52 protein-coding genes and 2 pseudogenes (1 of these 54 only partly in view) are annotated in these 56,049 nt (G+C 62.5%); 23 read left to right on the top strand and 31 right to left on the bottom strand.

The window, feature by feature from the left end:
- Both IVA80_RS31210 and IVA80_RS31205 read right to left on the bottom strand, forming a co-directional pair.
- On the bottom strand, window positions 1-1,824 hold the 5' portion of the coding sequence (locus tag IVA80_RS31210) for a caspase family protein (protein WP_247438670.1). 39 nt of this gene lie to the left of the window's left edge; the window shows 1,824 of its 1,863 coding nt (coding positions 1-1,824); its start codon is at window positions 1,822-1,824; the stop codon falls past the left edge of the window.
- Window positions 1,825-2,215: 391 nt separating this feature from the next.
- Window positions 2,216-3,001, bottom strand: a complete 786-nt coding sequence (locus tag IVA80_RS31205; protein ID WP_247438668.1) for an isoprenylcysteine carboxylmethyltransferase family protein — start codon at window positions 2,999-3,001, stop codon at window positions 2,216-2,218.
- Between the two features lie 212 nt (window positions 3,002-3,213).
- Between IVA80_RS31205 and IVA80_RS31200 the strand changes: the two genes are divergently transcribed.
- From IVA80_RS31200 to IVA80_RS31190, 3 genes are all read left to right on the top strand, one after another.
- Window positions 3,214-4,992: a caspase family protein gene (locus IVA80_RS31200; RefSeq protein ID WP_247438757.1), complete on the top strand. Its 1,779-nt coding sequence runs from the start codon at window positions 3,214-3,216 to the stop codon at window positions 4,990-4,992.
- Window positions 4,993-5,253: 261 nt separating this feature from the next.
- Window positions 5,254-5,757: a T6SS effector amidase Tae4 family protein gene (locus tag IVA80_RS31195; RefSeq protein ID WP_247438666.1), complete on the top strand. Its 504-nt coding sequence runs from the start codon at window positions 5,254-5,256 to the stop codon at window positions 5,755-5,757.
- A gap of 306 nt (window positions 5,758-6,063) precedes the next feature.
- Window positions 6,064-6,624 carry a hypothetical protein gene (locus IVA80_RS31190; RefSeq protein WP_247438664.1) on the top strand — a complete coding sequence of 187 codons (561 nt, stop codon included), beginning with the start codon at window positions 6,064-6,066 and terminating at the stop codon, window positions 6,622-6,624.
- A gap of 699 nt (window positions 6,625-7,323) precedes the next feature.
- Here IVA80_RS31190 and IVA80_RS31185 read toward each other — a convergent pair.
- From IVA80_RS31185 to IVA80_RS31170, 4 genes are all read right to left on the bottom strand, one after another.
- A complete protein-coding gene (locus IVA80_RS31185) occupies window positions 7,324-7,506 on the bottom strand; it encodes a hypothetical protein (protein ID WP_247438662.1) in 183 nt (60 codons plus the stop codon).
- Between the two features lie 338 nt (window positions 7,507-7,844).
- The gene (locus IVA80_RS31180) at window positions 7,845-8,090 is read right to left on the bottom strand and encodes a hypothetical protein (protein WP_247438660.1); all 246 of its coding nucleotides are present in this window, start codon (window positions 8,088-8,090) and stop codon (window positions 7,845-7,847) included.
- A gap of 79 nt (window positions 8,091-8,169) precedes the next feature.
- Entirely contained in the window at window positions 8,170-8,658 is a 489-nt protein-coding gene (locus tag IVA80_RS31175; RefSeq protein ID WP_247438756.1) for an Hsp20/alpha crystallin family protein, read from the bottom strand.
- Window positions 8,659-8,736: 78 nt separating this feature from the next.
- Window positions 8,737-9,180: an Hsp20 family protein gene (locus IVA80_RS31170; RefSeq protein WP_247438658.1), complete on the bottom strand. Its 444-nt coding sequence runs from the start codon at window positions 9,178-9,180 to the stop codon at window positions 8,737-8,739.
- Between the two features lie 607 nt (window positions 9,181-9,787).
- On the opposite strand from IVA80_RS31170, the gene IVA80_RS31165 reads away from it, so the two are divergent.
- Window positions 9,788-10,225 (top strand): CBS domain-containing protein, encoded by a 438-nt coding sequence (locus tag IVA80_RS31165; RefSeq protein WP_247438656.1) that lies wholly within the window; start codon window positions 9,788-9,790, stop codon window positions 10,223-10,225.
- Window positions 10,226-10,958: 733 nt separating this feature from the next.
- Here the strand turns inward: IVA80_RS31165 and IVA80_RS31160 are convergent.
- A pseudogene (locus IVA80_RS31160) lies at window positions 10,959-11,339 on the bottom strand (NADH-quinone oxidoreductase subunit D); the annotation flags it as partial.
- A gap of 225 nt (window positions 11,340-11,564) precedes the next feature.
- Between IVA80_RS31160 and IVA80_RS31155 the strand changes: the two are divergent.
- The 4 genes and pseudogenes from IVA80_RS31155 to nuoB all read left to right on the top strand — a co-directional run.
- The gene (locus IVA80_RS31155; RefSeq protein WP_247438654.1) at window positions 11,565-12,374 is read left to right on the top strand and encodes a hypothetical protein; all 810 of its coding nucleotides are present in this window, start codon (window positions 11,565-11,567) and stop codon (window positions 12,372-12,374) included.
- 40 nt (window positions 12,375-12,414) lie between these two features.
- Complete coding sequence (locus tag IVA80_RS31150; RefSeq protein ID WP_247438652.1) at window positions 12,415-13,347, top strand: NAD(P)-dependent oxidoreductase; 933 nt, start codon at window positions 12,415-12,417, stop codon at window positions 13,345-13,347.
- Window positions 13,348-13,362: 15 nt separating this feature from the next.
- A complete protein-coding gene (locus tag IVA80_RS31145; protein ID WP_247438650.1) occupies window positions 13,363-16,305 on the top strand; it encodes a transketolase in 2,943 nt (980 codons plus the stop codon).
- Window positions 16,306-16,470: 165 nt separating this feature from the next.
- Window positions 16,471-16,746 (top strand): annotated as a pseudogene (nuoB, locus tag IVA80_RS31140) (NADH-quinone oxidoreductase subunit NuoB); the annotation flags it as partial.
- 186 nt (window positions 16,747-16,932) lie between these two features.
- On the opposite strand, the gene IVA80_RS31135 reads toward nuoB, so the two are convergent.
- Window positions 16,933-17,211 (bottom strand): hypothetical protein, encoded by a 279-nt coding sequence (locus tag IVA80_RS31135; RefSeq protein WP_247438638.1) that lies wholly within the window; start codon window positions 17,209-17,211, stop codon window positions 16,933-16,935.
- Window positions 17,212-17,393: 182 nt separating this feature from the next.
- On the opposite strand from IVA80_RS31135, the gene IVA80_RS31130 reads away from it, so the two are divergent.
- Both IVA80_RS31130 and IVA80_RS31125 read left to right on the top strand, forming a co-directional pair.
- Entirely contained in the window at window positions 17,394-18,572 is a 1,179-nt protein-coding gene (locus IVA80_RS31130) for a trypsin-like peptidase domain-containing protein (RefSeq protein ID WP_247438637.1), read from the top strand.
- 471 nt (window positions 18,573-19,043) lie between these two features.
- Window positions 19,044-19,292, top strand: coding sequence for a DUF4167 domain-containing protein (locus IVA80_RS31125; RefSeq protein ID WP_247438636.1), 249 nt, complete (start codon window positions 19,044-19,046; stop codon window positions 19,290-19,292).
- 149 nt (window positions 19,293-19,441) lie between these two features.
- Here the strand turns inward: IVA80_RS31125 and IVA80_RS31120 are convergent, their stop codons facing one another.
- Window positions 19,442-19,618 carry a hypothetical protein gene (locus tag IVA80_RS31120; RefSeq protein WP_247438634.1) on the bottom strand — a complete coding sequence of 59 codons (177 nt, stop codon included), beginning with the start codon at window positions 19,616-19,618 and terminating at the stop codon, window positions 19,442-19,444.
- Window positions 19,619-20,234: 616 nt separating this feature from the next.
- Here IVA80_RS31120 and IVA80_RS31115 point away from each other — a divergent pair.
- Both IVA80_RS31115 and IVA80_RS31110 read left to right on the top strand, forming a co-directional pair.
- Complete coding sequence (locus IVA80_RS31115) at window positions 20,235-20,864, top strand: cell envelope biogenesis protein TolA (RefSeq protein ID WP_247438632.1); 630 nt, start codon at window positions 20,235-20,237, stop codon at window positions 20,862-20,864.
- Between the two features lie 146 nt (window positions 20,865-21,010).
- Window positions 21,011-21,220 (top strand): hypothetical protein, encoded by a 210-nt coding sequence (locus tag IVA80_RS31110; RefSeq protein WP_247438630.1) that lies wholly within the window; start codon window positions 21,011-21,013, stop codon window positions 21,218-21,220.
- 32 nt (window positions 21,221-21,252) lie between these two features.
- Here IVA80_RS31110 and IVA80_RS31105 read toward each other — a convergent pair whose 3' ends face one another.
- The 16 genes from IVA80_RS31105 to IVA80_RS31030 all read right to left on the bottom strand — a co-directional run bounded on the left by IVA80_RS31105 (window position 21,253) and on the right by IVA80_RS31030 (window position 37,757).
- Complete coding sequence (locus IVA80_RS31105; protein WP_247438628.1) at window positions 21,253-21,645, bottom strand: hypothetical protein; 393 nt, start codon at window positions 21,643-21,645, stop codon at window positions 21,253-21,255.
- Between the two features lie 413 nt (window positions 21,646-22,058).
- Window positions 22,059-23,123 carry a UDP-glucuronic acid decarboxylase family protein gene (locus IVA80_RS31100; protein ID WP_247438626.1) on the bottom strand — a complete coding sequence of 355 codons (1,065 nt, stop codon included), beginning with the start codon at window positions 23,121-23,123 and terminating at the stop codon, window positions 22,059-22,061.
- Between the two features lie 12 nt (window positions 23,124-23,135).
- Window positions 23,136-24,260 (bottom strand): glycosyltransferase, encoded by a 1,125-nt coding sequence (locus IVA80_RS31095; RefSeq protein ID WP_247438624.1) that lies wholly within the window; start codon window positions 24,258-24,260, stop codon window positions 23,136-23,138.
- Entirely contained in the window at window positions 24,257-25,345 is a 1,089-nt protein-coding gene (locus IVA80_RS31090; protein WP_247438623.1) for a glycosyltransferase, read from the bottom strand. The genes IVA80_RS31095 and IVA80_RS31090 overlap by 4 nt, the downstream gene beginning before the upstream one ends.
- Complete coding sequence (locus tag IVA80_RS31085; protein WP_247438621.1) at window positions 25,342-26,469, bottom strand: glycosyltransferase; 1,128 nt, start codon at window positions 26,467-26,469, stop codon at window positions 25,342-25,344. The genes IVA80_RS31090 and IVA80_RS31085 overlap by 4 nt, the downstream gene beginning before the upstream one ends.
- Window positions 26,466-27,578 carry a glycosyltransferase family 4 protein gene (locus tag IVA80_RS31080; protein WP_247438620.1) on the bottom strand — a complete coding sequence of 371 codons (1,113 nt, stop codon included), beginning with the start codon at window positions 27,576-27,578 and terminating at the stop codon, window positions 26,466-26,468. The genes IVA80_RS31085 and IVA80_RS31080 overlap by 4 nt, the downstream gene beginning before the upstream one ends.
- Entirely contained in the window at window positions 27,575-28,861 is a 1,287-nt protein-coding gene (locus IVA80_RS31075) for a TIGR04295 family B12-binding domain-containing radical SAM protein (RefSeq protein WP_247438618.1), read from the bottom strand. Before IVA80_RS31075 ends, IVA80_RS31080 begins: the two co-directional genes overlap by 4 nt.
- Window positions 28,858-29,922: a GDP-mannose 4,6-dehydratase gene (locus IVA80_RS31070; protein WP_247438615.1), complete on the bottom strand. Its 1,065-nt coding sequence runs from the start codon at window positions 29,920-29,922 to the stop codon at window positions 28,858-28,860. Before IVA80_RS31070 ends, IVA80_RS31075 begins: the two co-directional genes overlap by 4 nt.
- Entirely contained in the window at window positions 29,922-31,034 is a 1,113-nt protein-coding gene (locus IVA80_RS31065) for an NAD-dependent epimerase/dehydratase family protein (RefSeq protein WP_247438613.1), read from the bottom strand. The genes IVA80_RS31070 and IVA80_RS31065 overlap by 1 nt, the downstream gene beginning before the upstream one ends.
- 207 nt (window positions 31,035-31,241) lie before the next feature.
- Complete coding sequence (locus IVA80_RS31060; protein WP_247438611.1) at window positions 31,242-32,447, bottom strand: phosphopentomutase; 1,206 nt, start codon at window positions 32,445-32,447, stop codon at window positions 31,242-31,244.
- Window positions 32,435-33,388, bottom strand: a complete 954-nt coding sequence (locus IVA80_RS31055; protein WP_247438610.1) for a beta-xylosidase — start codon at window positions 33,386-33,388, stop codon at window positions 32,435-32,437. The genes IVA80_RS31060 and IVA80_RS31055 overlap by 13 nt, the downstream gene beginning before the upstream one ends.
- The gene (locus IVA80_RS31050) at window positions 33,385-34,152 is read right to left on the bottom strand and encodes a TIGR04290 family methyltransferase (protein ID WP_247438608.1); all 768 of its coding nucleotides are present in this window, start codon (window positions 34,150-34,152) and stop codon (window positions 33,385-33,387) included. The genes IVA80_RS31055 and IVA80_RS31050 overlap by 4 nt, the downstream gene beginning before the upstream one ends.
- On the bottom strand, window positions 34,149-34,958 hold the full coding sequence (locus tag IVA80_RS31045; RefSeq protein ID WP_247438606.1) for a sugar phosphate nucleotidyltransferase: 810 nt from the start codon (window positions 34,956-34,958) through the stop codon (window positions 34,149-34,151). The genes IVA80_RS31050 and IVA80_RS31045 overlap by 4 nt, the downstream gene beginning before the upstream one ends.
- Window positions 34,959-34,960: 2 nt before the next feature.
- A complete protein-coding gene (locus tag IVA80_RS31040) occupies window positions 34,961-36,064 on the bottom strand; it encodes a glycosyltransferase (RefSeq protein WP_247438604.1) in 1,104 nt (367 codons plus the stop codon).
- Entirely contained in the window at window positions 36,061-36,657 is a 597-nt protein-coding gene (locus tag IVA80_RS31035) for a histidine phosphatase family protein (RefSeq protein WP_247438602.1), read from the bottom strand. The genes IVA80_RS31040 and IVA80_RS31035 overlap by 4 nt, the downstream gene beginning before the upstream one ends.
- Window positions 36,657-37,757 (bottom strand): inositol-3-phosphate synthase, encoded by a 1,101-nt coding sequence (locus IVA80_RS31030; RefSeq protein WP_247438601.1) that lies wholly within the window; start codon window positions 37,755-37,757, stop codon window positions 36,657-36,659. The genes IVA80_RS31035 and IVA80_RS31030 overlap by 1 nt, the downstream gene beginning before the upstream one ends.
- A gap of 330 nt (window positions 37,758-38,087) precedes the next feature.
- Here IVA80_RS31030 and IVA80_RS31025 point away from each other — a divergent pair, with 330 nt between their 5' ends.
- Together IVA80_RS31025 and IVA80_RS31020 are read left to right on the top strand one after the other, a co-directional pair.
- Window positions 38,088-38,375, top strand: a complete 288-nt coding sequence (locus IVA80_RS31025; protein ID WP_247438599.1) for a hypothetical protein — start codon at window positions 38,088-38,090, stop codon at window positions 38,373-38,375.
- A gap of 14 nt (window positions 38,376-38,389) precedes the next feature.
- Window positions 38,390-39,304: a hypothetical protein gene (locus IVA80_RS31020; RefSeq protein ID WP_247438597.1), complete on the top strand. Its 915-nt coding sequence runs from the start codon at window positions 38,390-38,392 to the stop codon at window positions 39,302-39,304.
- 7 nt (window positions 39,305-39,311) lie between these two features.
- On the opposite strand, the gene IVA80_RS31015 is transcribed toward IVA80_RS31020, so the two are convergent.
- From IVA80_RS31015 to IVA80_RS30995, 5 genes are all read right to left on the bottom strand, one after another.
- On the bottom strand, window positions 39,312-40,187 hold the full coding sequence (locus tag IVA80_RS31015) for a Crp/Fnr family transcriptional regulator (RefSeq protein ID WP_247438595.1): 876 nt from the start codon (window positions 40,185-40,187) through the stop codon (window positions 39,312-39,314).
- A 686-nt stretch (window positions 40,188-40,873) separates the two neighbouring features.
- Window positions 40,874-41,062 carry a CsbD family protein gene (locus IVA80_RS31010; RefSeq protein WP_247438593.1) on the bottom strand — a complete coding sequence of 63 codons (189 nt, stop codon included), beginning with the start codon at window positions 41,060-41,062 and terminating at the stop codon, window positions 40,874-40,876.
- A 180-nt stretch (window positions 41,063-41,242) separates the two neighbouring features.
- Window positions 41,243-42,847, bottom strand: a complete 1,605-nt coding sequence (locus IVA80_RS31005) for an alpha-amylase family glycosyl hydrolase (RefSeq protein ID WP_247438591.1) — start codon at window positions 42,845-42,847, stop codon at window positions 41,243-41,245.
- A 40-nt stretch (window positions 42,848-42,887) separates the two neighbouring features.
- Window positions 42,888-43,430: a hypothetical protein gene (locus IVA80_RS31000; protein WP_247438589.1), complete on the bottom strand. Its 543-nt coding sequence runs from the start codon at window positions 43,428-43,430 to the stop codon at window positions 42,888-42,890.
- Between the two features lie 12 nt (window positions 43,431-43,442).
- Window positions 43,443-44,618, bottom strand: coding sequence for a zinc-dependent alcohol dehydrogenase (locus IVA80_RS30995; RefSeq protein WP_247438587.1), 1,176 nt, complete (start codon window positions 44,616-44,618; stop codon window positions 43,443-43,445).
- A 163-nt stretch (window positions 44,619-44,781) separates the two neighbouring features.
- Between IVA80_RS30995 and IVA80_RS30990 the strand changes: the two genes are divergently transcribed.
- Window positions 44,782-45,564 carry an SDR family NAD(P)-dependent oxidoreductase gene (locus tag IVA80_RS30990; protein ID WP_247438585.1) on the top strand — a complete coding sequence of 261 codons (783 nt, stop codon included), beginning with the start codon at window positions 44,782-44,784 and terminating at the stop codon, window positions 45,562-45,564.
- A 357-nt stretch (window positions 45,565-45,921) separates the two neighbouring features.
- Here the strand turns inward: IVA80_RS30990 and IVA80_RS30985 are convergent, their stop codons facing one another.
- On the bottom strand, window positions 45,922-46,326 hold the full coding sequence (locus tag IVA80_RS30985; RefSeq protein ID WP_247438583.1) for a response regulator: 405 nt from the start codon (window positions 46,324-46,326) through the stop codon (window positions 45,922-45,924).
- 89 nt (window positions 46,327-46,415) lie between these two features.
- Here IVA80_RS30985 and IVA80_RS30980 point away from each other — a divergent pair, with 89 nt between their 5' ends.
- The 8 genes from IVA80_RS30980 to IVA80_RS30945 all read left to right on the top strand — a co-directional run bounded on the left by IVA80_RS30980 (window position 46,416) and on the right by IVA80_RS30945 (window position 55,759).
- On the top strand, window positions 46,416-47,423 hold the full coding sequence (locus IVA80_RS30980; protein WP_247438581.1) for a chemotaxis protein CheB: 1,008 nt from the start codon (window positions 46,416-46,418) through the stop codon (window positions 47,421-47,423).
- A gap of 10 nt (window positions 47,424-47,433) precedes the next feature.
- Window positions 47,434-47,700, top strand: coding sequence for a hypothetical protein (locus tag IVA80_RS30975; protein WP_247438579.1), 267 nt, complete (start codon window positions 47,434-47,436; stop codon window positions 47,698-47,700).
- Between the two features lie 358 nt (window positions 47,701-48,058).
- Window positions 48,059-51,226 (top strand): CheR family methyltransferase, encoded by a 3,168-nt coding sequence (locus tag IVA80_RS30970; RefSeq protein ID WP_247438577.1) that lies wholly within the window; start codon window positions 48,059-48,061, stop codon window positions 51,224-51,226.
- The gene (locus tag IVA80_RS30965) at window positions 51,226-51,972 is read left to right on the top strand and encodes a Crp/Fnr family transcriptional regulator (RefSeq protein ID WP_247438576.1); all 747 of its coding nucleotides are present in this window, start codon (window positions 51,226-51,228) and stop codon (window positions 51,970-51,972) included. The genes IVA80_RS30970 and IVA80_RS30965 overlap by 1 nt, the downstream gene beginning before the upstream one ends.
- 168 nt (window positions 51,973-52,140) lie before the next feature.
- The gene (locus IVA80_RS30960; protein ID WP_247438574.1) at window positions 52,141-52,323 is read left to right on the top strand and encodes a hypothetical protein; all 183 of its coding nucleotides are present in this window, start codon (window positions 52,141-52,143) and stop codon (window positions 52,321-52,323) included.
- A gap of 187 nt (window positions 52,324-52,510) precedes the next feature.
- A complete protein-coding gene (locus IVA80_RS30955; RefSeq protein WP_247438754.1) occupies window positions 52,511-52,711 on the top strand; it encodes a hypothetical protein in 201 nt (66 codons plus the stop codon).
- Between the two features lie 362 nt (window positions 52,712-53,073).
- Window positions 53,074-53,280: a hypothetical protein gene (locus tag IVA80_RS30950; RefSeq protein ID WP_247438572.1), complete on the top strand. Its 207-nt coding sequence runs from the start codon at window positions 53,074-53,076 to the stop codon at window positions 53,278-53,280.
- A 157-nt stretch (window positions 53,281-53,437) separates the two neighbouring features.
- Entirely contained in the window at window positions 53,438-55,759 is a 2,322-nt protein-coding gene (locus IVA80_RS30945) for a molybdopterin guanine dinucleotide-containing S/N-oxide reductase (RefSeq protein ID WP_247438570.1), read from the top strand.
- Window positions 55,760-56,049: the final 290 nt, after the last annotated feature.

The following is a 56,049-nucleotide window of genomic DNA, read 5'->3' as shown; positions in this document are numbered from 1 at the left end:
GCCGCCGCCGCCACGGTATTCGAGATGGCAGCCGCGACTGACCTGACGGCATAGAGATTGATCACAAACGATCTGACCACCGCCGCCGCCGCTGTTCTTCGCAGTTGCTTGCCGCCGCGGAACGTCGGCTGTTGACTCCGGCCGCTCGCGTGCCGAACGATCCGCACGCAATGGACGCTCGTCCGTGTTGCGCCTTGCAACTGGTTTCTTCCCGCGTCGCTTCTCGCATTCATTGTCGTCGTTGAGGAACGAGCCCTCGGCACAGGTGATCCTGCTGCACTGGTCACCGTCAGCCTTATATCCATGATCACAGATCAGAGGACAGACCCGGGACGGCTTGAGCTTGATTGCGTCAAGCGCGTCAAGACTTGCGAGCTTGGCGTCGAATTTGGTTCCCGCGTGCCGGTTGAAGAGAGCCAACGAGCGCTGTGAGGCCGCATTCCATTGGCCATCGACCGAGCCGGCGAAGCAGCCGACGCGGCTCAATTCGCCTTGTACGGACTTGGCGATATCGGCTTTTGCGATATCGGTCTGGCGCGGCTCGTCGCTCAGTGCCGCAAGCTTGGGCGTCTTGCTGTCCTCACCGGGCGCAACGGCCGTAGGGTTATCCGCGACGGTACTCTCAACAGCCGGCTTATTCCCAGAGAGTGCAGCGACGATTGTAGATTCGGATGCAGTTCGTTTCCGTTCCGCCTCGGCGGCTTGCTCCTGCGCCGCTTGCTTTGTCCTCTCGGCGGCAATCCGGACCTCTTCCGCAGCCTTCAGATCCGCGGCCGCCTTCTCCTGGTCGGCACGCTGGGCGCCCTGCGACATCAGGCGAGCTTGTTGCTGCTCGGCCTGCTGCGCTTTCGCCGTGGCCGCGACGCGTGCGTCCTCGGCATCGAGCTGATTAAGCTGCAGCTTGGCCAGATTTGAGTAGTATCCGTCCGGATGCTGGGTCAGGAACGCGTTCAGAGCAGGCTTGTTGCGGAGCTGCAAAGCCAATTCGTAATCACGACGAATTTCCGACTGGGGGTTGGCTGCTTGTATCGGCTCCTCGGCCTTGGCAGCCGGAACAAGTGCAACGTCATCGCCGCCCAGCGAGCCGTAGACATAGGGCTCCTGTCGGTTTCCCGTAGCTTGCAAGACATCGTCGCGGACGAAGCCGAAAGCCCTGCGCAAGTCGAGGCCCGGCTTTGCAATATACTTCACGAGAGCCGTCGCGTATGGACTATTCGTGCTGTTGCCATCGAGTGCGGTTAGTCCGGCTTTCGCGGCAAACGCGATCAGTGTGTTGGAGACGGCGGGTTCGACCCTGGCCAGCCCGCGGCTGATTGATCGCGAGGCAACTGTACGCTTCATCGAGTCGGCAAACGGATTGTTGCGGCACGCGTCGACGATCACAATGCGCAGCTGCCTTGCAGGCTCGATCGCCAGCAGGACGCGGTCGAGCGAGAATGCTTCGTCATAGATGTCCGTGTCACGCTCGAGTCTGGCGTCTGTCGGGATCAGATAGTTCGTCCCGTCGATCTCGATACCGTGGCCAGCATAGTACACCAAGGCAATGTCGGCATTGCGGGCCTGATCGGCGAATTCTCTCAAGGCCCGCCGCATTTCGGTCGCGGCGAGGTTGAGCCTTGAGTCAACCACATCGAAACCTGCCCCCTTCAAGGTTGCGGTGATGGCCGCAGCGTCGTTGGCCGGGTTTGGGAGCAGAGGGGCGTTTTGATAGTTGGCATTGCCGACCACCAAAGCCACGCGCTTTGTCGCCCAGGCTGGCTGAGAGGCCAGGAACAGCGAAGCGGCGAGAAGAAGCAAAATTCGAAGGTGGCTGTATAATCTCATGGCGAAACGTCCAGCATCTGCCCGAAGAATGGTAGCGTCGCGAGGAAGGGCGCCCAGAATCGTCACTTAAATAATTCGCAAGCTACTGGCCGCCGCATCTCCGTACAGTACCAATATCGAGACCAATCCATTCCTAGTGTTGTCGCAAAATTCGGTGAGGGCGTTCAAAGACCACGGAAGATTGTTGGGACCGACCCGTCGTGCGCCGCTTTAAGGAGGATGATCGCGTTCATCCGAGCCTTTCGTCAATGTGAAGATCAAATATAATATATTGATATTATTCGTGTTTTTGTTCTTTATCGGTGGTGTAATTGAAGGGCCGACAAGGTCGTGGCAATGATGAATCGAAGGTTCCGCTGAGCCGCACATCGAGGAGATGTGAACCGCGGTGTCAGGCGTGCGGATCGATCGCCTTGGTCGAGAGCTCCGGCCTAGCCTGATGATCTCGCGGCCTGAGTCTCGCGGGGATCAGACCTGCGGGGATCAGACCTGCAGGGACCAGAAAAGGCGTTGCCGCGGCATAGACGTCATACTCAGGGAAGGCCAGTCTTAGAATCCGCTCTTCGTTGATCATTCGTCGGCACTGAATCATCGCAACCACGATGGCGATGAGCACGGCAAGTGGTGAAAGGACCTGAAGTGCGACACCGGCCAACGCAATCCCCTCACATAGGTAGAGGGGATGCCGGACGACTCGATAAGGCCCTTCCGTCACAAGGCGCCTTGCCTCCGGTAGAATGCTGAAGGATTTGCCCAACCAGCGGAGCACCACGATGGAAAGCGAGATCCCCACCAGGATCAACGTCGTGGACAGAGCCGACCAGATCGGGCCGAGCTCTGCCTTCGGAAGAAAAGCGAGTGCGACGGTCGGAAATGCGCCCAGCAAGGCCGAGACCCGCATCTCAACGCCCTTCGACTTCATTGTCGGGACCAGCCGGGTCATGGTTGTCAGTGCAACGAGTCCGAGGAACAGGACGTTGGCAATAATGGCCGCGATCATCAGCAAGTCGCTCACGCTGCCCAACGGAAGTCGATGAATGCTGGCGGCACCAATGAGAGCAGACCCGCCATAGACGATCACGATGGCCGCCCTCGAGGTCCAGTCCAGCCAGGGATTACCGCCACCGGCGATCCGGTTCCTGGCTGTCCCCTCCTGGCCGACCTTCGCGTCAGTCACAGCAGTGATCTCGCTCGCTCAACATCTGCCTCACTAGATGCCAGGCCTCCGGAGAGGTCAATTGGCTGGCCACCATCTCCGAGCGCGGCCACACTAGCCAATCCCATGCGGTTCCACATTCCGCGGGCCTTCCGGATCGTCGAGTTGTCATTGAACCGATTCCGTCGTGGCGACACGAATAATAGAGCGCATAATTGAACAGTAGTACTGCCATGGATTTGCACGGATTCGTGAATCTGCGCCGAATCTTGTTCCTTCTTCTTCCTGTGCTGCTTTTCTGTCAGCCGGCATGGGCGGGAAATCGCGTCGCACTCGTCATCGGCAATTCTGCCTACAATAACGCGGCGCCACTTTCGAATCCCGTCAATGACTCTGCGATTGTCGAGGCGACACTAAAGAACGCAGGTTTTGACGTTGTGCAAACCCGCCGGGATCTTCAGGCGGTCGAGATGCGGCGCACGTTGCGCGATTTTGCCGATCAGGCTCGCGACGCAGATGTGGCCGTCATCTATTACGCCGGTCATGGTATGGAGATCGAAGGTACGAACTATCTGATCCCGGTCGACGCCACCCTCGAGCGCGATACGGACGTGTACGATGAGGCGTTTTCGCTCGATCGCGTCATGCTGGCTATTGAACCGGCAAGGCAACTGCGACTTGTGATTCTCGACGCTTGCCGCAACAATCCTTTCTCCGAAAAAATGAAGCGGACGGTCGGCTCGCGGTCCATCAGCCGGGGCCTTGCCCGAATTGAGCCGGCGACGGCGAATACTCTGGTTGCCTTCGCCGCCAAGGCTGGCTCGACAGCGTCGGACGGCAACAGCAAGAACAGTCCCTACGCTGCCGCATTGGTCAAATATATCGGGACTCCGGGCCTGGATTTGCGCAGGGTGTTCGGCTTCGTTCGCGACGACGTCATGAAAGCGACGGGCAATCGGCAGGAGCCCTATGTTTACGGCACGCTTGGCGGCGACGATGTGCCGCTGGTACCCGCCAAGGAAACAGCCAAGGAGCCAACCAAGGAATCAGCCAAGGAATCAGCCAAGGATGCTACGAAGGAAGCTGCCCCAACGCCCACGCTGCGATCCGAAATACGGCGCGACTACGAGCTCGCGATGCAGGTTGGCAACAAGGATGCACTGAACTTCTTCATCGTCCAGTATCCGGATGGTTACTACGCAAGTCTTGCAAAGCTTCAGCTCGCCAAAATCGATGCGGAGGAGAAGCGCGTTGCTGCGGCCGAAAAGGCGCGTCAGGCCGAGCAGGAGCAGGCGCGGCTCGTCAACGAGGGCGCACAACAGATGCAACTTGCCAAGGCTGCCTCGGATCTGGAAGCAGCGCAGGAAGCTCGGGCCGCCGCCGAGGCCGCCAAGGAAACCGCGCAGCATCAGGCGGCTCAAGCCGAACAAAGGCGTGTCGCGGCTGAAACGGGAGCTGCCGCGAAGAACGCTGCACCATCAGCAACAGGACAGCCGCAAGAGGCGAAGGCAAACACGGACACAAAAGTGGTAGCGCTCCCCAATCCACAGGCTCCCGCGCCGCCACCTTCGCCGGTCGAGCTGGCAAAATCGGTGCAAACCGAATTGCGCCGGGTCGGCTGCCTCACGGGATCGGCCGGTGGAGAGTGGGATGCGGCGTCGCGGCGCTCGCTTGAGCTGTTCAATCAAAACGCCGGCACCAAGTTCGATACCAAGACCGCGCGCGCCGATGCGCTCGATGCGATCAAGCTCAAGCCGGCGCGGGTTTGTCCTTTGATTTGCGGATCCGGCCTCAAGCGCAACGGCGATCACTGTGTCAAGATTACCTGCGCTGCAGGTTACTTTTTGAATGACGACGATGAATGCGAGAAGCGCAAGATCCGTCAGGCCCCGTCCGCAAGACTTGAACGAAGGGAGAGGGAGGCTGCTCCTGCAAGACCAGCAAGACCCGAGGCCAGCGCAAGCAACAAGCCGGAAGGCGGCGGAATGCCATTCATGTTTTTCCTGCCCTGAAGATTTCAGCTGATATAGTGTAGGGCCGTGTTCAAACATGTCGTTCTGCGTCGGCCATTCTGAACGTAAGCCCGGCTCTAGATACCGGCTCTAGATAAATGTCTCCTTGCGGAGATTTCCGGGTCTGCGCGACACATTTCCCAACTGGATTGGCCGATCCGCCTACTGCCAGCCAAGATTGCCAAAATTCACCGGTGCGTGCGCACTTCTGTCGTCGGATACTGTCCCGCTAAGTTAAAACGCTGTTATGGGGGTGAGGTCGTGGGATTGATCAACATATTCTACAACACCATGCTGAATAACCACCCGAGCAGGACCGACGATTTCAAGACCATGATCAATGGCTCCATAAAGAAGTTCCACGATGAACCGGGGCATAAAAATACATGCGCCTCGAAGATATCCTGGGCGCTCAACCATATCGATGGTCACTATGTGAATTGCGATGGAGACTATGGAAAAGGTGGCGTGCTTGTCAAAAAAGTTCGATTTCTCATGGACGATGGCGGTTGGGAGTACATCTTTTCAACGCTCGATCTTCGGCAGTACCTGAATAACAGGTATGGCTCCGGGCAGATGCTTCCGAACACATCCAAACTGGGTAAGCGGAACGGGGTGATCATATTTGAACCCACAGACACGGGTAACATTGGCCATACCGACGTCTGGGTAAATGGGCAAATACACGATGCCGACATGTACTTTAGCGATTGGTATTCCGCAGTGACAAACGACAGGATATTTTTCTGGGACCTCAGTTCATAGCGGATGTCGAACAATGGGACCGCGTGTTCGCAGGGCGCATGCTCGTCTGACCCGATTCATGCTCAGTCGACGAGGCGGGCGAGCAGAAGAACAAACAAATCTCTCTGGTCCACGGTATTCAGCCGAGAACCTTGCGAATCGCGACGGCTGGCCATGGTCAACCAGTCGATCGCGTCGGTGGCTGCGGAAGGTCGTAGGACTGCGAGTCGCCAGTCGGCTTGATCAGAATACGTTGAATGTAAGCCGCTCCATTTCGAAAGACGGCGCACGGAGATACAATCGCAATTCCGAACTTCGGAGAAGCTGATGCCCATTCCGTTGAGGATTTACATCACGCCATTTGCCGAGAGGGGAACCGTTGAGCCCGGGCAATGGAGCAGCCACACGGCCAAGAAGGCGCTCGACGTGGTCAATACGATCTGGTCAAAGGCCAAGATCTCGTTCGTGATCAGCGATTGCTTGATGGATAAACCGCTCGACATGGCAAAGAGCGCGCGCAGCAATGATGAGCGATTGCTGGGTGTTCTTGCCTCTCGGCACGATCCGGACAATGCCATCCACATCTACCTCGTCAACTCGGTGGAAAATCTGTCCGCCGGCGGAAGCTCATACCCCAATAGCCAACCCGAGCCGGCAAGCTTCGTCCAGTGGTATGGCAATGACCACGCCAATGGACGCGCCTGGGCTCACGAGCTGGGCCATCTGATGAGCCTCGATCACGTCGAGATCGACTATTCCAATGAGAAGCAGGCGGCGCAACGCGTCAAGAACCTCATGACGATAGGGTTGAGCGCCGGCTCCGACTTGACTGGCCAGCAGATCGATGCAGCCAAGGACTCAAGGCTGGTCAAGCGATTTGGCGGATAAGTCGTTGACCGGCCGCCGAAGCCGTCGCCGCCGTCGTCCTGCAGATCGCGTGTCCGCGCGAAGCGGGCGGGCGCCCTCTTCGCGGCGATCTCCACCGAATTCCGCAAAACGATTACGTTGTGGCAATCAACGTAGTTATATGCTCCCGGCCCGACGTCGCGGCGTGAGGACTTACGGCAAATTCCCTCTCGCCAAGCCTCGTAGGCGGAGCCCTTGGCGAGCCGCTTGATCGAGAGCAATTGATTGAGTGTGTCTCGCGCATGGCGGCGACGCCTTAAGGAGAGAGCAGGGCTGCACCGACGGCAGGGTGAGATACGCAACTTATTCGGGGAACCTGGAGTTCATGAAATCGACACCTGCACGAACTGGTCGCTTCGGGGCGCGCGGAAGATGCCGATCAGCGTGTCATGGAGGCAACTCGAAACGCCCTTCTGACGTTCCTGTGCGACGAGCGTGGGAATCTGCGCATGGGTACCTTCCAAAAAAGTCCCCGCCATCCAACGTGGATGACGGGGCTTGAGCTTTCACTTTTCACTTTCGATCTTCTGAAAAGTTACTTGCTCTAACCGGATAACGGCCGGCCCGCCTATTCGTTCCGGAAGCGCGGTCTCATGCTCTCACCGCCACCGGGACGATGCCGTGCACGCGACAATTTGTAGGACGCGGTCGCTGTGGCCAATGCGCGCCGACTTTATGCCCTCAGAGTCGATCCGGCCTGTCCATTGCGTTCAGCACCGCATCGATTTTGTCGAGGAGACGCTCGATCTCCTCGTGCTCGTTGGGACCGGGGCATTCTTCCAGGCGGCTGAGCAGGTGCTGCTTTTGCGTCAACAGCTCGGCAATCGTCGTCATCGGAGGCGGTAGTTCGCGGTGCTCGAACATTGTCGACCCCTCTGTTCTCTTGGCGAGGCGACCACCAGATTATCCAGCGAGGCCTGGTGGCCGGCCCGCACGAGAATGTCTCGACAGAACTCACGGACGGTTCGCCGGTTCCGCCGAACCGACGTCTCCAAGTTCCTGCCTCCAGTCTCTGCTCGATATAACGTCGCTCTTGATCCGTAAGCTGTGTATCGACCAGCCGGCGGTAGCGCCGCACATTAGCGTCTCTGCTCCAACGGGACAGCGGAATGGCGATGCGGGGCCGGGCGGTTCCGCCAGATCTGCGAGCCTGCGCCGGCGTGCCCGCCGGAGCCCGGTCGCCGCGCGGCCGCTCATCCGCTTCATCGAGCTGGCGAAGCGCCGCGAGAATATCCTTCAGAATGCATCGGCTTTGCGATGCCCGGAATCTTGCGAAGGGCAGGGCGGCAGTCGATCGCATACATGTCCGATGCCCTGGAAGAGAGAATGACCCGCTTTTCCGCGGTCGACAGCGCCGAATCATAGAGCACGTCGGCGGGCGAATTGTAGTGGGATACGGCATGGAATGGGCTACCCACGCTGCTCATCAAGCGATCAGGCCGGCTCATGTCTTGTCTCCTTGCTAGCTCCTTTCCTGGGGAGACGAGGGATGCAAGGCGGCGGCGCAAATGCCGCCGCGCGCGAAGTTTAGTTGGTGTTGATGGCGATCCGTTTGACGTTTTGCGAAGCTTGCTCCGTCTTCAGCAGGCTGACTGTGAGCACGCCATTGCGGAAATTGGCTTCGGCCTTGTCTCCCTGCACGTCTTCGAGCGGGATGCGGCGCTCGAATGCGCCGTAGTACCGCTCGCTGTATCGACCGCCATTGTCGCGTTCGGCCTTCCGCTCACCGCGGATCGACAGGACTCCATTGGCGATCTCGACCTGGACGTCCTTTTCACTCAGTCCCGGAAGCTCGGCAGAAACCGTCACGGTCTTCTCGGTTTCGTTGAGCTCGATGTGCGGCCAGCTGAACTGGCCTTCCATCAAGGGACTGGCGAGACGACCGAAGCTGCCGAACCCGCGAAAGACGTCATCGAACAGACGGTTCGTTTCGCGGTGAAACGTGAGAAACGGATCGTAACGCTCGCCCGTGGTGACCTGCTGGTTCTTCCACGGAATTAGATCACGAACAGCCATGTTAGTCTCCTTTCTGGATGATGCCGGGTGCGCGAACGCCGCACCGTGTGCACCAATGTCGATGAGCAAGGAACGGCGTCAGGCCGCCTGCTTGTGGCCAAGTTCCTTGGATTCGCCGATAGGAATGCGACGAGGCTTCATGGCCTCGGGGAGCTCGCGGACGAGCTCGATCCGCAGCAGGCCGCTGTCAAGCGTCGCCCCCTTCACCTGGACATAATCGGCAAGGTTGAACTGGCGCTTGAAAGGTTTGGCCGAAATGCCGTGATAGAGGTAATCACGTTTCTGCTCGTCGTCCCTGCGTCCCTCAACCGTCAGCACATTCTGCTCGGCCGTGACCGCGATCTCGACCGGAGTGAAGCCGGCGAGCGCCAGCGAGATCTGATAATGATCTTCGCCAAGCCGTTCGATGTTATAGGGGGGATAATGGTCGTCGACCGTCCGCTGGGTCTCGTCGAGCAGGTCGAAAATGCGATCAAACCCGATGGTCGACCGCCACAGGGGACTGAAGTCGTAGGTCCTCATAGCCAAGTCCTCCTAAGAGCAAGATGGATACGAAGGAGCGCAGGACACCGGTCCGGCGCCCAGTCAGTCTACCGGACCCGAATTGGCGTCCGGCGCCGCAGCTTTGCGGCAAAAAACGAATTAAAAAAGCGGGCGATGATTTCAAGGGCGATACGGCGGATTTTTTGAGATCATTTCGCGGATGGCGTCGTTCCTTCTCTGCCGAAAAGGCGCGTCAATCGCCGACGAGTTCGTCGGGCAGGTCGCCGTCGACGCGGATCCTTTTGCAGTGCAAAACCGACCGCGCTCGGGCGCCGCATCGCCCATTTGTTATCTCGCTTTAACCTATTTCGCATCCTCGCTGGAACGAAAGGCCTTAAGGGCCTCGGCCGAGCGGCTTATCCCGAATGGACTTCTGGGGGTGAGCTCGCACGAGTTGATTACCTATGAGCGTTTCGCTTCCGCCACCGGCATGCCGCATGTGTTCGCGAAAGTTCGACTGATCGGACCCATGTCTCGTCCAGGAACGTGCAGGCACCGAGCCCGTTTAGTCCTGTGTCGGCATATCGATGAGACGCCATCGCGCTCATTCGTGAGAGCGCGGCTAGCGGCACATAGGAGATGACCCATGAAAATCAGCAAGGTAATGACGCGCGGCGCGAAACTCACAAATCCGGATGACACGCTCCAGCACGCAGCAAAGCTGATGAGGGATTGCGATTGCGGGGTGCTGCCTGTGGCTGAAGGTGATCGGCTCGTTGGCATGATCACCGACCGGGATATTGCGGTGCGCTGCATTGCGGAGGGAAAGGGGCCGCACGCCAAGGTGCGCGATGCGATGACACAAGAGGTGAAATATTGCTTCGAGGATGAGGACCTCGCTCACGTCTGCGAGAACATGAGCGAGATCCAGGTGAGGCGATTGCCCGTGATGGATCGGAGCAAGCGCCTTGTCGGCATCGTATCGCTCAGCGATTTGGCGCACAGATCGCCGATCACGGCGAGGGCGCTGCATGGCATTGCGCAGCCGAGCCAGCAGCACAATCAGAGCTTCACTGCCGCATAAGCGGCACATCGAGTCGGGTTGCAGGGCGGAGTGGCTGGTGCGCAGACATTATGATATCATCTGATGATATCATAATGTCTTGATTTGGCTGCTTGCGATTGCGGCGCTTGGTGTGATTGCGCACGGATATGCGCAGTCCAATGGAGATGGCTGCCCCACTGCCTACGCCGGCGAGCGAAGTCATGGGGGCGTCATCGGTGACCAGTGATATTGGCTCGCGGGGCTGGGTACCGCAACCCATCGGCCTCTTGGCCTCAGCAGGCGCAGGCGCTTGCCATCAAGCTGTCGCGCGAGCGGGCGGGCTGGCAAAAAGGTTCCTGCACCGTCGAAAGGACGCTACAGCGAGGCGACGCGCCGGAAGGCGCGCCGCGATCTCGATGTCGGACAAACGCGCGCAAGCGGCCGCGCGAGCAAGAAGAAGCGCACATAGGGCCGGAGCGGCAACCAACTTCAATGGTGGGAGGCTCTTTGATGCAAGGCGACAAAGCTCCGCCTGAAAAACCCCGCCACCTGCGTAGAGCAGCATGACGGGGCGTTCGGAGCATTCACCTCTTTCGAGGTTTCCTGCTCCTTGCCTATAGAACGTCGTGCGCGCGATTACGTTTCATGGCATTCGATTTTTCTGGCGCAAATGCCGGTCGCTTCTTCGCTGGCTGGTGTGAGGTTGGTTGCCGGCCAGCTATTCATGGAGCGCGAAGCTGCGAACGCCGAGCTTGGTCGAGAGATCGTACGCGGTAAGCGCTCCGACATCCATTGCCTGGGTTGTGATGTTGAGAAGATGCGAAAGCAGGCGTCCGATTTCGCAGTAGAGCACACGAATCAACTGACCACGCCGCGGCACTTCGAGGCCGAGCAGCTTTTCCGCCGCGAGGCAGAACGCATGCTCCTGGTTCATCGGCGCGACATAGTCGAGCCGGTCAAAATATCCGATCGATTGCAGATAGGTCTTGTGCTCGATCAGCTTCTCGGTGCCACGGTGAAGCAGGCCGATGTGAGGGTCGACGCGACAGACCACCTCACCGTCGAGTTCCAATACAAGGCGAAGTACACCGTGCGCCGCAGGATATTGTGGGCCGTAATTGACGGTGAAATTGCGAAGGCCGGCTTCCGCCATGGCGAACTCGCGCTTGTTACGCTGGCAGGTTCCCGACGCAGTTCTGCGACGACCTGGCTTAGGCGGCCGCGTGGACTTGTCACGTCGAACGCGCCCGAGACTTGGGTCGTTCCTAAAGCCCTCCAGTTTGACCCGGCTCTTGCGATGAGATGAGCAGCCACGTCCGTTCATTGAAACTCTGGAACGCGCGCGTTTGCATTCCGTTGAACAGGTTCTAGACGGAAGATGTTGAGCGCGATTGGCCCCGATATGGTTTCTGCACGACAGAGGCGCGGCGGCCCTCAGACCGAGATTTCGGAGGAAATCCTCGAAAAGGGCGACATCTATTTCGGCTTCCGGCCGCGGATTGAGGAAGACAATCCCGAGGACCTGACCGACGTCCAGCGCTTTTACATGGTAATGAAACCGGAAGGGCGGCCCCGTCTTCGGGTCGCGGTTCTCGGGCGCAAGCGGTTGCCCGAGGCACGCGATCACGAACGCATCTGGGGTTTCATCGAGGCGGTCAAGGCCGGTCCCGCCGTCGAGGACGAATTTCGTGAGCATCACTATACGACCAAGACGCGCGGTGAACGCAGGCTGCCGCCGGTCCGGCCCGCCGGCGAAGGGGTCTATGCGCTGATCAAGCGCGGCCGCAATCTTCACCTGACCTATGAACTTGAACTCCCGGAGCGCCCCGGCGAGGTTCAGGAGGAACTAAACATCGAGCGCCAGGCGGCGCACATTCTTTCCATCAAGAATCCGGAGGCCGGGTCGCCGTCCGGCGCTGGGTTGCCGGATCGGGACCAGGCGCACTATCCGAAACCGCTCGAGCAGGAATTCCGCGGCCGACGCTTTGCGTCGGAGGATCCGCAGCTTCTCGACTACGAAGGCGCCCAATTCATCCTGGTGGGAGCGCGCACCGATCCGGAGCGCGCTTATGCCATCGATATCGAGACCGAACACGAAACGGCCCGCAATGCCGACATCTTCCGGCAGCTCAAGATGTCGCCACGCGAACATCCGATCGACCCCCTGATCAAGGGCGAATGGAAATAGCCGATGCGCTCTTTAGCGAAACTGTGGCAGAGGAACACAAATGGACGTAGGCTTCATCGGGCTCGGCGCCATGGGCTCCGCCATGGCGCGCCGTCTTATCGAGCGCGGTCACCGCGTGCGGGTCTGGAATCGCTCGCCTGGCCCCGCTGACGGCATCGCCCGAATGGACGGCATTCGCGTCGAGGCACCGCAGGATGCGCTCTGCGCGCCTGTCGCCATCACCATGCTGGCCAATGACGATGCCGTCCGCTCCGCGCTGCTCGCGAGCGGCGCGTTGCGCGCGTCTCCGCGCGGGCTCGTTCACGTGGTGACCGCCACGATCTCGGTGGATCTCGCAAAGCAACTGGAGAAGGTTCACGAAGATTGCGGGCTCGCCTATGTCGCGGCTCCGGTGCTCGGCCGGCCCGACGTCGCGGCGCAAGGAGCACTCAACGTGCTTGTGGCGGGAGATGCTTCGGCAATTGCTTGCATCCAGCCGCTGCTCGACGCAATCGGCAAGAAAACGTGGCACATATCGGACCAGCCGCATAAGGCGAACGTCGCCAAGATCGCCGCCAACCTGCTGCTTGCGTCTGCGATCGAAACAATGGCCGAAGCGATCACACTTGCGGAGCGCCATCAGCTTGATCCAGGCCTGATGATGGGCGCGCTCACGGGAAGCTTGTTTTCCGCTCCGGTGTATCGGACGTACGGCGATATCATCCTCAATCGTAGATTTGAGCCTGCCCTGTTCAAGGCGACTCTGGGCCTTAAGGACGTGAACCTCGCGCTATCCGCTGGCGAATCTGCGGGTGTTGCGTTGCCTGTCGCCAGCCTCGTGCACGATTCTCTCCTCGATGCTATCGCGCACGGCTACGGCGCGTCAGACTGGGCCGCCTTGGCCACCGCATCGGCGCGGCGAGCGGGTCTCGTCCACGGCACTTGGCGCCATCGAAGCAAGAGTTCGGGAGCGGGTGGCGCCCAGGTAGATTGAGCAAGGAGATCGCATATGAACCGGACAGTCGAACTATTGGTTCAGAGCCAGAGCTGCTGGGTGGACGATCTCACGCGACGGATGATCAGCAGCGGCGACTTGGCACGGCGCGTCCGCGAGGAAGGGCTGCGTGGCATCACATCGAACCCTGCCATCTTCGCGAAGGCGGTCGCGGAGAGCGCGGATTATAATGAGGACATCGGCCGCGCGGCCGCGGCCGGTCGTTCCCCGGCAGGAATCTATGAAGAACTGATTAGCGCGGACGTAGGGGACGCCTGCGACATCCTGCGCCCGGTGTACGAGGGGACCGACGGTGTCGACGGCTTTGTCAGCCTCGAGGTGTCGCCTCACCTTGCTCATGACACGGGGGCTTCGATCGAGGAAGCGCGCCGGTTGTGGGCTCTGGTGGACCGGCCCAACCTGTTCATCAAGATTCCGGGCACCCCGGCGGGTGTTCCTGCCATCGAGCAGCTTCTGTTCGAGGGCATCAACGTCAACATCACGCTTCTGTTCTCGATCGCCCGCTACGAGGCGGTGGCCGAAGCCTACCTGCGCGCGCTTGAGCGGCGGCTTGAAGCCGGCCGCTCAATCAATCGCATCGCATCGGTCGCAAGTTTCTTCCTCAGCCGCATCGATGTTCTAGTCGATCGCCTGTTGCGGCAGCGCATCATACCCGACCGCCCAGCTCCTGATCCTGATCCGCGTACAGTTCTGGGCAAGGTCGCGATTGCCAATGCCAAGCTCGCTTACCAGGCCTTCAGCCACATCCTGACGAGCAATCGCTGGATCACGCTCGCCGAGAAGGGCGCCCGCGTGCAGCGAATGCTGTGGGCGAGCACCAGCACGAAGAATCCGGACTATCCGGACCTTATGTATGTCGAGCCGTTGATCGGCTCAATGACCATCAATACGATGCCACGCAAGACGATCGCAGCGTTCCAGAACCACGGCACCGTGCAAGCGACGGTCGAGCAGGATGTCCCGGATGCGCGACGCGTGATGGCCGACCTGGAGCGAATCGGAATCTCATTCGATGTTGTCGCCGCCCAGCTCGAGAACGATGCGGTCCAGAAATTCATCGATCCTTACGATTCGTTGCTGAAGGGGCTCGCCGCGAAAGGTGAGCGCGCCACGGCCTTCCACGACGTGGATGTCTTGCGAGCAGAAGCCCGGCGGCTGCGGCGATTGGTGATCCGCATGACCACCGAAGCGGGCTCGGGTCATCCGACCTCCTGCATGTCATGCGCCGACATCGTGGCCGCGCTGTTCTTCCGCGAGATGCGATGGGATCCGAATGATCCGGGCGCGCGCAACGTCGACACGTTGGTTCTGTCGAAGGGGCATGCGGCGCCAATCCTCTGGGCCGCACTGCATGAGGCAGGCGCTATCGCCGAGGACCCGTTGTCGCTGCGCCGGATCGACAGCACGCTGGAAGGCCATCCGACCCCGCTCAATCCCTGGGTCAAGATCGCGACCGGATCGCTCGGACAAGGGCTTGCAGCCGCCAACGGGCTCGCGGCCGCGAACCGGCTCGACCGTATCGATGCCCGCGTATTCTGCCTGCTCGGCGACGGCGAATGCTCGGAAGGCTCGGTCTGGGAGGCCGCGCAGTTTGCCTCGCTCAATGGCCTTGCGAACGTGACGGCGATCATCGACGTCAACGGTCTCGGCCAGAGCGAGGCGGCGCCCTATCACCACGATAGCGCGGTGTTCGCACGCCGGTTCGCGAGCTTCGGCTGGCGCACCATCGAGATCGACGGTCATGACATGGCGGCGATCCTCGCAGCATTTCGCGCCGCGCATGACGGTGGTCCGACGGCGATCCTGGCGCGCACCGTCAAGGGAAAGGGAGTTTCGTTCCTCGAAGGAGCGGATGGATGGCACGGCAAGCCGCTCGATCGCGAACAGATGTCACGGGCGATCGAGGAATTGGGTGATGCGGCGCCCGCGCTGACGGTCGAGGCACGCCGGGTCGGGCAAACGGGGACCCCGCAGCGGGCAGAGATCGCACCTTCCGCGCCCGCGTATCGATTGGGCGATGAGGTGCCCACCCGCGAGGCGTTCGGGCGCGCGCTCGAAAGACTTGGCGGCGTGGATCCGGCAGTGGTCGCGCTTGACGGCGATGTGAAGAATTCCACGGGGGTCGGGGCATTCGCGGAGCAGTACCCGGAACGCTTCTTCGAGAGTTTCATCGCCGAACAGAACATGGTCGGCATTGCGCTGGGCCTCGCGGCGGCGGGCAAGATTCCCTATGCGGCGACCTTCGCGTGTTTCCTCACGCGCGCCTACGACTTCATACGCATGGCGCAGTATTCGCGGCCGGACCATCTCGTCCTGTGTGGAAGCCACGCCGGCGTTTCGATCGGCGAGGACGGTCCGTCGCAGATGGGCCTTGAGGACCTCGCGATGTTCCGCGCGCTGATCGACAGCACGGTCGTGTACCCGGCCGACGCGGTGAGCGCCGAGCGGCTGACCGTAACGGCGGCGCGCACAAACGGGATCGTCTACATCCGGACGACGCGGCCGAAGACGCCGGTGATCTATCCCAACGCCGAGGAGTTCCCGATCGGCGGCAGCAAAGTGCTGCGCTCGTCATTGCACGATCGGCTCACTGTGGTTGCGGCAGGTATTACGGTCCATGAGGCGTTAGCCGCTTCCGAGATGCTCGATGGGCGCGGAATCTCGATCCGCCTGATCGATGCCTACTCGGTGAAGCCTATCGATGCGGCAACATTGTCTGCAGCAGCGCGGGACACTCGGCAGATGCTTGTTGTCGAGGACCATGCGATCGACGGCGGACTGGGTGATGCGGTGTCGGCCGCGGTCGGCTCGACGGCTCCGGTACATCGCCTCGGAATAGCGCAACTGCCGCGCTCCGGCACGAAAAGCGAACTGCTCGACAGATGTGGAATCTCGCGTCGGTCGATTGTGGAAAAGGTCATGCAGCTGGCGGCCTGACCAGCACGCGTGGGCGCCGAGTGTTGCGTCCGAAGGCGAGCGTCAATTGTGAAGCGAGGCCTCAAGAAGAGGCTCGCCCAGGTGGCTGCTTAAGGTTGCGATTCGCCAAGTGTTCCCAGCGGCAGGCCGGGCGGAACCGCAGAGTCTGGCCCAAGCTGATCGAGCATCATGATCATCGCCGGCGCGCTGTGCAACAAAATGGCGCCGGCGCTGCGGAAGATCTACGACCAGATGCCGGAGCCACGATATGTGATCTCGATGGGGTCCTGCGCCAACGGCGGCGGCTACTATCACTATTCCTATTCGGTCACTCGCGGATGCGATCGCATCGTTCCGGTGGACATCTACGTCCCCGGTTGTCCGCCGACGGCGGAGGCGCTGCTTTACGGCGTGACCCTCCTGCAGAAGAAGATCCGTCGGACGGGAACGATCGAGCGCTGAATGGAACAAGCTGGAATGCGATCGTCCGCACTCAGCTCAGAGCAAACGCGAGGCCCAGCGCGACCAGCCCGAAGGCCACCGCCGCCAGCGGCAACAACATGTCGATTGCAGCATCCCTGCTCCCAAGTTCGCTTTGCCCGACTTTCATTGACCCCTCGGCCCATTTCCAAAAGCCTCTGTTGGTCTTCAGGGTTGGCGGTTGTGCCTGACTCGTGCGCCAGATTCTCCAAAGCAGGTAGGGAAGGAACACCTTCTCCAAAGCAGGTAGGGAAGGAACACCGCAACGAACAGAAGAACACTTAGTATGGCGAGAGGGAGCTCGATATCGCTCTGCCGATCAAAGGCCACCCACGCCGCGATGACGAAGAGAGCGACGAGCGCAATGGCGGCCTTGTAAATCAAGGGATGGAAGCCGGAGCGGACCGCGGAAGAGGAGTCGTCGCGTTCCATGAGACGTTCGTTCATTGCCTTTTCCAGATTGAGAACAACAGAAAGAGCCTGCGCAACGACAATTAATTTCGTCGGCGGCGGTTTCATTAAGCGTGAGTAATGAGCCGGCGCACTTCAGGAACTGTCGGAACGATCATCTCGTTGGGTTTGATCAGGCGCGAGCGGCGGTCGATGACGTGTCGCGCGGGAACATGCTTATGGAAGCGGCGATGGTTCATGTAGATCTTAATTGGTGTCGGCGCCTCATGCTCAGTGGAACCGTCATCTTCGCGACTCTGATAATCGTCAACCCGGCGCAGGCACAGGCGGATCTCGAGGCCGGGTCCACCGCATTGCCGCATCAGGTTGATGGATATAGTGGGGGACCCGCCGACTTCGCCGATCTCGCCGAGAAGGTTGCGCCGGCTGTGATTGCGATCAGCGCTAAAACTGGCGCGACGGGCGAAGCGTTCCCGAACCGACGGCGCGACCCCAAAAACGACAGACCGGGTGCACCTGAACAGGGACAAGGACCCGGGTTCGAGTTGATCTCGGTAGGTTCGGGCTTCTTCATCTCGCCAGATGGCTATGCCGTGACCAACAGCCACATCGTGGAAGACGCCGACACGGCTGAGATCCGCACAAGCGACAACAAAGCCTACTCGGCAAAGGTCATCGGAAAGGACTCGTTGAGCGATCTGGCGTTGATCAAGGTCGAGGGACGCAGCGACTTCGCTTATGTCAGACTCTCCGATCAGTTGCCGCGGGTCGGTGATTGGGTGCTTGCCGTTGGCAATTCGTTCGGGCTGGGGGGCTCAGTCATGGCTGGTATCGTCTCAGCGCGGGAGCGCAGTCTCGATGCCGGTTCATCGCAGGATTTCCTCCAGATCGACGCGCCGATCAACCAAGGCGATTCCGGCGGTCCGAGCTTCAATACCCAAGGCGAGGTCGTCGGCGTCAACAGCATGATCCTTTCACCCGGGACGGGCTCGGCGCGCGTTGCTTTCGCTGTTCCTGCCGACACGGTCAAGACGGTGATACCCCAGCTCAAGGACAAGGGCAGCGTCACGCGCGGATGGATCGGCGCCGAGGTTCAATCGGTCACCCCTGACATCGCCGAGAGCCTTGCCATGCATGATCCCCGCGGCGCCATAGTCGTCGGCGTCGAAGAGAACGGTCCGTCCGCCAAGACCGGCCTGAAAAGCGGGGACGTGATCGCCTCAGCGGGAGCCGAGCCGATCAAGAGCGCCAGCGAACTGACCAAAAAGATCCACGCAATGGCGCCCGGCTCCTCGACAGAACTCACCGTGCTGCGGCAGGGCCGCGAGACTCGCTTGCGCGTGACCGCGGGCCGGCGTCCCGACCAGTCCAGTTCTCCAACCGCCAAGCCAAGATAGCCTCTCCGCGAAGCTGGGCTGTTCAAAGGAGCAGCCGGAATATGGAACGAACCAGACCGCCCCTGATACGCAAAAGGACCCCGCCATCCATTGAGGAATGGCGGGGCTTGAGCGTTCACTTTTTGAAGGATTTCTCCCTTTTCAAAGTTACTTGCTCTGTCGCGGCAACTCGCGGCCGGCGTGGTCGTTCCCATTTTATCGGCGCGCCGGGGTTGCTCGATACATTTGATGCGTTGGAGGCGAATTGACTGCTTCCATCAAATTGAAAATCGGCGACCTGGCCCCCATATATCTGCTAGGCGGATCAACCGTTCGGCGACAGATTGGGTCACAAATCCCAAATCGTGAAGGTTTTCGGTCCATCATCGGGCCGAACCACCGCGCAGTTGCAGTGTAGTCGCCGACCGCTGTTGCACACATCCTCTAACCAGGATCGCACAGCTTCCCACCGCCGTAACCAAACGGACTGACATGAAATCACTATCTGAACGCAAACACGTGGCAGCACAGCCGCGTCCACCTTGGAAGAGCAAATTGAGGCCGCGAACATCGCAGGTCCGAAAGGCAACGGGTTCCAGCCAACAGCGTGTTCCACAAAACGCGCAAAGGAACTATGCACGTTATCTGGCGCTGGCTCGCGCGGAAGCCCTGGCAGGCGACCGGATTGCCGCAGAGAACTATCTCCAGCACGCCGAACACTATTTCCGGTCGATGCAGTAGAATTCGCAATAACTGGCGCGGACTCGCGCCGGAGAAGAGCTGGGTCGTTTTACGCCTTTTCTCCGGCAAAGCATGTCGGCTGACGCCTCGAGGGGGCACCTCCTCGCTCGGGTTCGGCTTCCTGATCATCCGCCGCAGGCGCGGCCAGCCTAGTCCTCGTCCGGCTCGCGCACGACCGGCGGCTCGTCGGCATCGTCCTGTTCGTCTTCTTCCTCTTCGTCCTCGTCCTCATCATCAGGATCTCGCGGCGGCGGCGTGCCCATGCTCGCTGCAAGAATCCCGTCGATCAACCCGGTGGATCGTTCCTCGGGATGGTGTTGGATCATGTTGTAGCTCCTCTCTGCTTCCGCATGCAACGTCTTGGGCGGAACTGCGCCTGCAAGCTGGCTTGAATGCCTCGGCCAACCGCTCCCGGTTCGCTGTTTTCCGCCTTGCAACGATCGTCACGCAGTTGCGTTGATCAGCATCGCGCGCAGACGACGCAAGAACGCCGCTGCGCCGCGAATGATGCGATGATCTCACTCGACAGTCGAGCGAATATGCATTTCGCAGCGCAGTTGTATGCGCGCTGACCGGCATCGCCTATCATGGTGATGGCAGGCGACGTGATTGCAACGCTGGAAGAGCGTGGGGATTGTCGATCTCACTTCGCTCCTCGGCGGCATCTCAATGCGCCCGTGGAGACGCGAAAAAAGCTCTGAGGAAAAGCCATGTCGATAGCCGGGGTGCCGGTAATCCCGAGCGGATCGATATTTCCGCATGGCAGTGACGAACTCGGGACTGGACGCCCGACCACGCGTCTCCACAATTCCGTGCCGATGGCTGCGTCGAAGGCCTGAACGATGTCGTTCTCCGTGGCCACCAACAGCACCCCAGTGCTTGAGCCTGGAGGACGCCAGTATAGGGGTTGGGCATAGAGGGTGCCGGCACGGGAGAGCCAGCATGGATATCAGAGACGTCATGCCGCGAAAGCTGAAGACATTCCAGACCTCGCTTGGCTTCTACGATCTCGCGATCGCGGCGCCCTCGATGAAGGCTGCGCTGGAGGCCTGGGGCGCCGGAAGCAATCTGTTTCACCAGGGCTTCGCCAGAGAGACGGACGATCCGGCGGTCGTCGCCGCGACCATGGCGAAGCCGGGGGTGGTGCTCAAGCGGCCGGCGGGGTCGCACGGGCGCTTTGCCGAGCGGTCGGGCTTGCCCGCAGACTCGGCGGCCGACGAAATCAAGGATGGGCAGCAGAGACGGGCAAAGCCGAACAAGCGATCGCCTGCCAGGATCGGGGAAGAGGCGACGCGGAAGGCCGCCGCGACTTACGAGAAGGAGCAGGTGCGGCGCCATGCCCAACGCCGGCGCGAGGAGGCCTCAGCCGCCCGAGAGCGCGAGCAGCGAGAGAGGGCGATCGCAAAGGTGCAAGGGGCGCTTGAGAAAGCTGAACGGGAGCACGACGCCAAAACCGGGGCCATCGAAGCCGAGCGAACTGCAGCCGAGGTGCGGGCGCAAGCCGAAGACGGGCGTTGGGCCAAGCAGAAGGCGAAACTGATGGCCGCCTTACACCGGGCGAGGGAAGATTAGCGATTGACCAGGCCGGTCAGCCGCAAGAGCGCGAGCAAGCCACGCTGTCGACAAGCGAAACGGAGGAGGCGCGGGCGCCAGCACCAGGAGGATAATAGGAACGTCCCTCGCGAGCCCGGGTTTTTGAAACGTCACGGGAGAGCAGCATGACGCATCAAGACAACGACAAGACCAGCGCGGCACGACAGAACAGCCCTGTAGCCTGGATGCTCGGTGCAATTTTCGTCATAGCAATCGTCGCAGCCGTCTTCTTCTACAATGGGAAGGATGTCGGCCACCAGACCACCACCACGAGTCCCGACAATGCTCCGAGCGTCACAACAGGTTCGAATGGGTCCGGCATCCCCAACAAATGAGCCCTGAGCGGCAACTAACTTCAGATACGATCTCAGATCGGCAGGGCGGCGCCGCGTTGCGCGTTCAAACGATGCGGCCCCGGCAAGGAGAGGATCTCGCCGAGGCCGCTCTTATGCGCGCAGCAGGGAAGGGCGCGCTCTCGCAGACTGCGAACCGTGAAACGGCTAGCGACGCGGCGTGTTGCCATTGGAAGGCGGAGTCGTCTCGTTGCGCATGCCTCGAGGACTGGAGGCACCTTGTCCGCCCCGCTCGACATGCGTGATGCCGCCGCCGCCACCAGCTCCGGCTCCGCCTCCGTCGCCTGAGCCGCCGGCTCCAGCACCGCCGGCACCGGCGCTACCGCCACCTGCGCCGCCGGCACCAGCGCCCGCGCCGCCTGCTGCACCGCCTGCGCCACCACCCGCGCCGCCAGCACCTTGCGCAAACGCTGCGCCGATTGAAGCGCCCGCAAGCATTGCGGCCATGAAGATCGTCAAGACTGTCTTACGCATGTTGTTGCTCCCTCAAGTTTCGATGATGGACAATCACGTGCGGTACAGACCGTTCCTATCCGCGTTGGCCGCTCTTCTGTTCTTCGGAAGCGGTCATCGATCCACGACGACACGGCCTGTCAGCGCTGATATTGCGAATGCTCGGCAACTTTCTCGAATCTTTCGGCGAGGTGGTCCGTGCATTTCGGCGTCTGCTTCACCGTGGCCTAAACGGACTCCTGCCGCGTGGTGATGAGGGCGTCGCCGGCGATCAGCACGGGATGGTCGAGGAAGGCCAGACAAACCGGATCCACGGCGTAAAATATCCTCGCAGAGGAGCGAATGGGGTCCTCGTCCGGTGGCTAGATCACCGCTGATCGGCTATCGTCAATCGGCCGCGTGCAGTGGCACGTCCGTTCCTCGGTGCAATGGCTGGAACAAGCGCCGGCGCTTCCCCGGCTATGCGCAGTGCGAAATACGCGATGGTCGCCCGCAGACCATCCTTGAGCGCCACGCGCGGGCGCCATCCCAACACCTTCACGGCCGTGTCAATGACAGGCTTGCGCCGCTTCGGATCGTCTTTCGGCAGCTCCTCGAACCGGAGCGGGGAGGCGGATTCCGTATACGCCAGCACGTCGCGGGCAATCGCCTCGATCGTGACCTCGTGCGGATTGCCAAGGTTGCAGGGCCCGGTGACTGACGATGGACTCTCCATGAGGAGCTGGAGGCCGCGCACGAGATCATCGACGAAGCAGAAGCTTCTGGTCTGCGTGCCGCCTCCATAGATCGTGATCGGCTCGCCGCGAAGTGCCTGCACGATGAAGTTGGAGACGACGCGCCCGTCGTTCTCCAGCATGCGCGGGCCGTAGGTGTTAAAGATGCGCGCGACCTTGATCTCGACCCCGTACATACGATGATAATCGAACATCAAGGTCTCCGCGGCGCGCTTGCCCTCGTCATAGCAGGCTCGGGGCCCGATCGGGTTGACGTTGCCGAGATAGCATTCCGGCTGGGGATGGACCTCGGGATCGCCGTAGACCTCGCTTGTGGACGCCTGCAGCACCCGCGCGCCTTTGCGGCGCGCGAGCTCGAGCATGTTGATGGTGCCGAGCACACACGTCTTCATCGTGCCGACCGGATCCTTCTGATAATGCCGAGGCGACGCCGGGCAGGCGAGGCTGTAGATCCGGTCGATATCGTCTTCAATCTCGGCCGGATCGCGCACGTCGTGCTCGATGAAGCGGAAATTCGGATGATTGAGCAGCGGCCGGATGTTGCTGAGAGTTCCTGTAAACAGGTTGTCGAGACAGATCACCGTGTGGCCGCGTTGCAGAAGTGCGTCGCAGAGGTGGGATCCGATGAAGCCGGCGCCGCCGGCGATCAGGACCCTCGGGGAGCGGCGGGAGGACTGGATGCGGGTCTGAAGCGTCATGGGCGCTACCTTTCAGATTTCTGCGACCTGCAAGGGACGCGATGCGGGGAGCCGCGCGGTTTTGCGGCGGCGCCGATCGGATGCCTCGGTGTAGTACGTCTCGAGTTGGCGGGCGCGATGGTCGGAGGTGTGATCGGCGAGGATCCGCCGCCGCGCGCTTTCCGCTATCGCGCGCCGACGGTCTTCCGACATGTCGCGCAGGATTTCGACGACGTCGCGCGGCTTCGACGCGAGCAGGATTTCCCGCGAGGGCTCAAAGATGGTCTCGATTCCGGGCCACCAGTCCGAGATGACGGGAGTGCCGCACGCGGCGGCTTCGAACAGCCTCACACTCGGCGAGAAACCGAGCGCGCGCATGTCGGCGCGGGTGGCGTTCAGCGTAAAGCGTTGCTCTGCGTAAAACTTCGGATGATGCTCGGGCGTGAGGTGCTCGATCCGGGTAACATTGGCAGGCCAGGCCACCTCAGCGGGATATTGCGCGCCGGCAACAACGAATTGCTCGAATGACAGTGTGCGAGCGGGGGAGAGCAGCAACTGCTCAAGAACGGGTTGCCGGTCCTCGCTGTAGGTTCCGAGATAGCCGAGTGCCCATTTCTGCTCCGCACGTTGTGGTGCGTAGATATTAATGTCCGCACTGCAATACAGAACCCGCGCGAGCGGGCTGCCATAGCTCTCCTCGATCATGTCGGGCACCGGACCGCCGGCAAAGGACAGATAGAGGTCGAAGCGCGGGATCATCGCCGCGGAAAGATAGTCCAGGCCCTGATCGAGCTTCGCAAGCGTGACCGGCGTATCGATGTCGTAGAAGGCGGTGAGCCCCCGAGCGTGGGCCGTGATCCATTCGGAGAGCGCGATGCCGTCGGGAACATAGGAGCCGATGACGACCAGATCGGCATCCCGGATCAACGTGCCGAAACGGCGCGGAATGTCTTTCAGGGATTGATAGAGCTCGACGTTCCACGCGGAAGGCTTGGTGAGATCGCGATGATCGCGGTACCATGGCACGTCGCGTTCCAGGAACGTGACACAGTGACCTCGTCGCGCCAGGGCCTCGATCAGGGCGCGGTAGGTCGTGGCGTGACCGTTGCCCCAGGACGAAGTGACCGAAAGACCGATGACGACGATGGAGAGGTTCATTCTGCTGCCTCGACTCGCGAACTTCTTGTGACGAAGAGATCGTTGAACTGGCGCGCGCGTTGCCGGTAGGTGTGGTGGCTCAGGATACGGGTACGGGCGCGCCCCGCGATCGCCTGAGCCCGCTCGGGGTGCAGTGTGGTGAGATGCTCTGCGACCTCCGCCCCGCTCGCGGCCACCAGCACCTCGCGGCCCGGCTCGAGAAAATGATCGATGCCCTCCCACTGGTCGGTGATCAGGCAGGCGCCGGCCCCGATCGCCTCGAACACGCGCGTCGGCGGCGAGAAACCGTAGCGCGCCATGCTGTCGCGATTGACGTTCAGCGTGGCAAGACCGGAGCCGAAGAACGCGTTGTGGTCGCCGGTCCCGACATGTCCGACTTTGTTTAAATTGACCGGCGTTTCCTTGGCCTCCCAGCCGGAACCGCCGAGGACGAACGTCTTGCTGGGCAGTTGACGTGCAACGTCGAGGAAGAACCGTTCGACGCGTTGCTCGCGATCCGGCAGGCGGTTTGCCAAGAGGCTGAGATCGCATGCAAAGCGCGGATTTGGCGGCGATGGAAAGTGCGTGGCCGGATCGAGCGCATTGTAGATCGGTACGCAATCCCGCGCGCCTATGGCGCGGTAGGCAGCTACGACACCATCGCCGCCGCCGTAGGTCAAAACCATGTGGTAGGACGAGATCGCCCGCCGCAGGTGATGATCCGGATTGGCCACCATCGCCTCGAGCGTGGCGGGGGCATCGACGTCCCAATAGATGCGTGTTGCTTTTGACGGAATGTCGGCGACCGCGTTCTCCAGCTCCTGATCGAAAACGCCGACGCCGCTCGCTTTGATCAGCATGTCGGCCGATCGCGCGGCCGTCTCGAGCGAGCCGCGCCAGCCATCCGGCGTCGCCGGGTAGACGACAACCTTGGCCCAGTTTGGATCGTCGATGTCGCGATGGGCCTGGCGCTCGAAGGCATCGGGCTCGAAGAAGGTGATGTCGTGCCCGAGAGCCGCAATCTCCTTCAGCATGCCGCGATAATAGGTCGCGGCGCCGTTCCAGTAGGACGAGACGAGGCTCGATCCGAAGAAGCAGATCTTCATGCGGAGGCTCCGATGTATCGCAGGGGCTGTGACAGGCCTGTGGCGCGGATGTTCTCCACGATGCCGACAAGTTGCTCGGCGCGATGGCGGCAGGTATGACGTTCCCTGATTGCCCGGAGGCCGGTCTGCACCGTTGCGGACCACAGCTCCCGGTCGTCGAGGAGCGCACGAAGAGCGCGCTTCATTTCGGTGCCGTCGGCGGCGCCGAGATAAGCGCCTTCCGGGAATAGACCTTCCGCGTCCGACCAGGGCGCCGAGACCAGGGGGATGCCGCAAGCCAACGCCTCGAACACGCGAATGGTGGGAATGCCCGGGAGCGATCGTACATAGGGGCCGCGCGGCACGTGGACGGTCGCGCGTGCGCCGGCAAACGCGGCGGGCGCGCAGTGCGCCGGCAGCCACCCGCCGTGCCGGATACCTGCCGCCTGAATGGTATGGAGTGCCGCGTCCGAATAGCGGACGCCATAGACGCTCGCGCGCAGCTTCAGCTCGGCGACAGGTTCGACCAGAAATTCGTTGAGTTCGACGCTGCGCTCGCCGTCGCCCCAGTTGCCGATCCAAACGACATCATCCGTGCGCTCGATATGCGGCAGCGGGCGGTAAAGAGCAATGTCGGCCGCCTCGTGCCAGGTGAAGGCCCGGTCGGCCCAGCCGAGCTTCAGATAGATCTGACGAAGCACTTCGCCGAAGGCGAGCACGCCGTCGAACCCGTCGAGGTCGAATTGCGCAAGTTCGTCGGGCGCGCTGACGGCGCGGTGATGGGTGTCGTGGAACAGCAGGGTAAAGGGAGCACCGTGCGCCCGCTTATGGCCGATTTCCGCGATCAGATCGGGCGCATTCCATTCGTGGACGACGACAAGATCGGCGCCGTGGAGTGCCTCTTCGAAATCGAGACACGCGTCGTAACGCCGGATATCGATGCCGGGAAAGAGCGCCGGAATGCCCTGCATCGCCGGACTGCCGCCCTCGCGGATCGCGTTCAACCGGCTCCAGCCGTCGATCGGCTCGAACACGACGACCTCGTGACCGAGCGCGTGGAGTTCGCGGGCATAACCGCGCAGGAAGTGAGCGTTGCCGTTGTTCCAGCAGGAGGTGAACGCGTGGTAGAACAGGACGCATTTCATGCGCGCACCTCGATCTGGCTCGCAGGCGCGGCTGCGTGATGGGATGAGAGCAGCCCCTCGTACAGCCTGAGATAGGCGCTCGTCGTCCTGGTCAGCGAATAGGTGAGGGACTGCTCATGGGCGGCACGTTGCAGCCGCACCCGCTCGCGAATGTCGGCGCACAGATTTGCGAGCGTTCGGTGCAGCGCCTTGCTGTCGGTGGGGTCGACGAACAGCGCGGCTCCACTCCACAATTCCCGGAACGTCGGGATATCGGACAAAACCAGCGCGCACCCCGCGTTCGCTGCTTCCAGGACGGAGAGCCCGAACGGTTCATACAGGGCAGGACTGACGAAGATCGCCGCGTGCTGTAAGCGCCCCTGTATGGCCTCGTGCGGCAATTGCCCCAGCCATGTGACAGCATCGGAGGGGCAGGAATCCGCCGGACCCGCGATCTGAACGGGCCAATCCAGCCCAGGCGCGGCGGCCGTCAGAACTTCGATGTTCTTGGCGCGGTCCCAGAGCCGCCCTGCCGCGAAAATCAGGTCCTGTTTTCGCGCGGCGAAGCCCTTGGGTGCGATCCCGTTCCAGATGACGACGCCGGCCGATTGAGGCCGGTAAATCTCCGCGATGCTGTCGTGAAAGGACTGGCTGGGGCACACCCAGGCCTGAGCCATGTCGAGTGCGGCCGCGACCCGTTCGGTGTAGCTGCGCCATCTGGGCTCGTCGAGCCAGGCCGTGTCCCGGCAAGCCAGGGCCCAGGAGTTGACGCAGGAATGTGCGACGAGAACCATCGGCGCGCGCCAGGCAAAGGTGGCCTCCCGAAAACTATTGAGGTGAATGACGTCGGGCCTGAACCGGGCTTCGAGGCTCGTGAGGATGCCCTGCGCATGAGAAAGGTCTTGCCCTTCCGGATCCTGCCATTCGAGCGCGAGGTCCGTTTCGATCAGGCGCACCCGGGAACCACGCAGCATCTCGCGCTGCTCGGCCCGTGCGCGCGGACCCATGGTCACGAGGCTGACATCGGCGCCCGAGGCCGCAAGGTGGGATCCGAGCGCGCAGGAATAGGTCCAGACACCGCCGACGGTGTCGGTCGTCATCAGGACCCTGAAGTTCGGGCTGCGGCTCATGACGCCACCTGGAGCTCGAGGTCGGCGAGCGGGACCGGGCGATCGTTCTGCACGTCGCTGAACTGATCGAACATCGCGAGATAGTGCCGATGCGCGCGCTCCCAGGCGAAATCATCCGGCTCGCCCCACAGCTTCCGGTAATCTGGTGAGCCCGGGTAGGGATAGAGCGGAACCGGATCGTTGGCCCAGACGCCTGCGTCCTGCATTGTGCGGCGCCAGCGCTGCACGACGGGATCGTCGTCCTCGGGGACCTCGATCAGATTGGCCTGCACGAAGGGAACATGCCGGCGGGCTTCGACCAGCCGTGCGGCAAGCTGATCCGTCGTCATCTTGCAATTCTTGGCGAGCGCGGCGCGGCCCTCCACGGTCAGGCTCTCGATGCCGGCTTCGATCGAGACACAGCCGGCGCGGCCAAGCAGCGCGAGCATGTCGGGCTTCCAAAGGTCGATGCGCGTCTGCACGCCGAATTTCAGGCCGCGCGTGGCCAGCCCTTCCAGCAGTTCACTGTTTGGAAGGAAGATCTCGTCGACGAAGTAAACATATTCGATGCCTTGGTCGCGCATGCGGTCGATCTCGTCGAGCACGACGGAAGGCGGCCGCCTGCGATACGCGTTACGGAAATTCTCCTTGGCGCAGAACGTGCAGTTATACGGGCAGCCGCGCGAGGCCTCGACCTCAGCTCCAGCTGCGGTCGGCTCCGCCTCGAAGCGGTGATGGTGATGATGGTGGCGCCGGATCATCTCATCCGGCCAGCGCAGCGCCGGCTGGTCCTTGAAGTCCACGGCCTGCGGACCGCCATTGACGCGAATCGACGTGCCGTCCTCGAGGCACAGGCCGGGAAAGTCCCGCTCGCCATTGGCAAGACGCAGCAAGGATGTCTCGCACTCGCCCATCACGACGATATTAACGCCGAGTTTTCTCAGGGCCGTTCTCGGCGTCGTCGAACCATGAGGCCCGACCGCGATCAGGACCGGCGCAAGGTCGCGTACCGACCGCGCAAGCTCCTGCGGAACGCGCAGCTCGGGGGGCGCGCAGCGCCAGAACAAATAGGTCGGTGCCGTCGTGATGACAATCTGGTCGGGAGCGAACGCGCGCAGCTCGGCCTCGATCTCCCGGAGCGACAGGTCGAACATATGCGCGTCGAGCAGCAGCGTCCTATGCCCCGCCACCTTCAGGTAGTGCTCGGAGATTCCGAGCTCGAGCGGAAGGTGAGGGGACCGGCAGCCGAAATAGATGCTGCCACCAAAATCCCAGTTCGGGTTGATAAGGGCAACGCTCGTCATGCAAGCGCCTCGCGGTTGCCGTGTGACGATCCGAAGCGGCCGTCCAGCCAGGCGTGAAGCGAACGGAGGCCATCCGCGAGAGACGTCTGAGGAGTCCAGCCGAGCGCGGTGGACAGGGCCCGCGTATCGGTGACGTACCAGGGCTGGTCGCCGGGCCGCCAATCGGCGAAGCGGTATGTGACCTTGCGGCCGGTCAAATTGGTGATGCGGTCGACCAACTCCAGCAAGCTGACCGCATTGGCCGGGCCGCCACCGAGATTGAACACGCGTCCACGGGCGAGCGCGATGCGGTCGAGCACGGCGAGCCAGGCAGAGGCCGCATCCGACACGTGAAGCGCGTCGCGGACCTGGTTGCCGTCGCCATAGATCGTCAGCTCATTGCCGCGGATGGCGCTCAGCAGGAAATGGGCGATCCAGCCCTGATCCTCGGTGCCGAATTGCCGCGGCCCATAGATGCAGCTCATGCGCATCACCACGGTCTGGAGGCCGTAGACCCGGGCATAGTCGTGGACGTATTGATCCGCCGTTCCCTTGGAGCATCCATAGGGGCTGTAGAAATCCAGCGGCGCATTTTCCGAGACTCCGCCGGCCAGCAGATCGCTTCTCGGCGTGTAGCGGCGGCCGGTGAGCACGATATCACTGTCGTCGATCAAGCGCCCGTAGACCTTGTTGGTCGAGGCGAAAACGACGGGCGCGGCGCTGTTGTGCAGGCGAACGGCTTCGAGCACGTTCAACGTGCCGCGCGCGTTGATCTCGAAATCGGAGGCCGGATCGCTGACGCTGTCGGTCACGGCGACCTGGGCGGCCAGGTGCAGGACGGCACGGGCTTCACGTACGGCGTCGATCACCGGGATCGGCTCGCGGATGTCAGCAACGGTGATCGTGACCCGGTCGCCATGCCGGGACTTGAGCCACTGCGCGTTCTCGCGCACGCCGGCGCGGGCGAGATTATCCAGCACCAGCACGTGATCGCCGCGCTCCGCAAGCCGGTCGGCAAGGTTGCAGCCGATGAAGCCGCAGCCGCCAGTGATCAGGACGGGTCGCTTGTCTTGTTCACTCATCACGCGACCAATCCTCGTTGCAGCAGCTCGCTGGTGGCCCGCTCTGCCTGATCGTCGGCGATCTGGTCGGCGAGATACTCCGCGAGCTCCTGGAGCCCGTCCTTAAACGCGACGTGCGGCTCGAAGCCGAGAAGGTCGCGCGATTTTCCGATGTCGGCAAAGCAGTGTCGGATATCGCCGGCGCGATATTTTCGGGTGATCTCCGGTGCGATGCCACGGCGTCCCATGACCTCCGCCAGATCCTCCGCGACGGACAGGATGGTGCGGCTCTGGCCCGAGCCGATGTTGAAGACGTCTTGGGTGCGATCGGCCTCGAGCGCCAAGCGGCAGGCGCGGGCGACATCGTGCACATGGACGAAGTCGCGCCGCTGCCGGCCGTCTTCAAAGACGAGGGGTGGCCGGCCGTTGAGCAGCCGTGCGGCAAAGATCGCGAGTACGCCGGTATAGGGATTAGACAAGGCTTGACGCGGACCGAACACGTTGAAGAAACGCAGCGCCACCGTGGGAATGCCATAGGCTTTGCCGGTAATCAGGCACATGCGCTCCTGTGCATATTTGTTGAGAGCGTAGATCGAGCTGAGCGAGGGCTGCTTTGTCTCCGGCGTGGGCACGGGATCGAGCGGGTGGCCGGCTGTATCGCGCAGCTCCCAATTACCGCGGCGAAGCTGCTCGATCGTTCGTTCCTCGCAGGCGATGACGCTCTGATCGCCGCTTCGGTAGAGGCCCTCGCCATAAATGCTCATGGATGACGCCACCACCAGCCGCTCGACCGGCCGCTTTGACAGCGCCTGCAACAGCACGGCGGTGCCGAGCTCGTTGATCCTGACATAGTGTTCGATGTCATACATGCTCTGGCCCACGCCGACGGCGGAAGCGAGATGCAGGACCATGTCGGTGCCGCGCAATGCATGCTCGATCGCGAGAGCGTCGGTGACGTCGCCGACACTGAACTCCGCATCTCCGGCGAGATAGGCGGGACGCTGGCGGTTGCTGCCGTGGACCTGCGGTGAGAGGTTATCGAAAATCCTGACCTCATAGCCGGCCGCCAGCAGCACGTCGGCCGCATGTGAGCCGATGAATCCCGCGCCTCCAGTGATCAATACTCGCGTCATTCACCGCTCCGTGCCGCCGTGAGACCGATCCTGCGGATCGATCGCTGATGAGAATGGAAGCGCGCTCTGCTGCTTGGTCGGGCGACCGACGCGCCAGTCACATTTGGGAGTAGAAGCGGTGCAAGGAATGTTCGTTCCCTCGAAACCTACAAACGAAAATTTCTCTAACCTGGATCAATAACCCAGGTGAATCGGCGCACGCTGTGGTTAGAAATGCAGGCCGTGAAGCGGCGCCGGCAGTTCGAGATGTTTTGCGGCCGTCGCGCCGATATCCGCAAAGCCGGCGCGCCCGCCGATCGGAGAAGTCGATCGCGCGCTCCACGCCAAAATCGGCACTTGCTCCCGCGTATGATCGGTGCCGCTCCAGGTCGGGTCGCAACCATGGTCGGCCGTGATGATCAGGAGATCATCGTCGCGCAGGCGGTTTAGCAGCTCTGGAACGCGCGCATCGAAGGCCTCGAGCGCCGCTGCATAGCCGGCGACGTCACGGCGATGGCCGTACAGCGTGTCGAAATCGATGAAATTGGCGAACAACATCCCGCCCTCTGCAAGAGAGGCCAGCCCATCAAGCGTGGCATCGAACAGCGCTTCGTTGCCATCGCCACGCATGTTCCGCCCTGTCCCGCGATGGGCGAAGATGTCGTCGATCTTGCCGATGGTGACGACGTCGCGTTGCGCGCCTTCGGCGAGATCGAGAATGGTTCGCGCCGGGGGAGGAACAGAAAAATCCCGACGGTGGGAGGTTCGCTTGAAGTTGCCGGCTGACGTGCCGATGAACGGCCGCGCGATGACGCGCCCGATGTTCAGGGGATCGACCAGCCGGCGGGCAACGCGGCAGATATCATGGAGGCGTTCGAGCCCGAACGTCTCCTCATGCGCAGCGATCTGAAACACGCTGTCGGCCGATGTGTAGCAGATCGGTTCGCCGGTTCTGATGTGACGCTCGCCGAGTTCAGCGATGATCTCGATGCCGGAGGCGTGACAGTTTCCGAGGATGCCGGGCAATCGAGCCTGTTCGCACAGACGCTCCATCAGGTCGCGCGGGAAGCACGGCCTAGTTCTGGGAAAATAGCCCCAGTCGAACGGCACCGGCACACCGGCAATCTCCCAATGGCCGGATGGCGTGTCCTTGCCCTTCGATATCTCGCTGGCGCACCCAAATCGCGAATGCTCCGGAGAGCCAGTCAGCCCGGCCGGGACGCGCCCGGTGGCGAGACGGCAGGCCTGGCCAAGGCCTAGCGCAACCAGATTGGGGAGCTGAAGCGGTCCCTCCCGCTGTGGCCCATCGGCCCTGCCTGCGAAGCACATCTCGGCAATGTGGCCGATGGTGTCGGCACCCTCGTCGCCATAGCGGGCGGCATCAGGCGCAGCGCCGATCCCAACGGAGTCCAGTACCAGGATCAGGGCACGCATGTCGGCTCCCGGATGGTCGCATGCGAAGATGCTGCGGCGGACACAAGCCCCGTTCTCGCACAATACCGTTCGACCATTTGCGCGCAGAAATCCGCGAACTCGCTCACGTCGAGCGGCGGGCTGGTGTGATGAGGCTCGATACCCCGGTGCTCCGGCGTGAAGCAGAAGGTCACCGTGACCTGGAACTCGGCCAGCGCATCCATCTGCCGGTCGAACCAGTCGAGCGCGTTGGGACGGAAGCTGTCGGCCCAGGACAGGCCGGTCCTGAGATGCTGCACGCCCAGCCTGCGCATCCAGCGGACGGCATCATCGAGGCGGTGGTCCTCGAAATGAAACCACTGGCACAGGCCCATCGCAGGCGCATATTTTTCGAACAGCTCCGCCGAGGCTTTGGGCGTGCCGTCCTCGCGCAGCAGGCCCATGTGGAAATGCCGATAATAGGAGGAGCCTTCAGCTTCCTTGTGCCGGGTGGTCGCTTCCCAATGGGACGGAAGATCGTAAAGGCTGTACCAGTGAATCCGCGGCGCACGGCCGGTCAATAATTCTGCGGTCCGGGTCAGTCCCCAAGCCTGCACCTCCTCGGCGCCGAAAGACGAGACTCCCACCTCCGTCACCCAGACCGGCAGCGAGGTGACCGCCTTGATCTCCTCGAGCTTGGCAGGCCACTCGTCGATCTGCCACAGGTTCCAGTCCAGCGGAAAGCCGTGCACGGCCACCGCATCGACCTGATCGAGCACACCACGTGCTTGCATGCTGCGGATGAAGGACGGATCGATCGGCGATATACCGCCGAGCACGCGCGGCAGTGTAGGATGCGCGCTGCGGATGGCCTTTCCGGCAGCGAGCGCCAGGCCGGCGAACATCGCCCAGTCCGGGTCGTTCAGAATGTCCCAATGCGACTTGTTGTTGGGCTCGTTCCAGATCTTGGCGGCCTCGATCATCGGTCCGTCTCCCGCGACGGAGAGACCGGACCTTCCGTCTGCGGACTTGCCGTCCGCTTGCAAAGATACACTTCGTCTTCCGGATGAGCGGCGATGGAGAAACCGGCACTGCGCAGCATGGCTTCGACGCAGGCGCGGTTCGGCACCCACCAATTGGTGGGATCGTCCGCATATTTGTTCTCGATGAAGTGCAGCTTTGGATAACCCGGCGAATCGAACTGATCTGTGGTCCAGAAATCGTAATTCCTGTCGATCGCATCGACGCGGCCGTCGCCGCGCAGCATCGATTGGAACAGCAGGAGATCGCCCGCCACGTGCTCGTGGATCAGGTCCAGCGCGAGCAGGGGATGGCGCAGATGGTAGAGCACGCCCATGAAGATCACGAGGTCGAATTTTTCGCGCAGCTGTCCGACGTCATAGGCTGACATCTTGCGGAATTCGATCTTCAATCCGTTCACCTCGGCGGCGAAGCGGGCTTGCTCGAGATATTCGTCGTCGGTATCCAGGCCGAGTACGCGCTCGGCGCCCCGCCGCTTCATCTCCATGGCGTAGAAGCCGGCATTGCAGCCGATATCGAGCACGGTCTTGCCTTCGAGACGGTCCGCGATGATCCCGGAGAAGCGTCGCCATTTCACGTTGGGATAGTCGCCGAGAAAGTGTGAAGGCGCTGTCGGCACGCCCTTCAGGTCCAGATTGTGAAACCATGGCCCGAGTGCATCGATGCGCTGGCGGATTTCCTCGCGGGAGAGGGCGCCTCTGCTCATGCGGTCACTCCATTGTTCATTGCGGGGGGTGAACGGGTTGCCTCGGCCGAACCGCCGGCCAGCAATCGAGAGCGGCCGTTCCCGGCGGAGCTTTCCGCGAGCAACGCCATTGCCGTCCGGTAGCCGTCGATGGTGCCGACGTCGACATAGGCCTCGCCAGCCTTGACCCCGAGTCCCCGGCCGCCGGCTCCGATGTATGCATTGACGAGCGTCCCGAAATATTCATCCCGGCGGTCGCGCTTCGTCCAGAGCGACTGGAGCTCGCGAAATCCGTTCGCGGACATCTTGAAGGCGCCCCATATCCATTTCGACGTCGCACCAGGCTGCTTCACCTGGATCTCAGTCACCTGCTCGCCCTCAAGCACGACCGCGTCAAAGAATTCGGGATGTTCGACCGGAAACAGCAGAAACGACAGGTCGGCGGCAGGCAGCGCCTGCAGGGCCGCCTGGGGGAACCATACGGTATCCGGAAGTCCGACAATGACGTCTTCGTCATGGCCGACGACCGTGCTCGCCCTGAACACGGCATCGCACAGCCCCGACGCGTCGGGCTGCACGACATAGGCGAGCTGGGCGTTGCCATAGTGATCCCCGAAATACTCGAGGATGTCGGATTTTCCGGGGGAGATCACGAAACAAATCTTGTCCGCACCACCGAGGATCAGGCGTTCCAGCAGATATTCCGATACCGCACAGGGGCGGTCCGTGCCGCCGTCGCTGCGGCTTCCGACCGGAAGCAATTCCTTTGAGAAGGCGAGCGGCTGGATGCGGCTACCGCGGCCCGCGGCCGGAACGATGCCCCACATGGTCAGGCCTCCTCGGGTTGCTGCCGGTGCGCGCCGAGCGATGCCGACTGCTCGAGCAGCGAAATCAGTTCGCCGGCGCGTTTGTCGGATGTGTGCTGATCCATGATCCGTTCATATGCGCGCCCGGCAATGTGCTGGAGCCCGGCGTCGGTCATCGTCAACGCAGCAAGCGTGTCCTTCTCATCGCGCGCGATCAGGATGTCCTGCCCGGGTGCAAGGAATTCATCGATCCCCGGCCAATCGTCGCTGAGCAGTGGGACCTTGCAGGCAGCAGCTTCGAACAAACGGCCGGACGGGCACCAGCCCATCTCCGCCATGGCCCGGCGCGTGACGTTGAGTGTCAGCCGGGACGAAGCAAAGAACGACGCGTGCTCTGACGGCGGCAAGTGCTGCACGAAGTAGATGTTTGGTGACCAGGGAAAATCTTCCGGGTATTGCGCACCGCCGATCAGGAAGCGCAGATCCTGCCGTGCCCGTGCGGGTTCGACGAAGAGAGCCTCGAGCGCGCGCTGACGATCCTCGGAATATGTGCCGAGATAGGACAGATCCGCGCGGTAGTGCGGCTGAGACCGGACCGGCCGATGGATGTCCGTGTCGACATGGCCGTAGAGTGGACGGACGTTGCAGGCGCCGAGCCTGTCGCGAAATTCATTGCAGATGCGGGGACCGCCGGTGAAGCTCAGGACCAGGGCGAAATCTCGCAGGCCGCGCGGCCCAATATAGGAAACGGCCTCTCCGGCCATCAGCTTCGCCAGCGTGACCGGTGTGTCGAGATCGTAGAACACGGGCACCGCGCGCCCCTCAGACAGGGCAAGCTCGGTCGCGGCGATCGCGTCGGGACAATAGGAGGTCACGATCGCGACATCGGCATCACGAAGGTCGCTGCGCGCCAAGGGGTGCACATCCTCCCAATTCGAGAACAGTCGTAATTGGCCGCCGGGCAGTTCGTACAAATCCCGCGCGCCGGCGTAATAGGGCACGTCGCGCTCGAAAAAGACGACGCTGTGCCCGGATCGCGCGAGATGCTTGCAAAGCCCACGCCACAAAGTCGCGTGACCGTTGCCCCAGGAAGAGGAAATTGTCAGGCCGAAAATGACGATCTTCACGCTGGCACCCGCTGATTGATCCCGGTGATCTTGATTCCGCGATTGTCCACGCTGAGCGTGCTGACGCTGCCGGGGTCGATCTCGATCGAGAGGAAGTCGTCGAGCCCTTTCCGGGAATAGTGCAGCAACGCCGCACGGATTGGCTCGGCATGGCTAACGGCGACGACGGTGCCGGGACCGTGATCAATGCGCACCTGCTCCAGATGGGCGACGACGCGCTTCTGGAGCGACCGCATGCTTTCGCCGCCCGGCGGACGGTTCGTCCCACGTTGTTCGTTCCAGCGCGACCATCGCGGATCCCGGGCGAGCGCCTCGAAGGATTGTCCGGTCCATTCGCCGTAGTCGAGCTCGTCGAGCGCGGGCACGATCTCGACCGGCAGGCCGAAGCGCGCGGCCAGGATGCAGGCCGACTGCATGCAGCGCCGCTGCGGGCTCGATTGAATCATGGTTGGTCGCGGGCCGAAGGTATCGGCGTATCGCGCGATTTCCTCGCAGCCGAGATCATCGAGCTCTACGCCCTTCATCCGGCCGCATAGCGTGCGGCCGAGCAGGGCATGATGCCCGTGGCGGATCAGATGAATGATCTTCACCATCAGGTGTACGCCTTGTCGTCGATGAAGGCGCGCGTCCGCCGTCCGGCTTCCTCATCCGTGAACTGCTGCGGCGGCGACTTCATGAAATAGCTCGAGGGGCCCGTCAGCGCGCCGGCCTGCCCGCGGTCCATGGCGAGCTTGGCGCAACGGACCGCGTCGATCACGACACCTGCCGAATTTGGGGAGTCCCAGACCTCGAGCTTGACTTCCGCGCTCAAGGGGACACCGCCGAACGTCGTGCCCTCCAGGCGGATGAAAGCCAGCTTGCGATCTGTCAGCCACGGCACGTGGTCGCTCGGGCCGACATGAATATTGTCGGCGTCCATGGGCACGTCGAATTGGCTGGTCACTGCCTGAGTTTTGGAGATCTTCTTCGAGGTCAGCCGCTCCCGCTCGAGCATGTTCTTGAAATCGGTGTTGCCGCCGACGTTAAGCTGGTAGGTTCTGTCCAGCCGCACGCCGCGTTCACGGAAGAGATTGGCGAGCACGCGGTGCAGAATGGTGGCGCCGACCTGGCTCTTGATGTCGTCGCCTACGATCGGCAGGCCTGCATTCTCGAAGCGTCGTCGCCAGTCGGGGTTCGAGGCAATGAAGACCGGGATGCAATTGACGTAGCCGCAGCCGGCCTCGATCGCGCGCGCGGCGTACCATTCGCTCGCGCGCTGCGAGCCGACCGGGAGGTATGACACCAGCACGTCCGTGCGCGACGTCGCGAGCACTTCCGAGACATCGGCTTCCGGGACATCCGCAACCGGAATGTCCTCCTTGAGATAGTGGCCGACGCCGTCCATGACCGGGCCGCGCTGGACGATGACGCCGGTCTGCGCAACCTCGGAGAACCGATGCGTGTTGTTCGGACATGCGAAGATCGCCTCGGCGACGTCGCGGCCGACCTTGCCGGCGTGGACATCGAAGGCCGACGCGACCTGAATATCGCTGATGTGATAACCGCCGAGATCTGCGTTCATCAGCCCAGGCACCGGCTCATTCGACTTGGCGTTCCGGTAATAGGAGAGCCCCTGAACGAAGGAGCTCGCACAATTGCCGACACCGACGACGCCGACGCGCACGCGCCGCCTGTCCTGAAGACGAGAATGCATGGATCGAAGCCCTCCGGAAGCATGCGGTGTTCACGTAAGTACGTCGGCGAACGTGGGGAACGTATGTTCGTTCCTGAACTCACGGCACTATGCCCGCGCCTTTTCGGATTCTGGGCGACAAAATCCTGCGCGCTTAACCTGGGATAAAATCCGGGGCAGTTTGAAGGGAACGAAGAGCTTCCAGGATGAAGATGAAGAAGATGATGATGCTTTGAGGGAGCCCCACATCGTACGTTCGAAAGAACAAATCCTGTCGGCCGGCGTTCACGGCGAATAGTCCGACGCGATGGCCAATCCGTCGCTCGGTCTTGTCAGCAACCGAGGTGTCACATGTCTTCCAAATCAGAAAGCAGCGAAGCCCAGCAGACCACCAGTCACGACGTCATCCGGAAATGGACGGAGGAGCGCGGTGGGAAGCCCGCCACGGTCAAGGCCACGGAGGAGGACGGGCACGCCGGCATCCTGCGCATCGATTTCGATCCGCCCGACCAAGCGCTCGACCGGATCAGCTGGGACGAATTCTTCGCAAAGTTCGACGAGACTGGCATTGCGTTCCTTCACCAGGACCGCACCAAGGACGGCAAGATGAGCCGCTTCCATAAATTCGTGCGGCGCTGATCGGATCATTGCGAGTGTCGGGCAGCTGGACCGAGGCGATGCGCGCAGGCGACTTCGAACGCGCCTGGGCGATCAACGACCGCGATCTGACGATGGTTGCGTATCCCCCAAAGCACATCGGGCCACGTCACCTCCAGCGGATCTGGCGCGGTGACGACTTGAAGGGCAAGGACGTGCTGGTCCGCTGTTATCACGGGCTCGGCGACACCATCCAGTTCCTCCGTTTCATGCGGCCGCTTCGTGACATCGCGCGTCGCGTTACGGTGTGGTGCCAGGGCGAGCTTCTGCCGCTGGTCGAGCGAGCGGCTGGCGTCGATCGTGCCCTTGCGCTCCACGAGGGTGTCCCTGACCTCGACTTCGAGGTCGATATCGAGATTATGGAAGTGCCGCATGCCATAAGGTCGCGGCGGGACCAATTCGAGATGCGCGCACCGTATGTGTCGTTGCCATCCGCAGGCGATCCGAATTTGCCTCGATATGGCATGGCCGTGGGCCTGGTCTGGGACGTCGGCGATTGGGACAAGAGACGCGCCATTCCAGCCGCACTGTTGCGGCGCCTGGCCATAGCAGGCGTGACACTCTATTCGCTCCAGCGCGGAGCCAAGGCGGGCGAACTGGCCGAGATCGGCGCGAGCGACATCAGTACGCCCGATATTGCGGCTCTCGGTCATCTCCTCCAACGGCTCGATCTCCTGATTTGCGTCGACACCATGGTTGCCCATCTTGCGGGAGCCCTCGGATGTGAGGCGTGGGTCTTGTTGCATGCCGATTGCGACTGGCGCTGGCCGTCAGACGAGGCTCACTCCTTATGGTATCCGAGCCTGCGGCTGTTTCATCAGAGGACGCTGGGTAATTGGGATGTCGTGCTTGCGCAGGCGCGGACGGCGCTGGTTGGGCGCTCCGGCGGTCTCCTCCAGCGCGTCGTTTGAAAATGGCTCAAGCGAGCGCAACGTCCGCCGTAAGCGGCCCGAGATGGGACGGCGGCCCATCGTCATAATTGGGCCGAATCCCCAGATAGGCCGGATCGAATCTTGCGAGCCGCACAAGTGCCGGCCAGTCCGTGATAGTCATGGTCTTGCCTTGCCATTGCAGAAGGTTGCATCGGCGCAGTTCCTGGATGGTGCGGTTGGCGTGGACTGGGGAGATGCTGCACGCCGCGGCAAGGTCCGATTGGGTGAACGGTGATGGCAGTCTGAAATCTCTCGCAAGGCCGACATTTTGCAGGCGCATAGTGATCTCGCACAGCAGATGCGCCACGCGCGCCAGTGCATCCCGACTGCCCAGGTTGACCGTCCAGTTGCGCTGAATGGCCAGGTCGGTGATCAGCATCAGCAGCAATGCGCGCGACATGGCGGGCGAGCGCGTGGACAGATCGTGAAAGAAGCGATGCGGCACGAGGGCGACGATGGTAGGGCCGAGCGCTATCAGGTTGCCGCTGACGCGAGGGCGATAAAGCGTCTCTAGATTGGCGATGTCACCGGGAACGCAGATTGACGTGATCTGCCCGTCCGTGCTCTCCGCATCCTGCCAGGACAGATACCCCTGGAGCAGCAGACAGCATTGGGTGGCATCGTCGCCATGCCGCAGGATGATCTGATGCGAACTTAGATGCGCAATTGTGCTCGCCATGTCCGCAAGCAGGTGGAGATCATCGGCAGCTACGGTGGCGAGGCTCGCCAACCGGTCGGCGAGCTTGGAGAATGCAAATCCTGCTTGCATTGGTCGTCCATTGCCCGCTGCCCGTCTCCTAGTCTGATCAAGGAGAACGGCAGAACGCATTAAACTTTGATAATTCGCAACATTCATGCGCATTATCTGGTTCCAAAGCTTACGCCAGAACCATTGGTCGTATCGAGAAGATCGCTGCCTTTGGTCATCGCGACTCCCCGGGCACGTTGCAAAACCCGCTATCTGGCGCATTCGGGTACCTCCACGCTGGTGCCCCGCGCCCCATGCGCAAACGTTCTCATGCAAGCATCAGTGCCAGCCGGTTTCCGGCGTCGGTGGCGAACCTAGCTCCATAGTAGTCCAGTTTGCGCTTGCGCTATCTTGAGATGTAATCGGAACATTTGGACTGAGCGTCCATTATTGAAAAGGACCTATTTAGGATTGGGCTTATGGGCATCGAGCGTATGCACTCGCCGAGGTATTGGCAGATGCGGGCGGAAGAATTCCGCACCAAGGCCGACAATTGCGAGCATGTTCAAACCCGGCGGGCGCTTCGCGACGTCGCGAAGAATTACGATGAGCTAGCTCGCCGAGCCGTACAAATCCGAACCCTTCAAGATATGGATGAGCGTCCAGCAGGGAAGAGACGCCACCTTCAATCCCGGCAGTTGGGGGCCGAGCCGCATCTACTGGAATGAGCACGCCGTCGAGCGCGCCATCCGACACGCTTCGTTGATCAGGCCGAGCGCGAAGTCGCCGTCCGTTGGTGGACGGGACGCCTGTGTCGGTGCGCTGCGCTGTGTTGGAAGGTTCCGGTTGCGGTTCTGCGCTCACGTCAGCTGCCTGAGCTTCTTCAGCGGATTGAGCTCGCGGGGCTTGTCCTGCTCGTTGGGGCCACTTCCCGCTTGCGCTTTACCGTCATCGTGAAGATTCTGGTCGCCGATAATCTCGCCGACGGCTTGCCTTGCCGACGATCCGTTGCTGAAGATCCTTGGTCTTGCCCATGAAGTCTTGCCCATGAAGTCTTGCCCATGAACCTCCTCCAACTTGACCTGCCTCCAAGCTCATGAGCGCTACCCCGGCGCCTGAAGGGAGGCGAGCGCCGGGGCTGCGGCTTCGTGCAGTCTGCCTCCGGCAGGGGGGACGTCGGAGGCGTTGATCAGATTCTCTGACGCGCGAATGGTTCCTTCCCGCCGCCATCACCGGGCCTCGAGTGCGATGATCACGCCTTCGTTGCCCCGGAGCAGGATGGAAGCATCCGGCAATAGCTGGGAGAGCCGGTCCAGATGTGTCGACATCAAGAGGCGGCCGTGACCCTGCCAGTGCCATTTCCTGGGCTCGGCGCCGATGTTGAGCGCGACCAGAATTTCGTTCCGGCTATCCGTCCGCTTGTAGGCAAGAACGTCGTTCTGCGATCGTAGAGGCTCGTAACCGCCCTGGCGCAGGCATGAATGCTCGCGCCGCAGCGCCATCAGCGCGCGAAATAGCGCCAGGATCGAGCGCTCGTCGCGTTGCTGCCCGGCCACGTTGGCCACGCCATCAGAAGGCTCCAGCGGAAGCCATGGACTGCCCGTGGTGAAGCCGCCGTCGGGGCTGTCATCCCACCGCATCGGCGCGCGTTCCGGGTCGCGGCACAGCCCGTAGCCTGGCACGAGCTTCTCGAAGGGATCGCGGATGCGGTCGGACGGAATGGAGACGCGCTTGCGGCCGATCTCGTCGCCCATGAAGAAGAACGGCGTTCCCCGCAGCGTCATCAGCAACATCGCTAGCACGCGCACCTGCGCGTCACCGACCTTGCTCGCGATCCGCTGCTTGTCGTGACCGCCGACGACCCAGACCGGCCAAGCATGCTCCGGGATCGCGTTGAAATAGGCATCGATCGTTGCCTGCAACGAAAGGGCATCCCACCGCGAGTCGAGCAGGGCGAAATTGAGCGGCAAATGCAGGCGCGGCCGGTCGTTGCCATAGAAGTGGCCGATGCGGTCGATCTTGCCCTGGACTTCGCCGCAGAGCAGCCGCTCCGGATAGTCGTCGATCACTTCACGGATGAATTCGATGCAACTCATCGTCTCCGGCCGGTCGTCGGTGAACACGGGCGTCAAACGCTGCGGCGGTGGTTTGCTCTTGGCTTTCGGATTGGGCGGATTGTCGCGCAGGAACTCGTCCTTGATCAGGACCGCGCTGGCATCGACGCGAAAGCCATCGACGCCGCGCTCGAGCCAGAAGCGCATGGCATCGGCGATCGCGGCGCGCACGGCCGGATTGCGCCAGTTGAGGTCGGGCTGCTCGACCAGGAAGGAATGATAATAATATTGCCGCCGTGTCTCGCACCATTCCCAGGCGCTGCCGCCGAAACGGCTCAGCCAATTGTTGGGCGGGCCGCCATTTTCGGCCGCATCGACCCAGATGTACCAATCGGCCTTCGCGCTGTTGGGCGAGCTGCTGCTCTCGACGAACCATTCGTGATCGTTCGCGGTGTGATTGGGCACGAGATCGAGGATCAGGCGGATCTCTGCCGCGTGCAGGGTCTTGAGGAGGCGGTCGAACTCGTCGAAGCTGCCGAAGGCAGGGTCGATGGAGCAATAGTCGGAGATGTCGTAGCCGAGGTCGCGGAAGGGGCTCTTGTAGATCGGCGTCAGCCACACCGCGTCGACGCCGAGCCATTTCAGGTAGTCGATCCGAGACGTCAGGCCGGCGAGGTCGCCCTTGCCGTCGCCGTTCGAGTCCTGGAAGGAGATCAGTGCGATTTCGTAGATGACGGCGGGTTCCCACCACGCAACTTCGTCACGGGACTCGACGCTCATTGCCTTGCTTCACCTCGCCGTACCAGAACTTCGCTCGATCTCAGGACTGCCCGACCGTGGCATGCGCTGCGATCTGCTTTGCCGCGCTTCGCGCGCTCTCGATGCCCTTGGGGAAACCGCTGCGGTTCGGATACAGCTTGCGCCGTGCGTCGCGCGGCGGCCGTTGCGGCTTGGTGTCCTGCGCGGCGCGGTAGTCGAGCATTGCGATGCCGCCGACCATCAGCAGCGCCAGTGCGATGTTGCCCTTCTTGGGATTGTCGGCCGTCAGCCCCGAGAGCAGCGCGGCGGCATCGAGGCCGTCGCCGCCGACGCGGGCCCACAGGCCGGCGTTCTTGTCGACCGAGAGCGACATGATCCCGGCAAGGATCTCCCGCACGCCGAAGGCGCGGACCAGCGTCTCATGGCCTTCCACGCCCAGGGTTTCCGTGACACGCCGTGGCGCAAAGAACTCAACGACACCGAGACCGATGCTGAACCAGCCGAGCGCGCGCGCGAGCTGGTCTTCCGGCCGCTTCAGGCTGGGCCCACCCTCGACGATCCTGGGGTCGCCCTTGGTGCGTACGATGTTGGAGAAATGAAACATTGGTCCTGCTCCTCAGGGCTTCAGCACAACCTTGACGCAGGAATCGCGCTTGTCGCGAAACACCTGGTACATCTCGGGGCCTTGGCTGAGCGGCACGGTGTGGGTGATGACGAAGGACGGATCGATCTGGCCTTCTTCGATGCGGTGGAGCAGGTCGTCGCTCCAACGGTTGACGTGGGTCTGGCCGGTCCGCATCGTGAGCCCCTTGTTCATGAAGGCGCCCATCGGCATGTTATCGGAGAGGCCGCTATAGACGCCGGCGACGGAGATAACGCCGCCGGGCCGGCAGACATAGATCATCTCGCGCAGCACATGCGGCCGGTCGCTTTCGAGCATCACCATCTGCTTGGCGCGATCGAGCAGCGTGTCGGGCTGCGAAGCCAGTACGTGCGCCTCCATCCCGGCGCAGTCGATGCACTTTTCGGGTCCCTTGCCGTCGGTGAGTTCGTTCAGCCGCTCCACCACGCTTTCGGTTTCGAAGTTGATGGTGGTGGCGCCGCCGGCTTCCGCCATGCTGAGCCGCTCGGGCAGGCAGTCGATCGCGATCACCTGGTTGGCGCCGAGCAGGATGGCGCTGCGGATTGCCATCTGTCCGACCGGGCCGCAGCCCCAGATCGCGACCGTGTCGGTCGGCTCGATGTCGCAATGCACGGCGGCCTGCCAGCCGGTCGGGAAGATGTCGCTGAGGAACAGCAATTGCTCGTCGGGGACGCCGTCGGGGACCTTGATGTGGGTGGCGTCGGCGAAGGGTACGCGCAGATATTCGGCTTGGCCGCCGGGATAGCCGCCGGTCAGATGGGTATAGCCGAACAGGCCGGCGCAGGAATGTCCGAACACCTTTTCAGCGAGATGACGCTTGCGGTTGGTGGTTTCGCAGACCGAGAAATTGCCGCGCTTGCACTGGTCGCATTCGCCGCAAATGATCGTGAAGGGCACGACGATACGGTCGCCCTTTTTCAGCTTGCCGTCGACGCCCGAGCCGACCTCGACCACTTCGCCCATGGTCTCGTGGCCCATGATGTCGCCGGGCAGCATGCCCGGAATGAAGTTGTGAAAGAGGTGCAGGTCGGAGCCGCAGATGGCGCAGCTCGTGACCTTGATGATGGCATCGCGCGGGTCCTGGATCTCCGGATCGGTGACGGTGTCGCACCGGATGTCCTCCTTGCCGTGCCAAACCAGCGCCTTCATCTCCGTCCTCCGGGCTGAACCAGTTGGCATCTAAGTCCAGGAATGAACGATGGTTGCTATCGCCGGGCGCAAATTGTTGGCACTGCACCGGTTCAGGCAGATAGGAACGAGGGAGCAGGGGAATTGATTGTGCGTGATCATCTCAATGCCAGGGATACGTCACATGCCCGCCAATCAACTCGCCGTCGTCACCGGCGCCTCCACCGGTATCGGCCTGGAGCTCGCCAGGTGCTGTGCCCAAGCAGGGTTCAACCTCGTCATTGCGGCGGACGAGCCCGCGATCGAGAGGGTGGCCGTCGATCTCCGCAGGCTTGGCGTCAGCGCGGAGGCGGTCGAGGCCGATCTCGCCACCACCGAAGGGGTCGACAAGCTCTGTGCTGCCGTGGGCGACCGGCCGATCGCCGCGTTGCTGGCCAACGCCGGCGTCGGCCTCGGCAAGGCCTTCCTCGATCAGGATTTCGCCAGGATCAAACATCTCGTCGACACCAACATCACCGGCACGCTCTATTTGATCCATCGCGCCGGCAACGAGATGCTGCGGCGCAATTCCGGCCGCATCCTGATCACGGGCTCGATCGCCGGCTTCACGCCCGGCAGCTTTCAGGCGGTCTACAATGCCAGCAAGGCCTTTCTCGATTCATTCTCGTTTGCGCTGCGCGAGGAGCTGCGCGACAGCGGCGTCACCGTCACCTGCCTGATGCCCGGCGCCACCGAGACTGAATTCTTCCGGCGCGCCGACATGATGGACACCAAAGTCGGCACCGAGCAGAAGGACGGTGCCTACGAGGTCGCCAAGGCCGGCTTCGATGCGATGATGCGGGGCGAGGCCGATATCGTCACCGGGCTGAAGAACAAGGTCCAGACCATGGTCGCCAACGTTACGCCGAACGAGATGTTGGCCAAGCAGCATCGCAAGATGGCAGAGCCGGGCACGGCGAAGTCGTAGAACGATACCGTCGAAATCGTGGCGGAGCGGCGCGGCTCATCCCGCGGACCGACAAAGGAGGACGCCGATTCACATCGATTCACATAGCCTAATGCGGAAAGCTCCCCGAGCCATCAGACTGGTTCGGCTGGAAAAGGGGGCTGTGATGCCGATGGATCGCGTCGAACAGGCCTTTGTCGCAACGGCAATCACGGGTTTCCTCGTGATGATGGCGGCAATCGTCTGGATGATGATAGGCTGACGGCCGGGAGGCTTGCTGATTTGCGGGTCGCGCTACCTTATGCTGCGGTGCTCCTGTGCCTGGCGGTGACCGCCTGGCTCGCTTTCGCGCATTTGTTCTGATCGTCGTTCTGCCCATCAACTCTGCGGATCGGCGATGAGCGCGGCCAGCCTCTGCGCCATAGCCGAAAGATCGATCGGTTTTTCCAGGAGCGGCACGTCTTGGAATTCCGGACTGATTGTGATCCTGTCGTATCCGGTCGTGAACATGAAGGGCACGTTCCGCGCCTTCAGTTCGCGGGCCACCGGAAAGATCATTTCGCTGCGGATGTTCACGTCGAGCACGGCGGCATCCAGAATGCTGCCGTCGTGCAGGATCCTGAGCGCGTCCTCGATATCACCCACCGGGCCCGCGACGTCTGCGCCGAGCGCGCGAAATGTCCTGCCAATGTCATCGGCGAGAAAATATTCGTCCTCGACAACGAAAATGCGCCGCCCGCTAAGCGGCATCCGCGGACGCGACGACGTCGGCGATATCGCCATGGTGCCTCTCCATGCCTTCCTTTGCAGTCCGTAGGAACATAGGGCCAGGACCCGCCTTGGTACAAACGATGCAAACGAAGGTGAGTTCCATGAGCAACCGCGACATCATCGTCATCGGGGGCTCAGCCGGAGCGACCCAGCCCCTGAAGCAGATCCTGAGCCGTCTGCCACCGGACCTGCCGGCAGCCGTTTTCATCGTCCTGCACATTCCGGCGCAGGGCATCGGCATTCTCTCGACGGTCGCCAGCAGCGCCGGCCCGCTTCCGGTCCGGCAGGCCGAAAACGGCATGAAGATCGAGCCCGGGCAGATCTATCTGGCCGCACCGGACCATCATCTGCTGCTGTCCCAGGATCACGTGTTCCTCGGGCGCGGTCCGCGCGAGAACATGGTGCGGCCGGCCATCGACGCCTTGTTTCGCTCGGCCGCCATCAATCACGGCCCACGCGTGATCGGCGTGCTCCTCAGCGGCCTGCTGTCCGACGGTGCGGCCGGTCTCAACGCCATCAAGCGTTGCGGCGGGATCTCGGTGGTTCAGGATCCCTCGGACGCCATCGCCGATGAAATGCCAAGGAGCGCCCTGGAGGCGACCATCATCGATCTTTGCGTCCCCGGCGCCGGAATGGGCGATGTTCTGTCCGATCTCGCCAGGGAGGCCGCCGGCGTCGCGCTGCCGATCCCGCCGGAGATCCGGCTCGAGGTCGAAATCGCGGCCGGCGAACGGATCGGCAGCGACAATCTCGCGTCGGTGGCTGATCCGGTTGCGCTGACCTGCCCGGCCTGCGGCGGCGTGCTGTCCGAGATCAGGGAATCGCGCCCCATGCGCTTTCGTTGCCAGGTCGGTCACGCCTTCACCGCCGACGTCCTCGCAAAGGAGCAGGAGGGGCGAGTGGATGAAGCCTTGCGGGTCGCGCTGCGCATCATCGAGGAGCGGGCGGAGCTAGTGCAGCGCATGTCCGCCGACGGCCGGCGCAGCGGCCGGCCTGCGGTTGCCGAGATGTACCAAACGCGGGCGGCCGAGTATCGCGAATATGCCGACATGATCCGGCGGGTCGTGCTAAAGTCGCTTGATCCTCCGGCTCACAAGCGGGAGGCTTGAGGGCTTCGCCATGGCCATTTCCCTTGCCGAATGGACCGAGCAGCTCGATTCCGAGCGCCGCCATCTGATCAGGGCCGATCGGGATATCGAGGAGGGCTGGCAGCGCATCCGCGACCAGGAGGATCGGGCCCGTGAACTCAATGCCGGCGGCCGCGACGCGCATCAGGCGGAACGGTTGGTCGAGGTGCTGAAGCAGACCCTGACGGAATGGCTGCGCCATCGCGCCCTGATCGAGCAGCGCATTGCCTATCTTCGGCAGCAAGTCGGTCCGGAGTGATCCGGGGGGCGTTGGCAGGCCGCCTGAACTCGACGCCGAGCTCGAACATAAAGTCGAGTTGCCGCTCGACGCTGCGGCGCAAACGATCGTTCTCGCGGAGCAGCCGGCGGGCGGTCGCGGTAGCATCCTCGGCCCGCCTGATCAGGGCCGCGAGTTCTTCCGACGTCTGCATCACGAGGCTCCTGCCGTACGCGACTATGGGCCTTCGGTCGGGAATTGACAACGATGCTCACAGTATGGGCTGTATGGACGCGGCGTGACTTTTCCGCCTTTCACCTGTCGGGACAACCTCAATTCTGCTACTTGCGGCGAGCGGGTGCCCGCTGGTTCCCGTCACTGAATGAGAGCTACCGAGACCATGCATGAAGTTGGCGACCAGCCGGTCGAAAGAGAGCGCCAGATCAGGTCCCCGCTGATCATCGGGGTGGGTGCCCCGCCGGCCCCTCTGGATAGCATCGAGCGTTTCTTTGCCAAGCTGACCGTTGGGGCCGACCAGGCCGTCGTGCTGGCGCTTCAACATCATGAGGGCTTCGACGAGCCGCGGCTGCGCCAGATCGTGCAAAATTCCAACGGCGGCGAGGTCTCCGACATCGGCGACGGTCAGACCGTCGAGGGCGGCACGATCTATCTGTGCCCGCCGGCGATGATCACGACCATCCGGGGCGATCGCTTCGCGGTCCGCGAGGCCGAGCAGGCGCCCGGCGAGCGGGCCACGATCGACAGCTTCCTGGTGTCGCTGGCGGAAGAACGCGCCGAGCAATCGATCGGCGTGATCCTGTCCGGCATCGGCGGCGACGGCACGCTGGGTACCGCGACGCTGAAGGATCACGGTGGTCTCGCCATCGCCGAAAAGGGCGCGAGTGACGAGGCCGATCATCTGAAAGACGCCAATACGCCGGCGGCGATCGCCGACTACGTGCTCTCTCCGGAAGAGATTGCCGAGCACATCCAGGTCTATGCCCGTCATCTGCGGCGGCTGGAGGAGAAGCAGGGGTTCGACGAGGTGCTGGCCGCTGCAGCGACCTCGCTGTCGCGCATCGCCGACATCCTGCGCAGCAAGACCGGCAACGATTTCTACGGCTACAAGCAGAACACCTTCCTGCGCCGCGTGCAGCGGCGGATGCAGGTGGTCCAGATCGCCGAGATTTCCGCCTATGTCGATTTCCTGCGCAACGACAAGGACGAGGCGCAGCACCTCTTCAACGATCTCTTGATCGGCGTCACCGAATTCTTCCGCGACAAGCGCGAATTCGAGGTGCTGGAGAGCCAGATCGTCCCGAAGATCTTCGAAGGCAAGGGCGCGGGCCAGCAGGTTCGCGTCTGGGTGCTCGGCTGCGCCACCGGAGAGGAGGCCTATTCGATCGGTATCCTCCTGCGCGAGCACATGGCCGGAATGGACTCCGCGCCGCAGGTTCAGATCTTCGCTACCGACATCGACGGACGGGCGCTGGCGGCCGCGCGGGTCGGCCGCTACCGCACCAAGATCGAGGCGGACATGACCAGCGAGCGCCTGGCGCGCTGGTTCGTGCGCGAGGGCGATACTTATTGCGTGGTCAAGGAGCTGCGCGAGATGTGCATCTTCTCGCAGCACAACGTGATCAAGGACGCACCGTTCTCCAAGCTCGATCTCGTCTCCTGCCGCAACCTGCTGATCTACCTCAATGCCGAATTGCAGAACCGGGTGATCCCGCTATTCCACTTCGCGCTTCTGCCGGATCGCTTCCTGTTCCTCGGCAATTCCGAGAACGTGACGCGGCATCCAAAACTGTTCGCGCCGATCGACCGCCGCGCCCGCATCTTCAAGAAGCTGGAGACCGGAACGCGGCTGCCGCCGGAATTTCCGATCACGACCGCCGCGGGGAGGGCACGCGCCGAGGTGCCGCCGTTGCGCTCGTTCCGCCCCGACATCGGCCTGGAGCGCCGCGCGCAACGGATCGCGGAGCGCTACGCGCCCGCCTATGTCATCACCGACGGCAACTTTCAGGTCCTGCACTTTTCCGGGCGCACCGGCCGCTACATCGATCCGACGGCAGGCGCTGCCACGCTCGACCTGCTCCAACTCGTTCACCGCGATCTCCGCTTGGAACTGCGCGCGGTGCTCAGCCGCGCGGCGGAGAGCGATGAGCCCGCCCATGCCGAGCAGGTGCAGCTCGGCGCCAATGGCCATCGCACTCTCGTCGACATCACGGTGGAGCCGATCCGGGAGGGCGTCGGCGGCCACCGCAATTTCGTCGTCCTGTTCAAGGACGGCCCGGTGCGCACCATCGATGCCGATCAGAGCAATCCCAATGCGCTGGTGCAGACCGAGCATGTCGAGCGTATCGAAAGCGAGCTGCGGGCGACGCGGGAGCGCCTTCAGGCGACCATCGAAGAGCTCGAAAGCACCAACGAGGAGCTGAAGTCCTCGAACGAGGAATACCAGTCGCTCAATGAAGAGCTTCAGTCCGCAAACGAAGAGCTCGAAACCTCGCGCGAGGAATTGCAGTCGGTCAACGAGGAACTGACCACCGTCAACGGCGAGCTGGCCCACCGCGTCCAGGAATTGACGCGCGCCACCAGCGATCTCGAGAATTTCCTGGAGAGCACGCAGATCGCGACCGTGTTCCTCGATAACGATTTGCGCGTGATGAACTTCACGCCGGCGATCACGCAGGTTCTGCATCTCGTCGAAACCGACACGGGTCGCCCCATCGCGCATATCAAGGCGCGTATCCCGATCGAGGAGCTCTACGACGACATTCGCGGCGTGTTGCGGACGCTTGCCAGCGCCGAGCGCGAGCTGAGGGCACCGGACAGCGGCACGCGTTACATCGTGCGCATCCTGCCTTATCGCAGCATCGACAATTTCATCGCCGGGGTCGTCATCACCTTCGTCGACGTCACCGCCATCACCCGCGCCGAGGAGCGGCAGCGCCTGCTGCTGGCCGAGCTTCAGCATCGGGTCCGCAACACGCTCGGCGTGGTGCGCTCGATCGCCCGTCGCACGGCCGATACGAGCTCGACGGTCGAGGAGTTTGCGTCCCATCTCGATGGCCGGCTCAACGCATTCGCCCGTAGCCAGGCGCTGGTGACCCGCGATCCTGAAGGCGGCGTAGACCTCGAATACCTCGCCGTCGAGGAGCTGCTGGCCTATAATGCCAGAGAAGGCGAGCAGGTACGTGTCACCGGTCCCACCGTGCGTTTTCAGTCGAAGGCCGCGGAAACCTTTGCGCTTGCCATTCACGAACTCGCGACCAACGCGCTGAAATACGGCGCCCTGAGCCGGCCGACGGGTCGTATCGAGATTTCCTGGCGCATTGAGCAGAGCACCGAACTGGCGGAGCTGGTGTTCGAGTGGCGGGAGCGCGGCGGGCCGCCGGTTGCGCCGCCGCCGCACAAAGGATTTGGGACCGAGCTTCTGGAGCGTACACTCGCGTTCGAGTTCAAGGGGCAGACCACCATGGCATTCAATCCTGCGGGACTGCAATGCAAGATCACCATTCCTCTCAGCAAGCGGGCGTTTCATACACCGGCGATGGCCAGCTGATGCCCTTGTCGATGCTAGATCGTACCCTGGTGGACCCGGTCATTCGCCGGCTGAACGTGCTGAGACCCTTGTCGACAGAAGCCCGCACCTCGCTTGAATACGCAATGCTCGAGGGGATCCAGCGCGCAGGATCGAGCGAGGATCTGATCTCGGAGGGCGATCCGATCGACAGCGTCCGCCTCGTGCTGTCGGGCTGGCTCTGTCGCTACAAGACGCTCGAGGACGGCCGGCGCCAGATCGTCAATTTTCTCTTTCCCGGTGAAAGTTGCGACGCGCACGCGTTCCTGCTGTCGGTGATGGACCACTCCATTGCGACGATGACACCGGTCGTCTACACCGAAATCAAGCGCGCGCGGTTTGAGGATTTGGTGGCGAGCGACCGCTCGCTGGCAGAAGCGTTCTGGTGCGAGACCCTCGTCAGCAACGCCATCCAGCGCGAATGGGCTATCAATCTCGGCCGTCGGGTGGCTTTTGAACGCGTGGCCCATCTGTTCTGCGAGATTTTCGAGCGGCTGCGTCCCGTCGGCATGGTTGAGGGCAATTCCTGCGTGATGCCGGTGACGCAAATGGATCTCGCTGACGCCACCGGGCTGTCGGTGGTTCATCTCAACCGCACGGTTCAGGAGCTGCGTGCCTCCGGCCTGATCGTGCTGCGCGATCGCACGCTGACCATCAACGATCTCGATGCGCTCAAGGACGCGGCGCTGTTCTCGCCGAGCTATCTGCAACTCTATCGGCAGGGTTGACCGGTCTTTGGCTCGGCAACGTGGGTCTTTCGGCCGAGCAACGTACCCTATCGACGGGTTTCGAGATACTTGATCCAGGTTAGCGTTCACGGATAATTTTGAGCGGATGGCTCGTTTTGAGTAACTTGCGTAAAGGCGCGTCCGCCCCGAAGCTTCTATCGTCGATGGATGAACGACGCCCTGCTTGCCCGCGCTGCACGCGCGATCGAAGCGAGCCGCACCCTCCGGGCGCAGCACAGAGTGATCGCGGATCAGCTTGATGATGCCACGCGCGAGGCGCGCCGGGTGGTGATGGAAAGCGCGATGTTGCGCTCGGAGATCAAGGCTCTTCGTGACAACCAGGAAGAGTAGAGTCTCATAAGGCTCGCCGCGCCCGGCATTCCGCGAGCCGGTGCCTTTTCGCAGGCATGGAGAAACCGTTCGCGGTCCGGAACGTTAAACGTCCGTCATGCCGGATGGCTGTGGCAGCCACCGGAGAAGAACGCAACCGGTGAAGAACGCAACGGCGCGCTCCGCCCATGAACAGGGAGAAGTCCTCATGTTGACGCGGCATCGTGTCAAGCATACGGATGCGCTGGAAACGCGCTTGGCCGCAGAAGCCGAGCGGCTTCGCGAACGGGCCATGTCGCTTCCGCCCGGCGCTGCACGCGACGAGATATTGCGCAAGGCGCGCCAGGCGGAAACGGGTTCTCAGATGAGCGAGTGGCTGCGGTCACCGGGGCTGCAGCCGCCGGAGTAAAGGCAGGCCAGGACGAAGGGGTACGTGCAGCACATGCTGCACGCGCCGACGGGTATGTCGGCGTGATCCTCCTTCACGTCTTTCATGAACAAGTGAATCAGCATTTCGGTTCCCGCGTAATCGAGACCGCGCTGGCTGCGCGAGGGCTGGCGCGCATCCCGGCGCCGCCCCCTCTATGCTTCTTGCTTCGCCGGGCAAAATCACACACCGTTAACCTATTGAAATGCCGGAACCCGCTGTTGCGGCCGAAGCTACAAACACTGCCGGGCTGGGCCGCCCCAGCCGGCACGAAACCTGGGCCCCGGCGCCCAACCTCCCGCCGGGGCCAATTTCTCTCTATGCGAAGTTTTTTGTGAAAGTAGATGACCGCCAAACGCAACCGCAGGAAACAGACCCAATCGCTCCAGGAGCGGTTGGCGACATTCGCCGAAAGGGCCCGCGAGCGCGCGCGCAGCCTGCCGCCCGGCAAGGAGCGCGAGATGCTGCTGCGACGCGCCAAGCAGAACGAGGTGACCTCGAACCTGACGGACTGGCTGAGCGCGCCCGTCTACCCGAGACGAGGAGCATGATCATGTGGAGCATCAAGCAATATCGCGCTTTCGGCGGCGGCGGATTCACCTGACCACACCGCGCACGGGAGCCCAGCGTTTGCGTCAGCCCTGATCTCGATGACATCGGGACGTGGATCGGTATATTGCCACCACGTACCGGAACAAGGATCAGACGATGGACGATACGATTGGCTTTCCCGACCCCGGCCTCGACCTGTCTGACGGCTTCAAGCCCCACACCTCGCATTGGGGCGTGTTTTCCGCGCGTCAAAGCGAAGCCGGACTCGAGGTCAGGGCCTACGCGGGCGACCCCGATCCGAACGGCATCATCGACAATTTCCCCGGCGCGCTGCGGCATCAGGCGCGCATCGCCCAACCTGCGATCCGCCGCGGCTGGCTCGAGCGGGGGCCAGGCCCGGACGATCGCCGCGGCCGCGACGAGTTCGTCTCCGTGAGCTGGGAGAAGGCGCTCGATCTCCTCGGCGACGAGCTCTGCCGCATCCGCGGCACGCGCGGGCCGTGCGCCGTGTTCGGCGGCTCCTATGGCTGGTCGAGCGCGGGCCGCTTCCATCACGCGCAGAGCCAAGTGCACCGTTTTCTCAACATCGCAATGGGCGGCTATGTGCGCTCGGTGAACAGTTACTCGTCGGGCGCGTCCTCGGTGCTGCTGCCCCAGATCCTCGCGGGCTACGAGGACATCACCAAGCGCAACGTGACCTGGGAGCAGATCGCGACCGACACCGGCATCGTGCTGGCGTTCGGAGGCATGGCGCTGAAGAATTCCATGGTGGCCGGAGGCTCGATCAGCAAGCATGTCGAGCGCGGCGCGATGGCAGCGGCGCGCCGGCGCGGCTGCGAGTTCGTCCTGGTCAGCCCGCTGCGCGACGATCTTCCGGTCGAGGCCGGCGCCGAATGGATGACCTGCACGCCTGGCACCGACACTGCGCTGATGCTCGGCATCGTCCACACGCTGGTCGCCGAAAGCCTGCACGACCAGGCCTTCCTCGATCGCTACACGGAAGGATGGCCCGTCTTCCTGCGCTATCTCACCGGCGAGAGCGACGGCCAGCCCAAGCATGCCGAATGGGCCGCCGCGATCTGCGGCGTCGAGGCAGAGGCGGTCCGCACGCTCGCCCGTCGCCTTGCCGGAAAGCGCGCGCTCATCACAATCTCGCATTCGCTCCAGCGCGCCGAACATGGCGAGCAGCCGGTGTGGATGGGCATGGTCCTTGCGGCAGCGCTCGGCCAGATTGGCCTTCCCGGCGGCGGTTACGCTTATTCGCTGGGAGCGATCGGCTATTACGGCCGTCGCGTCAACGACGTGCCGGGGCCGACGCTGGGGCAGGGCCGCAATAGTATCAGAGATTTCATTCCGGTGGCGCGCATCGCCGACATGCTGCTCAACCCCGGCCGCACCTATCGCTACAATGGCGAGACGCGCACCTATCCGGATATTCGCCTCGTCTATTGGGCCGGCGGCAATCCCTTCCATCACCACCAGGACATCAACCGCTTGCGCAAGGCTTTTGCGAAAGTCGACACGCTGTGCGTGCACGATCTCGGCTGGACCGCTACCGCGCGGCACGCCGACATCGTGCTGCCCGCGACGATGACGCTCGAGCGCGAGGACATCGGCTATTCCAGCAACGACCCCCTGATGGTCGCCATGCACCGGATCGCCGAGCCGTTTGGTCTTGCGCGCGACGACTACGAGATTTTCGCCGATCTTGCCGAACGTCTCGGCGCGCGCGAGCCTTTCACCGAAGGCCGCACGTCGCGGCAGTGGTTGGAGCATCTCTACGCGCCGACCCGCGCTTCGCTCGAAGCGCGCGGCTTGGAGGCCCCGAGCTTCGACAAATTCTGGCAACGCGGCAGCCTGGTCGTGCCGCAACAGCCCGACGACGGCGGACGGCTGCGCCGCTTCCGCGAGGATCCGGTCGCGCATGCGCTGCCGACGCCGAGCGGCCGCATTGAAATTTTTTCGCAGAAGATCGCGGGCCATGGCGATGCCGATTGCCCGGGCCATCCGGTCTGGCTCGACAAGACCGACATGCCCAAGCCCGGCGCGCCGTGCTTCCTCGTCGCCAACCAGCCGGTGACGCGCTTGCACAGCCAGCTCGATTTCGGCGGACATTCGCAAGGGGCAAAACATCGCGGCCGCGAAGTCGCACGCATGAACCCGCGCGATGCGGATGCGCGCGGCATCAAGGACGGCGACATCATCCGCCTGTTCAACGAACGCGGCGCCTGCCTTGCCGCGGTCCACGTTACCGACGGCATTGCGCCCGGTGTGGTGCAACTGCCGACCGGCGCCTGGTACGACCCGATGGACCCCGAGGACGAGGCGCCGCTCTGCGTTCACGGCAATCCCAACGTGCTCACCCGCGACGTCGGCACCTCATCCTTCGCGCAAGGCTGCACCGGGCAGTTGACGACCGTCGAGGTGGAAAAGTTCACGGGCAATCTGCCGCCGATCCGGGCGTTCGACCCGGTGTAGGTGCGTCGCAAGACCGTCGCCCGGATTGCGCTGCACTCCATCCAGGCTACGGGCCTTGCGCTGCCCGACGGGCAAAACACCTCTAACGGCTGTCAATCCACGCGCGCAAAAATATTTCACTTTACCGAAATTCGGAAATCGCGTATGTGTCGCTCATCCCGGCTTGACCTTGAGGGGCGATCATGTGTCGCCATTTTTCGCGAGCCGGGCTTGCGGTGGACGCGGCAGCGTCGGCACGAGAGGGTGCGGGCAGGGCGGGTAGCCCCTGTGAGCTCGAAACCGCGTGCGGA

Source organism: Bradyrhizobium sp. 139, from assembly GCF_023074175.1.
Lineage (GTDB): Bacteria > Pseudomonadota > Alphaproteobacteria > Rhizobiales > Xanthobacteraceae > Bradyrhizobium.
Note: the sequence above shows the minus strand (reverse complement) of the source record. Positions and strands in the feature narration are given on the sequence as shown.

What these genes read in the sequence shown, in the direction of transcription:
- IVA80_RS31200 (WP_247438757.1), top strand. Translation starts at nt 3,214, where the DNA reads ATGGATTTGCACGGATTCGTGAATCTGCGCCGAATCTTGTTCCTTCTT.
- IVA80_RS31190 (WP_247438664.1), top strand. Translation starts at nt 6,064, where the DNA reads ATGCCCATTCCGTTGAGGATTTACATCACGCCATTTGCCGAGAGGGGA.
- IVA80_RS31185 (WP_247438662.1), bottom strand. Translation starts at nt 7,506, where the DNA reads ATGTTCGAGCACCGCGAACTACCGCCTCCGATGACGACGATTGCCGAG.
- IVA80_RS31180 (WP_247438660.1), bottom strand. Translation starts at nt 8,090, where the DNA reads ATGAGCCGGCCTGATCGCTTGATGAGCAGCGTGGGTAGCCCATTCCAT.
- IVA80_RS31175 (WP_247438756.1), bottom strand. Translation starts at nt 8,658, where the DNA reads ATGGCTGTTCGTGATCTAATTCCGTGGAAGAACCAGCAGGTCACCACG.
- IVA80_RS31170 (WP_247438658.1), bottom strand. Translation starts at nt 9,180, where the DNA reads ATGAGGACCTACGACTTCAGTCCCCTGTGGCGGTCGACCATCGGGTTT.
- IVA80_RS31165 (WP_247438656.1), top strand. Translation starts at nt 9,788, where the DNA reads ATGAAAATCAGCAAGGTAATGACGCGCGGCGCGAAACTCACAAATCCG.
- IVA80_RS31155 (WP_247438654.1), top strand. Translation starts at nt 11,565, where the DNA reads ATGTTGAGCGCGATTGGCCCCGATATGGTTTCTGCACGACAGAGGCGC.
- IVA80_RS31150 (WP_247438652.1), top strand. Translation starts at nt 12,415, where the DNA reads ATGGACGTAGGCTTCATCGGGCTCGGCGCCATGGGCTCCGCCATGGCG.
- IVA80_RS31145 (WP_247438650.1), top strand. Translation starts at nt 13,363, where the DNA reads ATGAACCGGACAGTCGAACTATTGGTTCAGAGCCAGAGCTGCTGGGTG.
- IVA80_RS31135 (WP_247438638.1), bottom strand. Translation starts at nt 17,211, where the DNA reads ATGAACGAACGTCTCATGGAACGCGACGACTCCTCTTCCGCGGTCCGC.
- IVA80_RS31130 (WP_247438637.1), top strand. Translation starts at nt 17,394, where the DNA reads ATGGAAGCGGCGATGGTTCATGTAGATCTTAATTGGTGTCGGCGCCTC.
- IVA80_RS31125 (WP_247438636.1), top strand. Translation starts at nt 19,044, where the DNA reads ATGAAATCACTATCTGAACGCAAACACGTGGCAGCACAGCCGCGTCCA.
- IVA80_RS31120 (WP_247438634.1), bottom strand. Translation starts at nt 19,618, where the DNA reads ATGATCCAACACCATCCCGAGGAACGATCCACCGGGTTGATCGACGGG.
- IVA80_RS31115 (WP_247438632.1), top strand. Translation starts at nt 20,235, where the DNA reads ATGGATATCAGAGACGTCATGCCGCGAAAGCTGAAGACATTCCAGACC.
- IVA80_RS31110 (WP_247438630.1), top strand. Translation starts at nt 21,011, where the DNA reads ATGACGCATCAAGACAACGACAAGACCAGCGCGGCACGACAGAACAGC.
- IVA80_RS31100 (WP_247438626.1), bottom strand. Translation starts at nt 23,123, where the DNA reads ATGACGCTTCAGACCCGCATCCAGTCCTCCCGCCGCTCCCCGAGGGTC.
- IVA80_RS31095 (WP_247438624.1), bottom strand. Translation starts at nt 24,260, where the DNA reads ATGAACCTCTCCATCGTCGTCATCGGTCTTTCGGTCACTTCGTCCTGG.
- IVA80_RS31090 (WP_247438623.1), bottom strand. Translation starts at nt 25,345, where the DNA reads ATGAAGATCTGCTTCTTCGGATCGAGCCTCGTCTCGTCCTACTGGAAC.
- IVA80_RS31085 (WP_247438621.1), bottom strand. Translation starts at nt 26,469, where the DNA reads ATGAAATGCGTCCTGTTCTACCACGCGTTCACCTCCTGCTGGAACAAC.
- IVA80_RS31080 (WP_247438620.1), bottom strand. Translation starts at nt 27,578, where the DNA reads ATGAGCCGCAGCCCGAACTTCAGGGTCCTGATGACGACCGACACCGTC.
- IVA80_RS31075 (WP_247438618.1), bottom strand. Translation starts at nt 28,861, where the DNA reads ATGACGAGCGTTGCCCTTATCAACCCGAACTGGGATTTTGGTGGCAGC.
- IVA80_RS31070 (WP_247438615.1), bottom strand. Translation starts at nt 29,922, where the DNA reads ATGAGTGAACAAGACAAGCGACCCGTCCTGATCACTGGCGGCTGCGGC.
- IVA80_RS31065 (WP_247438613.1), bottom strand. Translation starts at nt 31,034, where the DNA reads ATGACGCGAGTATTGATCACTGGAGGCGCGGGATTCATCGGCTCACAT.
- IVA80_RS31060 (WP_247438611.1), bottom strand. Translation starts at nt 32,447, where the DNA reads ATGCGTGCCCTGATCCTGGTACTGGACTCCGTTGGGATCGGCGCTGCG.
- IVA80_RS31055 (WP_247438610.1), bottom strand. Translation starts at nt 33,388, where the DNA reads ATGATCGAGGCCGCCAAGATCTGGAACGAGCCCAACAACAAGTCGCAT.
- IVA80_RS31050 (WP_247438608.1), bottom strand. Translation starts at nt 34,152, where the DNA reads ATGAGCAGAGGCGCCCTCTCCCGCGAGGAAATCCGCCAGCGCATCGAT.
- IVA80_RS31045 (WP_247438606.1), bottom strand. Translation starts at nt 34,958, where the DNA reads ATGTGGGGCATCGTTCCGGCCGCGGGCCGCGGTAGCCGCATCCAGCCG.
- IVA80_RS31035 (WP_247438602.1), bottom strand. Translation starts at nt 36,657, where the DNA reads ATGGTGAAGATCATTCATCTGATCCGCCACGGGCATCATGCCCTGCTC.
- IVA80_RS31030 (WP_247438601.1), bottom strand. Translation starts at nt 37,757, where the DNA reads ATGCATTCTCGTCTTCAGGACAGGCGGCGCGTGCGCGTCGGCGTCGTC.
- IVA80_RS31025 (WP_247438599.1), top strand. Translation starts at nt 38,088, where the DNA reads ATGTCTTCCAAATCAGAAAGCAGCGAAGCCCAGCAGACCACCAGTCAC.
- IVA80_RS31015 (WP_247438595.1), bottom strand. Translation starts at nt 40,187, where the DNA reads ATGCGCATGAATGTTGCGAATTATCAAAGTTTAATGCGTTCTGCCGTT.
- IVA80_RS31010 (WP_247438593.1), bottom strand. Translation starts at nt 41,062, where the DNA reads ATGGGCAAGACTTCATGGGCAAGACCAAGGATCTTCAGCAACGGATCG.
- IVA80_RS31005 (WP_247438591.1), bottom strand. Translation starts at nt 42,847, where the DNA reads ATGAGCGTCGAGTCCCGTGACGAAGTTGCGTGGTGGGAACCCGCCGTC.
- IVA80_RS31000 (WP_247438589.1), bottom strand. Translation starts at nt 43,430, where the DNA reads ATGTTTCATTTCTCCAACATCGTACGCACCAAGGGCGACCCCAGGATC.
- IVA80_RS30995 (WP_247438587.1), bottom strand. Translation starts at nt 44,618, where the DNA reads ATGAAGGCGCTGGTTTGGCACGGCAAGGAGGACATCCGGTGCGACACC.
- IVA80_RS30990 (WP_247438585.1), top strand. Translation starts at nt 44,782, where the DNA reads ATGCCCGCCAATCAACTCGCCGTCGTCACCGGCGCCTCCACCGGTATC.
- IVA80_RS30985 (WP_247438583.1), bottom strand. Translation starts at nt 46,326, where the DNA reads ATGGCGATATCGCCGACGTCGTCGCGTCCGCGGATGCCGCTTAGCGGG.
- IVA80_RS30980 (WP_247438581.1), top strand. Translation starts at nt 46,416, where the DNA reads ATGAGCAACCGCGACATCATCGTCATCGGGGGCTCAGCCGGAGCGACC.
- IVA80_RS30975 (WP_247438579.1), top strand. Translation starts at nt 47,434, where the DNA reads ATGGCCATTTCCCTTGCCGAATGGACCGAGCAGCTCGATTCCGAGCGC.
- IVA80_RS30970 (WP_247438577.1), top strand. Translation starts at nt 48,059, where the DNA reads ATGCATGAAGTTGGCGACCAGCCGGTCGAAAGAGAGCGCCAGATCAGG.
- IVA80_RS30965 (WP_247438576.1), top strand. Translation starts at nt 51,226, where the DNA reads ATGCCCTTGTCGATGCTAGATCGTACCCTGGTGGACCCGGTCATTCGC.
- IVA80_RS30960 (WP_247438574.1), top strand. Translation starts at nt 52,141, where the DNA reads ATGAACGACGCCCTGCTTGCCCGCGCTGCACGCGCGATCGAAGCGAGC.
- IVA80_RS30955 (WP_247438754.1), top strand. Translation starts at nt 52,511, where the DNA reads ATGTTGACGCGGCATCGTGTCAAGCATACGGATGCGCTGGAAACGCGC.
- IVA80_RS30950 (WP_247438572.1), top strand. Translation starts at nt 53,074, where the DNA reads ATGACCGCCAAACGCAACCGCAGGAAACAGACCCAATCGCTCCAGGAG.
- IVA80_RS30945 (WP_247438570.1), top strand. Translation starts at nt 53,438, where the DNA reads ATGGACGATACGATTGGCTTTCCCGACCCCGGCCTCGACCTGTCTGAC.